This is a genomic window from Streptomyces diversicolor, from assembly GCF_057537855.1.
The window spans coordinates 1-56,327 of the sequence record NZ_BAAJXA010000043.1 but is presented as its reverse complement, the minus strand read 5'-3'; the positions used below and the strand labels follow the sequence as shown (position 1 = coordinate 56,327).

The window sequence follows — 56,327 nt, the reverse complement described above, 5'->3', positions numbered from 1 at the left end:
GCGTCCACCGCCGCCACCCGGGCCTCCGCGGACGCCGTACAGATCCACGGCGCCAACGGGTTCAGCCCCGAATACCCGGTCGCGCGTCTCTACCGCGACGCCCGCGTCGCCGAGGTCATCGAGGGCAGCACCGAACTCCAGCAGCTCACCATCGCCGACGAGGCATACCGGGAGGCACGACGATGAGTACCGAGACGGTCGCCGGGCAGCAGCCGGAGGCCAAGCCCAAGCGGGGCAGGATCAAGTGCGTGGTGTGGGACCTGGACAACACCCTTTGGGACGGCGTCCTCCTGGAGGACGGCGAGGTCACGGTCCGACCCGAGGTGGTCGCCGAGATCAAGCGCCTGGACGAACTGGGCATACTGCACTCGATCGCCAGCCGTAACGACCACGACGCGGTGATGGCCAGGCTCCGGGAGACCGGCCTGGAGGAGTACTTCCTCCACCCGCAGATCAACTGGAACCCGAAGTCCGACTCGGTGGCCGAGGTCGCCAAGGCGCTCAACCTCAGCGCCGACACCCTTGCCTTCGTCGACGACCAGCCGTTCGAGCGCGAAGAAGTCGCCCACGCGCTTCCCCAGGTGCTCACCGTGGACGCGGCCGACGTCGCGACCGCGCTGCGCACCGCGGACTTCCAGCCCCGATTCGTCACCGACGAGTCGCGCACCCGCCGCGCGATGTACCGCAGCGCCGCGGTCCGCGACCAGGTCGAGCGGGAATACACCGGGACCAGCGAGGAGTTCCTCGCCACCCTCGACATGGTGTTCACCATCGCGCCCGCCCAGGAGGCCGACCTTCAGCGCGCCGAGGAACTGACGCTGCGCACCAACCAGCTCAACTCGACCGGTCGCACCTATTCCTACGACGAACTGGACGAACTGCGCTGTTCCGACGACCATCTGCTGCTGGTGGCCGGACTGACCGACAAGTACGGCAGCTACGGCAAGATCGGCCTGGCCCTGGTGGAGAAGGGCAGCCCGGCCTGGCACCTGCGCATGATGCTGATGTCCTGCCGGGTCATGTCCCGCGGTGTCGGCACCGTCCTGCTCAACCACATCATGGGCCTGGCCAAGACCGACGGGGCCAGGCTGCGCGCCGACTTCGTCGAGACCGGCCGCAACCGCGTCATGTACGTCACCTACGCCTTCGCCGGCTTCACCGAGACCGAGCGCGAGGGCAGCCGGCTCGTGCTGGAATCCACGCTGGACACCATCCAGCCGCCGCCCGCCTACCTGACCCTGGACATCGCCTGAGCGGGAGCAGCCGACCACCATGACCACACACACCAGTGCCGAGGCACCCCCCGGCACCGCCTGGCTGCCCTCGGGGGCGCCCGTGCCCGGCAGCCCCCGGCTGTTCTGCCTGCCGAACGCAGGCGCCGGCGCCGCGGTCTACGCCGGCTGGCACCGCCACGCGACGGGCGGCGTGCAGATCTGCCCCATACAACTGCCCGGCCGCGCCGAGCGGTTCACGGAGCCGCCGTACGACCGCGCCGACAAGCTCGTCGACGCCCTGCTCGACGCCATCGGCGACCGGTTCACCGGGGAGTACGCGCTGTTCGGGCACAGCATGGGCGCCGCCGTGGCGTTCGAGCTGGCGCGGCGCCTGGAGAAGGACGGGCCGACACCGCCCGCCCACGTCTTCGTCTCCGGCCGCGCGGCCCCGCACCTCGCCGAGCCCAACCGCGCGTTGCGGGACCTGCCCCTCGACGCCCTCGTCGCCGAACTGCGCGTCATCGGCGGCACACCCGAGGAGATCCTGCGCGAGCGGGAGCTCATGGAACGCCTCCAGGTGCTGCTGCGCGCGGACTTCGCCGTGAACGAGACCTACCGGTGCCGCGCGGACGAGCCGATCGCCGCGCCGCTGACCGTGTTCGGCGGCGACCGCGACGTACGCGCCCCGGTCGCGTCGCTGCACGCCTGGCAGCCGCTCACCATCGGGCCGTTCGAGGTGCGGGTGTACCCCGGCGGCCACTTCTACCTCAACGACCGGCTCCCGGAACTGGTCGGACTGATGAACCGGTTCGCCCGCCCGACGCAGGAGACACCGGAGGTGTAGCCGCAGTGTTATCCGAGACCGCGGTCCCGGACCGACAAGACCGGCGCGCGGTGCGCCGCGCCAGGATGGGCTGGTACGCCTACGACTGGGCCAACTCCGTCTTCACCACCACGGTCACCACCGTCTTCTTCGGACCGTATCTGACGGACGTGGCACGCGACGCGGCGGAACCGGACGGCATGCTGCGGCCGTTCGGGATCGCCGTGCGCCCCGAGTCGTACTACCCCTACCTGATGGCGATCTCGGTGGTCCTCCAGGTGGCGGTGCTGCCGGCGGTGGCGGGCCTGGCGGCGCGGGTCCGGCGCGGCGCGCTGCTCGGTGCGCTCTCCACCACCGGAGCGCTCACCACCGCCGGCATGTTCGCGATCGGCGACACCGGCTGGGCGCTGGGCGGCGTGCTCTTCGTGGCGGCCACCATCGCGCTGGGCGCGTCGGTCACCGTGGCCGACGGCTACCTGCCGCTGCTGGCCCCGCCTGGCCGCCGCGACCGGGTCTCCACCCAGGCATCCGCCGCCGGATACCTCGGCGGCGGCCTGATACTGGCGGTCGGCCTGGCGGTCTACGCGGCCCACGACCGGCTCGGCCTGTCCGAGGCCCTGGCGGTGCGCCTCAACCTGCTCGCCGCCGGACTGTGGTGGCTGGTCTTCGGACTTATCGCCGTGCGGCTGCTGCGCGGCTACGGCGCACCGGTTCCGTACGCGCCCGGCACCGGCCCGCTGCGCGGCACGCTCGCGGCGGCCCGCGGGCTGCGCGCGCACCCGGCCGCCCTCTGGTTCCTGGCCGCGTTCCTCCTCTACAACAACGGCGTGCAGAGCATGACCTCGCTGGTCGGCACGTACGCGGTCGAACAACTGGAGATCGAGGAGGACCAACTCGTCGTCGCCGTACTCCTGCTGCAGTTCGTAGCGGTCGCGGGCGCGATCGCCGCGGGACGGCTCGCCGAACGCCACGGCGGCTGGCCCGTCCTGCTCGGCTATGTGCTGCTGTTCGTGCTCGCCGGGACCGCGGGCGGACTGCTCCCACCCGGACGCTTCCCGCTGTTCCTGCTGGTCGGCGCCTGGGTCGGCCTGGTACTCGGCGGCCTGTACGCGCTGTCCCGCTCGGTCTTCGCCGCCTTGGTGCCCGGCGAGGTGGTCGGCGAGGCATTCGCGCTCTTCGAGATCGTGAACCGCTGCCTGGGCTTCGCAGGACCTGCGGCCTTCGGGCTGGTGCTGCAGTGGACCGGCAGCTACCGGCTGGCGGGCACCACGATCCTGCTGTTCCTCCTGGCCGGCGGTGTGGTGCTGGTGCTCGGCCGGAGCACCGCACGACGCTTGGACCGGGCCCTGACCGGGGCGGTGGCCGGTGAGTGAGCCGAGGGGGCCACACCGCGTGCTGCTCACCGAGACGACGAGCGCGTCGGCCCGCGAGGTGCTGACCGTGCTCGGCGGCCTCGGCTACCGGGTCGGCGTGCTGGACTCCGGCGGCGTCTCGTTCACCGTGGGCTCGCGCTGGGTGGCACGCCGGCACCGGGTGCCGCCGTTCGCGGCCGGGCCGCTGCGCTGGCTGGACGCGCTGGCCGGGGTGCTGGCGGGCGGCGGCTACGACGTGCTCCTGCCCACCCACGAACAGCTGGTCGCGCTGTCGGCGGACCGGGACCGGTTCGCGGCGCTGGTACCGGGGCTGGCGGTGCCGGACTTCGCCGCCGCGCGGCGCGTGCAGGACAAGGCCGAGGCGGTACGCCTGCTGGAGGAGTTGGGCCTGCCCCAGCCCGAAACCGCCGTACTCGCCACGCCCGACCAGCTGTGCGCCCGCGACGACCTGCTGCCCGGCTACGTCAAACTGCCCGTGGCCACCGCCAGCCGCGGCGTCTGGCCGGTCCGCGACGCCGCTGGACTGCGCCGGGTGGCAGCACTCCCGCAGGTGACCGCCGCCGGCGGCCCGGTGCTGCTCCAACGCGCCCTGACCGGCCCGACGGCCATGATCTCGGCGGTCTTCGACCGCGGCCGGCTGACCGGCGCGCACGCGGCGCTGCGCCGCCGCGACGGCGTTCAGGGCGGTGCCGCGGCCAAGGAGTCGGTACGCCTGCCGGGAGGCGAACGCGACCTGGCCCTGCTGGGCCGGAAGCTGAGCTGGCACGGCCCGCTCTCGGCGGACGCGATCTTGGTCGGCGCAGCACGGGTGCCGCACTACATCGACCTCAACCCCAGGCTGGTCGAGCCGGTCAACGCCCAACTCGCGGGCGCCGCACTGGTCGAACGCTGGCTGTCCGTCTCGACCGGGCACGACCCCGGCCCGCCCGCTCACGGAGCCCCTGGGATACGCACCCACGCACTGCTCCTCGCGCTCATGGGCGCCGCCGCCGGGGGCCGAGGGCGCCGCGCCGTACTCGCCGAACTGGTCGCTGCGGCGACGCGACGCGGCTCGTACACGGCCAGCGCGGAGGAACTGACCCCCGCCTCGGACCCGTTGTGCCGGTTGCCGGTGCTGCTCACCGCCGCGGTGCTGCTGGCCCGCCCGGCGGCCTGGTCGGCGCTGGCGGGCACGGGGGTGCCGCCGCATGCCCTGACGGATGACGGCTGGCGCGAGTTGGTGCGGTCGGCGGGGTCTGTGGGGTGAGCGGGCCGGCGCGCTCCGGACCGGCCGGCAGGCGGCTCGGCATCGGCGAGGAGTCCGGCGTCGGCGTGCCGGGGCAGGCGGGCGGCGCGGGGGCGTTTGCGCGTCGGGGCGGTGACTGGTCCCGGTTGCCGCCGCTCTTCACGGCGGTGCCGGGCGCTGCCCTACCGGGTGGCGTGGTCGCCCGCCCGTCGGCCGGGGCGGGCTTGCCGCCGTATGTCCCGACGGGTGAGGCGGCGGGAGTCGGCGGGGCGACGGGCTGAGCGATCACCGCCACACCCCCAACAGCCGGCGGGCGCAAGGAGGCGGTTTGGCGCCGTGCGCCCGGCCGGCGGGAGCTCACACCTGGGCCGCGCGTCCCTCCCCGCCGAGCAGCCGGGCACAGACGACGGCCGTGCCCGCGGCGGCGACGACCAGCAGCACACCGCACGCACCGACAGTGGCGGCGACGTCGCCGGTGAGCGACCCGTTGAACGCCCGCAACGCCCAGTGACCGGGGGAGAGCGGCGCGAGCGGACGGACCCACTCGGGCATCATGTCCAGCGGCACCACCGCCCCGGCCACCCCGCTCAGCAGGATCCCGCCGATGTCGTACGTCGCGGACATCTGCTCCAGGCTGCGGGCCACCACACCCAGCGCGGCGCCGAGCCCGAGCAGGGCCAGCGACCAGCACAGCACGGTCGAGCAGAGCAGCACCGGCTCAGCGACCGGTATCCCCAGCACTGCCACGCCGAACAGCAGCACGAGCACCTGCTGGCAGACGAGCGCGCCGAACACCGGCACCGACTTGCCCACCAGTATCTCCAGGGGGCGCGCCGGCGAGGCCCGGATGCGGTTCCAGGTGCGCCAGATCCGCTCGGAGAACACCGCGTTGCCGACGATGTTCAACGCCAGCAGCGAGAACACGACGAGCCCACCGGTCACCACCTGGATCTCGCCGGAGGTCTCGCCGTGCGTGGCGACGTAGAGCCCGCGCATCAGCAGGACGAAACCGAGCGGCAGCACCAGCCGGCTGATCAGCGGCCCTGGCTCGCGCAACAGCAGTGTCGTGTTGTGCCGGACGAGCGCCGAGACGCGGACGACGGCCTCCCTATTCCGCATCCTCGGCCTCCCGCGCAGCAGCCTCCGCGGCTCGGCCCGTCGACGCGTTCGGCCGGCCGGCCAGGGTGACCTTCCGGGGCGTCGCGGACGGTCCCGTGGACGCCGGCACCGCCGCCTTCTCCTCATCCTGGCCCTCGGCTCCGGCGGGCAGGGCACCGAGCGTCTCGAACAGGTTGTCCAGGCCCGGGCGGTCGACGTCCACGAACGTCGGACTGCACCCGGCGACCACCAGGGCCGCCAGATCGGCGGGCGGGTCCATGCTGGTGAGGCGCCACTCGTCCTGCTCCCGCACCGCGCGCCTGGCCAACTCGGGCGGCAACTGCGCGGGCCCGCCGGCGCCGAACCGCAACCGCACGGTGCTCGGCAGCCCGTTGAGCAGGCTCGACTGCTCGCCCCGTGCCACCACACGGCCCCGGCGTATCACCGCCAACGTGGCCACCAGATCGGTCAGTTCCGGCAGATAGTGCGTGGTGTAGACGACCGCGGCACCGGCCTCGGCGCGCGTCCGCACGCTGCGCAGCAGCGCCGCCCGGGTCTGCGGATCGGCACCCGCCGTGGGCTCGTCGAGCAGCAGCAGCGGCGGATTGCCGATCATCGCGCTGGCCGCCTGCACCCGCCGCTGCTGGCCGCCCGAGATGAGCGCCACGGGCCGGTCCAGCACGTTCTCCAGCATCAGTTCGGCGGCGAGCCGCCGGATCGCGTCGTGCCGCACGGAACGGCGCAGCCCCGTCAGCGCACCGAACAACTGCAAGTTGTCACGCACTGTGGCGGTGGGATAGAGAGCGATCTCCTGCGGGCACACGCCGATCAGCTTCTGGGCCGAACGCGGTCCGCGCAGCGCGTCGGTCCCGTAGATCGTCAACTCCCCGGCGTCCGGCTTGACCAGCCGTGTCACCACTTCGACGAACGTCGTCTTGCCCGCTCCGTTGTGCCCGATCAGGCCGGTGATCTCGCCTGCCTCGACGTGCAGATCGAAACCGTCCAGCGCGCGGACCTCTCCGTAGCGCTTGACCAACCCGGCTGCTGTGAGCAAGACCATCTCCCAAACGGTTGGGCGGCGTGGGCGGAGCCGGCCCGGCCGCCGCGTCGGCGGCCGGCGGGCCACGCCCATCATCGCAGGGCTTCCCCGGGCGTATGCCGGGGGGAATGCTTGCCGAACGTCCACTTCAGGCTGAGCCCGGTCGCGGTGCCGCCGGGCTGCTCGCACAGCCGGGGCACGACCCGCGCCGAGAACGCGCGCACCACGGCCTCACGCGCGTCCCGCTCCGGCAGTTCGGGGAAGTACTCCTCGGCGTTCGACGGGACCAGCAACGTGTCGAGCAGTTCATCGGGGAGTATCTCGAAATTCTGCTGGTGGACGCTGCCGGTGAAGTGGGCGTCGAAGATCTCGACGAGCGTGTCGGCCCGGTTCGGGGCGGGCAGGATGCGCCGCCCGGCCCGCTTGTCGGTCTCGGCGGAGTGCGCGGCGTGCACCCGGGCCACCGCCTCGCGCACCTGTGCCGGCAGCGTCTCGTCGACCGGCGGGGTCAGCACACTCTGCCGGATCGCCCGGTTCGCGTCGTGGAACAAAAACGCCTCGGGGCCGGCCGGACCGATGTCCGGGGCGGTCCACAGCAGCATGCCGCCGGGGTTGACCAGGCGGGCCAGATCGGCGGCGAGCTTCATGAGTGACTTCGGCGGGATGAGGTGGAAGACCATGCTGGCCAGGACGATGTCCACCGTGTCCGCGCCCATGATCTCGGCCATGGTGCGGAACGTGCCGTCCGGCCCACGCAGTTCGTGGAACCGCGTCCAGGGGTGCCCGCCCAGGAGCCGCTCGCCCTGGTCGAACCACGGTGTGCGGATGTCGGCCAGGTGCATCTCCAGCTTCATCCCGGAGTCGGCGATGAGCCGGTCGGTGCGCCGCTCGGTCAGCGCCTTGAGCAGCTCGATCGCACCGAGCCCGGTGCCCGCGCCGTAGTCGAGCACCCGGATGGTCCGCCCGGGGCCGCCGGTGGCGATCCGCCGCTCGATGGTGTGCAGCGCCTGGGCGACGATCCAGCCGGTGGGCTCGGCCGCCCACGGGCGCGGACGCCGGGTGTCGCCACCGGCGAACAGCAGCTCGTGCAGGCCCCGTCCGTCGTCCTGGGGCAGCGCGGCCTCCTCGGGGGACAGCGGCACAGCCGGCACATACGGGGTGGTGCGGTCCTCCACCGGCAGCAGACGATGGAGACTGACGGCCACGAACGGCTGGTCGGCCGGGTAGCGGCGGCTCTCGTACGGGACGGTCTCCAGGCCGGCCGCGCGGCAGCACTGCAACCACCGGTCGTGCCCGACCGGGTACTGGTGTGACAGGCCGTGGCAGGCATCGAGCGCCACGCTCTGCAAGCGCCCGGGGAACCGCCGTGCCACCTGCGGCGCGATCGTGTGCGCCGCCAGTACCACCAGGCCGTGCCGGCGCACATACGGTGCCCAGCGCCGCAGATGCTCGACCAGGTCCCGCTCGACCGCCTCGTCCGGAACCGGACGGCCATCCGCGTCCACATACGCGCCGTCGCCCGCCCCGGGCACACTCACCGGGCCGGGCCCGCCGCCGGTGCCCCGGTAACGCCGGGCTTGATCGGCGAACGCGCGCACATGCAGGCCCTCGCCCATGGGCAGCCCGTGCCGGGCAAGCTCCGCCGCGATCCGCCCGGGCTCGTCGACCGTGCCCTCGACCAGAACGGCCGGCACGTCGTGCTCGCCCAGCAGCGCGCGCGCCGTCTCCAGCGCGACCGGGTCGCCGTCGACGCCCACCATCACCACCGGGTACGCGTCGAGGACGGTGCCGCGCGCGGTCCGGTCGCGGATCGCCTGGTGGATGTCGCGCAGCCGGCTGCCGTTGCCGCAGCCGACCTCGACGACGAACCGGGGCTGCTCCGCTGGCGAGGGGCGGTTGAAGAGGTCGAGCACCACGGTCAGCAGATCCTCGTCGTACCGGACGTGCGCGGCGCGCCCGGCGCGGGCGTTGAGCGCGCGGTCGACGTACCGAGCGGGATCGGGCTCTGCGGCCTCGCTCCGCCCGGTCGCGTGCTGTGCTGTCAGAGACCGTGCGCTACCGCCCGCCGCTGCGCCGCCGAGCAGGCCGTCCAGGCGGGCCAGCAGCGGCAGGTAGGAGCCCACGACACCGAACCCGGCAGGGAATGGGTCGGCGTGCGAGAAGTGCTCGCCGGCGATGCTGAGCAGTTTGTCCACTTCGGGGGAGGGCGGCTGCTCGGCGGCCCCGGCGAGCACCGCCGGGATCAGCAGCGCGCCGTCCAGATGACCGGTGATGATCCCGGCCTGTTCCGGCGGCAGGCCGTCGGTGTCCCAGCGCGCCGCCATCCGCGGCATCAGCGCCGAACACAAGGGGCCGGCCGCCTCCCACGCGGCCGGCCAGCCGTCGCGGCCGGCATCGGCGAACGCGCCGAGATAGCGGCCGACCGCGAGATAGTCGCCGTGGTACGCGACTACGGCGGCCCCGGCCTCGGTCCACCGCGGCGGGCGTCCCCGGCGATCGACCGGGAAACCGGTCAGCCACCCCTGGCCGGCCAGGGCGCGCAGCACCACACGCAGACGGCCGAACGCCGGATCCGGCAGGTCGGCCATGTGCCGGCGCATGAATTCCTCGTCCGCGATTCCCGGGAGAATGCCTGCGCCGTCCAGTGCGGCAAGGGCGCTGGACAGCACGATTCCGTCCTGCGCGAGAAAGGCCGCACGGCGTGCCGAGCGATGGCCTGTCTCGGAGGGAGCTATGACGTCGATCGGTTCCGGATTGGGCATGCTCATCCTTGGGGTCGACCGGTCGGTGGACAGGCGAAGGCGGCGCTGCGGGCATTTGTGAAGTCCGGTGCCGTCACTCGGCGGGTCGCCATCGGCGCCGGTCTGTGAGTCAGAATTCGACGGGCCTCAGACAGGGGCGCTCCTCCCGTGCCCGGGCGGGCCGGCGCCCGGACTGTCCGGCCGCCGGTACGGACTTCGCATGGCGCGTACAGGCAGGGCGCCGGGCATACTGTCACCGGTCCGGTCGCCGATCACATCCGGCGGCCTTCCATGACAGGTTCAAAAGTGGACAAGCGGCGTGCCACGGTACTCCTTCGGAAAGCAGTGAAGAAGCGACCGGTTCCCTGCGGAATTCGTCGCGGATTCTTCGGTCTGGGCGCACGCGGCGAATGCGCGTGCGTGGGGTGGAGCGCTAATCGAGGCTCCCACGAAAATAGAAAACCGAAGACGCCGCAGATACCCCTGTCTGCCCGAACGGCCATTGTTAGGGGTCCCGATGAGGACACTCGCCCCTTATCGCCCGTGGTCGGCCCGAGCACCGCGTCCGGAACGGTCCGGATGCCCGCACGACACCAGGACCAGCACACGGAGCGAGGGATGTCCGGCCCCGCCGTCGTTGCGGCGGTGCCCGGCGAACCCGGCTTGGTCGGCCGGGCTGTCAGGCACGGCCACCAGGATGCCGTCGACAGCGCAGACGAGAAGGCCCCGCCACCAGGCTCCCACGGCGCTGATCCCGGCGGCCGGCCCGCGCAGCAGGTCGAACAAGCGCCGCAGCCGCACAGTCCCGGCCCGCCTGCATGTCTGAGCCATGGCACTGGCCGTCGGAGTCGCTGTCCGAAGCCCGTCCGGCCCGGCGGCCGGCCGGTGCCACGCAACACAAGGCGTGCGACTTCTTCGTCTCGGTGTTGTGCATGATCCGTCTGTGCCGCGTACAAAAAACTGCTGTGCACCGTCTCGCGCACCTCTGCGATCATCCCCGAATGGCGCACAGTCTCGAATCGCTGGTCATCCGGCACACCCACCGCCTGCCCTCACCCAAGGGCTCCGCCGGGGAAGGAGCTGTCGCCGCTCGGCAGTTCGACGCGGCACTGACATCCGTGGGCTTCAAGCTCTCGGCGGAGCTGCTGGAGCGGCTGTCGGGGCTGTCCGAGGCCGCGGTGGTGCACACCGCCAAGCGGACACTGCGCACCGTGAGCGAGATGGTGGGCGACCACGTCCGGCACAACTCGTACTTCATCGACTTCCCGGCGAACGTACCGGACACCGAAGAGTTCTGGATGCAGTGCGTGGCGAAAGCGCTCGGCGACGAGAAGTCGCGCGAGAACGTGCTGACACAGCTGCGGCACGGGGTGCTGGACTTGCTCAGCCTCCCCACGTACGGCCGGTACCAGCACACCTACGAGGACATGCTCGCGGCGCAGGACGAACTGATCGCCTCGGCGGGCGACCGGGTCACCGTCCTGCATCTCGGCCGGGACCTGGACGACGAACTCACCGACCTGTACCTGGCCCTGGCCGGCAGCACGACCCCGCTGGGCGAGGACGACCTGCGCGACCTCAAGACCCTCGCCGAGCGGTGCGCGCTCGGCCCCCAGCCGGAGGCGATCCCGGTCAGGGAGAACCGGGCGGTCATCAACGAGGCCCGGCTCGGCGTCGGGGCGGACCTCCTCCTCGACACCGTCACCGATGTGCTGCGGCTGGCCTGCGCACTGTCGGGCGGCGACGTGACGCTGCAGGAGCCGACCCGCTTCCGGGCGCTGCCGCGGCCGCTGCGCCGGGGACTGCTCGCGGGTCTCGACACCGTGGTCGCGGCGAACCCCGCGAAGCTCGCTGATGTGCACGCGCACCGGGAGCCCTTCAAGCGGCTCGGCGAGCGTCTCCACCCGCACGAGCACCCGCGCTGGCCGCACGCCGCCGAAGTGTTCGCGGTCGCGCGGGGCGAGAAGGAGGCACGGTCCTTCGACAGCCGGATCGAGAAGCTGCTCGACGCGTATGACGTCCTCAGTGCGGTGAAGCTGCTGAAGTCCGCTCCCGGCAAGCTGTTCCGCGCCCTGGACCTCCTGCTGCGCATCGCCGCCGACCAGGAGGAACGGGACGCGGTGGTGGCTGCCGCGGTGCAGGTCGCTCCCCACGTCTCCGGCAGGGTCGTGCTCTCGGTGCGCGAGCATCTCCACAACCGGGCACGTGAGAGCGGCGAACCCCGGGTCTTCGTCAACCGCCGGGGCCGCGCCTGGGTGACCCCCGACTTCCGACCGCCGGTACCGGCCGCCGACCGCGATCGTCTGATCGCCGCCCTCGACGCCGAGATGCGTCGTCGGCTCCCGGCGCCGGGCCGGCTGCTGCTCGACCCCGATGTCCTCGACGTGGCGCTTCCGCTCAGCGGCCGGGCAACCGCGGCCGGGCTCGGCGTACTGCCGCGCGGGTCGGTCTCCGCGGTCGACGGCGAGCAGCTGCGCTTCTTCGTGTACTGGAAAGAGACCAAGGACCGGACCGACTACGACCTGTCGGCGCTGCTTCTCCACGCCGACTACAGCACCGATTGCTGGCTCTCGTACACGTCCCTCAAGGCCGTCGGGGGCGAGCACTCGGGCGACATCACCGAGGCGGCCGACGGGGCCTCGGAATTCATCAGCCTGTCCCTGGACCGAGTGCGCAGCACATTCATCGTTCCGCAGGTCAACATCTACGCCGGCGAAGGCTTCGAGGAGGTCGAGGAATCGTTCTTCGGCTTCATGCTGCGCGATGGTGAGCGCAAGGGCCGGCCGTTCGAGCCGCGCACAGTGCGGATGAAGTCGGAGCTGCGTGGGGCGGGCCGGGTGGCGCTGCCGCTGGTGTTCCAACGCGGGGGCGATGGCCGCTGGCGCGCGAAGTGGCTGCACCTGTATCTGAAGGGCATCTCGGCGGCCAACCGGGTCGAGGAGAACCAGGTATCCGTGTCGAAGGTGGTGCGCGCCATCGTGGAGCGCGAGCAGTTGACGGTGGGGTACCTGATCGGCCTGATGTCCGGCGACACCACGACCGTGGACCTGTGGGACGGCGAGCCGGTCCCGGACGAGCCCGTGACGTACATCGGCCTCGAACGTCCCGAGGGACTGCATCGGGACTCACGGATCATCACTCCCGAGAATCTGCGTGACGTGATTCCGGGCTGAGTGCTAGCGTTGCCCACGGCGAGGCCATGAGGGGGCTTCCTTCTCAACTCCTTTCTGAAACGAGTCTCTTCGCTTTCCTCGCCGCCGACCTCGACCGGGAGGCGCCCGCTCGGCGCCTCCCGGTTCTCGTATGCACCGGTACCCCCACACCCGGGAAAGCCCGGATGACGGGGCACCGGGTCGACTGCCCTTCTGGGCCCAGGGCTTGGGCGAAGTCGAGTGATGTCCGGTTCGTGATCACGCGAGGCCGAGCAGACCCGCTGTCGAGGCCAGCACGCGTGCCGGGGCATCGGCGATCCACTCGCTGACCGCTGGCAGCGAGGTCGCCTCGGCCGGCACGGCAGAGGCGGTGAGTGCGAGCACGACGGCCAGAGGGTGGCGCACCCCGCGCGGATCCCGCGGGGTCCGGCACCTCGGCTAGCCGCTCCAGCAGGTCCGGGACCCCCTCGGATACGACGTCGGGATGCTCGCGGAGCTGGTCAAGGGCAGGCGAGATCAGCGATGCTGCGTCGGCAGGCACGGTCTTCCACTCGGATCACGGGGCGCAGAGAACTCCATGATCTTGGAACCTGTGCCTGTCACGTTCCGGGGGGCACGAAGGCGTCCCCGGGGCAGTCCCGACACGGCGCGTAGGCATCCCCGTCAGGGGCTCCCGCCGCGGCCAACACCGGGCTGACCGTTCGTGGTCGGGGGCTGGCCGCGATACGGGCCGGAGCGTGGTCGGGGCTGTGGTCGCCCCGGCCACCGTGGGTGACCCTGCCGTTTCCGGGCGATCCCGGGGTGGGGATGTTCCAGGCAACCGACGGAACTCGCTGACCTGCGGAGAGGTGCTTCGCTTTGTGTCACGTTCCCGTGCTGAGGTGTGAGGGTTCCCGGTGAACTTCTGTCCGTCAGCATCATCGGCTTGGGGGTTCGCGCCGGTTCTCAGATGGGGGGCCGGCTGGACGCGATGACTTCGAGAGCGGTGATGAGGTGGGCGGCCGAGAGCGTTGCTCAGCGTCCGCTTCGGTGAACTACCGGCTCATAGCGGGCGCGGCGAGCGCTTACTCGCGGCAACGCGCCCGCATGATTCGAAACAACTTTGTCCATGGCATTCGCCAAGGAGGGAACATGTCAGCAGCCTGCTCTCGAATGCGTGGCGCCGCCATCATCGCGGCCGCACTGCTGACCACGGCAGCCTCAGCTACCGCAACGTCTGCGGCCGAACCGCACAGCGCCACGGCCATCGCCGCCCCATTCGATGGGGGCATCTCATACCTGCCGACCACGCTGGACCTGCAGCCGACCGCGTCGCGCACATGGACCGATACCAGCCTTCAGGTGACCCTTCCCCGGGCTGGCACCTACGACCTGGACGTCAACGTTCGTGGCGTCATCGACGGCTACACCCCGGTCAACACCTGGATCAGCGCCCGGCTCCTCAACGTCAACTCCGGCGCAGTCCTGCCGAACAGTGAGCGTCTCGTGACACAGGTGGCGCAGGGGAACACCACCGGTGTCCTGATCGGTACGAATGACACGGCACCGATCAGCGAACGCATCACAGTGAACAGACCAACAGTCATCCGGCTGCAGGGGATGCGCGTCAACTTCACCGGCGCATCCAACCGGGCCGAGATCCTCTCAAGCGACGTCGGCCGCACGTCGTTCCGCTACGAACGAGTCTGAGGCGTTCCCGAACGGGGCAGGCCCGACACGAACACCGTTGACCGGCCTACGCCCGGTGTTTCCGTCACCTGCCCCGCCACACTTCGTCGGTTCTCCGTTCCCGGGGCGGGGTCGGCGCCTGCACCGCGCAGGCCACGCAGGCGGTCGGCTCACTGCTGCTGCTCGGCCTGCTCGCCGCGCCCGCGGGAGCCGCACATCGGCTTCCCCAACGCCCGTACCACGCCCTGACGTTGTCGGCCGCACTCGCGGTCGCCGAGATGTGGACGGGACTGGCTCTCAGCTATGCCGTGCCGGTACTGCCGCCGAGCTTCGCCATCCTGGCGACGGCGACGGCCGTGTACGCGGTGTCGGTGATCGCCGTTCGCCCTCGACGGGGTGTGGCGGTGTGACGTCGGCTCAGCGCGGGGTGTGCATGCCGATGCGGCCAGGGCACGCAGAGGGTGAAGTCGGCGGGGAACGCGGGATTGCTCCATGGTGACGGAGGTGTAGGCGCTCCGAGCTCGGTTCAGCGGGGATCGCGCATGCCGAGCCGCAGGTGCTCGATGTGGTGGACGGCTTGGTCGAGGAGTTGGGCGACGTGGTCGTCGTAGAGGCGGTAGACGACGCGGCGGCCGTCGCGTCGGCCGGTGACCAGGCCCAACGCGCGCAGCAGGCGCAGTTGGTGGGAGACGGCGGACTGTTCCATGCCGATGTCGGCGGCGAGTTCGGTGACGGAGACGCCCGACGACTCCGCCTGCCGCAGGGCGGTCAGGATCAGCAGCCGGGAGGGGGTGGCCAGGGCCTGGAGCGTGGTGGCCACGGACGCGGCGGTGGCCACGTCGAGGCGGGCGGCCGCGATCACCTCGCGGCCGCCGTCGGCCTCGTCGGCCCCTACCGTTTCACCGGCGTGCACGGATCCGGGCCTCACGCGGTGGGCGGACGAACTGCAGCTCCAGGGCGGCCGGGGGCGCCGCCACACCGGGCCCGCCCTCGGCGGCCCAACGCAGCAGCTCCTCCGTGCAGTCCTCGGCCATGGCGAAGCCGATCCAAGTGACCCTGCCCCCGGCCCGCCGGCCGGCCGCGGAGGGCTGGACGACGATGACGTTGGCCTGGTCGCAGGGGCCGAGGCAGTCCGTCGTACGGACGTGGAAGCCGTGCTCGGCGGCACCGGCGCGCAGCCGCTCCAACTGCCAGGTGTGGTCGGTGCCGGGGTGCTTGCGGGCGTTGCCGCAGCAGCAGCCCCGGCAGACGACCAGTGTGCAGGGCCTGTTCCGTGCGGCGCCGACGGTCACCGTGCGTGTCGTACGGGGGTTCACAGGTCGGTCCTGGACGGTACGCCTTGTGCCCGGACGCGGCCGTCCCGGTGGGCGCTGATCAGCAGATGAGGGCCGGCCCAGGCGAGCGCCGCGACCGCTGTGCCATCGCCTTCGAGTGTGCGCGCCGGGTGCAGCCGGGCCTGCGGCGGGCCGGCGGTGGCGTGCCACAGCGCCACCGTGCCGTCGTCTCCCCCGCTGGCGAGATGGCCGGCGGCCCCCGGCCGCCAGGTGAGCGCGGTGACCGTCTCGTGGCAGCGCAGGGAGCGCGGCGCGGTGCCCTCCGGACCCTTTCCGGAGAAGTCCCACACCGTCACGTCCGGCGCGCCGTCGGCGGCCAGCCAGAACCCGGTCTCGTCGAACGCGAGCCGGGTGACCTTCCCCGGATAGCCGGACATGGTCAGTTCACTGCCGTCACGCGTGCGCCAGATGTGGATGGACGCGTCCTGGTTGCCGCTGCAGATCCACTTCCCGGTCGGCGCGACGGCGAGCGCCAGGTGCGAGCCGACGTAGGGGTACGTGACCACGGGCTTCTCGGTGTGCCGCTCATGGCCCCGCACCGCGCCGTACGCGGCCACGGCCAGCCGCCGCCCCTGCCGCAGCCACGCGAGGTCGGTGACCGTCGACGCGGCGGGCTCCGTACGCCACAACTCGCCGCCATCCGCGTCCAGTACGAGGGCGCGTCGGCCGGAGGCGACCGCGACTCGCTGATGGTCCGCCCAGGCGGCGGTCGCCGACCAGGCACCGGATTCCCGGACCGTCGTACGGCCGTCCGTGCGCCGCCACAGGGCGTATCCCATGGGCCCCGTGGCCGCCAAGTGCTGTGCGTCCGGTGAGAGTTCGACGCGCAGCGCCCCGCCGGGAAGGGTCAGCGCCCCGATCTCGGCGCCGAACGCGGCGTCCAGGACCCGTACCGTGCCCTCGGCCCCCGCGACCGCCACCAGATCCCCTCGCGCGCTGAGCGCGACCGGGGCGTCGTCGACGGTGACGTCCCAGGCGAGCGCGGCTTCCAGGCCGACGCCGGCGCTCACGCGACGGCTCCCGCCGTGGCCAGGCAGGCGGCGAAGCCGCGCTCCAGCGCATCCCGGTCGAGATCGCGGCCGATGAAGACGAGCTTGTTGCGGCGCCCCTCACCGTCCCGCCAGTCCCGGCCGAACTCGCCGTCCAGCAGCATGTGCACGCCCTGGAAGACGTACTGCTTCGGTGCCCCGGCGATCGCGAGGATGCCCTTGGAGCGGAAGATGTCGACGCCCTTGGTGCGCAGAAGGTTGCCCAGCCAGGCGTTGAGGCGCCCCTCGTCGAGCTCGCCGGGCAGGTCGATGCCGACCGAGGTGACGGTCAGGTCGTGCTGGTGCTCGGTCTCGGTGAGGAAGGACGGGTCGTCGGCGAGCACCCGCTCCAGGTCGAACGCGCCCACGTCCAGAACCTGTTGGAGGTCGACCTCGGCGTGCCGGGCCGGGATGACGCGTACGCCGTTGTTGATGGCGCGGATACGCCGGACGACCTCCACGATCGTTTCGTCGTCGGCCAGGTCGGTCTTGTTGAGCACCACCCGGTCGGCGAAGGCGATCTGTTCGACGGCTTCGTTCTCCACGCCCTCGGGCTTGACCTCGTCCAGGTGCTGGAGCACGTGGGCGGCGTCGACGAGGGTGACGATGGCGTCGAGGCGCAGCCGGGCGGCGATCTCGTCGTCCATGAAGAAGGTCTGCGCGACGGGCGCCGGGTCGGCGAGACCGGTGGTCTCGATGAGGATGTGGTCGAACTTCTCGCGGCGGCGCATCAGCGCGCCCAGGATGCGGATGAGATCTCCTCGGACGGTGCAGCAGATGCAGCCGTTGTTCATCTCGAAGATCTCTTCCTCGGCGTCGAGGACGAGCGCGTCGTCGATGCCGACCTCACCGAACTCGTTCTCGATGACGGCGATCCGCATCCCGTGGTTCTCGGTGAGGATGCGGTTGAGCAGGGTCGTCTTGCCCGAGCCGAGGAAGCCGGTCAGTACGGTGACGGGGACACGTTCGTCGCGCGGTTCGCGGGGTTCGCGCGTTTCCGGGGTGGTCAAGTCGGGCTCCTAGTGGTCCTGGTGATTTAGTTCGTCGGTGAGCAGAGCGCGCCGGAGGTCGTCCTCGGTGACCTCGTCGGCGGCCCGGTGCAGGGTCCAGCGGCGGGCGGCGCCGTCCATGGGGAGCACGGCGACGACCGTCTCCAGCGGTGGGCAGCCCGGTTCGGTGCAGGCGAGCTGGCGGACCATGACGGCGGTGTCGTCGTCGAGGCCGAGCAGGCTGCGTACGGTCTCCTTCAGTGCTCGTAGCTGCTGCGTCGGTCCTGGCGGTCGTGATCCCAGTGGCACAGTGGCTCTCCTTGTTCGTCCCCGGTGAGGTGGCAGTCGGCGCAGAGGCCGGTGAGCTCGACGGTGTGCTCCACCGCGGCGAACCCGGTGTCGGCGGCGATCCGTGCGGCCCAGTCCTCGACGACCTCGGAGTCCACCGGGCGGCTGCGCCCGCAGCAGCGGCAGATCAGGTAGTGGCGGTGCCCGCCGGCCGGGCGCAGCCGGTAGCGCCGTCCGCCGTCGTCGTCGCGTACGACGTCGACGCCGCCCTCGGCCTCCAGTTCACGCAGCGCCCGGTAGACGGTGGTCAGGCCGATCGAGTGGGCACCGGCGACCAGCAGGGCGTACAGGTCCTGTGCGGACACGAAGTCCGTGCAGGTTGCGAGCGCACGCAGCACCGCTCTCCGTTGCCGGGTCGTCCGGCTGCCCACGGCAGATCACCTCCAGTGGTACTCGCTGGGCCTGCACCCACCGTAGATGGAAATGAAATCCATGTCCATATGAATGATGGGTCATGTGTTGAGGCGTTCTGGTCCCTGGAGAGGTGCGGGGATTGGCGGCGTACCCGCGTGTTCGCGCTGCCCGAGAGGCGCTGGGCCGCCGCGGCCACGGCCCTCTTCCTGCTCGCGTTGCCCCTGCATCTGTCCGGCGCCCCCGCCCGGACGTCGGTGGTGGGACGAGGGATCCGGGTGAGCGGTTGCGCGTGGAGCAGGACGAGTGCGGCGGCCACGCGGTCCTGGAGCCGGATGTCGTCGCGGTTGACGGTCTGCCGCAGCAAGGCGAGCCGCTGGCGCTGGGTGAGCGGGGCGGGGATGGCGAAGGGCTCCAGCAGCCGCCGGTGCCCGGCAGCGTCGATGGCGGGCAGCCTCTCGCCGAGCCATCGCTGAACGGCAGCAGTTGCCGGTCGGCGGGTGGCAGGAGGCCAATCTGCATGAACAGGTCGCGCAGGTAGGTGACCGATCGCCAGGGCGTGAGCTGGCTCAAGCCTTCATGGCTGACGGGGACTTCGCCGCGGGCAAGAGTCCGTAGGGTCCGCTGGACGTGCGGCTTGTTGGTCCAGGTCAGGGCACCCCAAGGGCGGCGGATCTGCCGTAGGACATCGAACAGCGGGAGCAGTTCGGCGCGGAGGGAGCCAGTGCCGTCGTCGAGGAGATCGCGGAGCCGTTCGGTCAGGACGCATCGGCCGCAGACCCCGCGTCGGTAACGCCTGGCCTCCTGGCCGCATCGCGCGCAGAAGAAGTCACCGATTCCGCCGGCGCAGTCGGTGCAGAGGAGGCCGCCGGAACGCTCAATCAGTTGCGGCCTGACAGAGGAGGCTCGTACCGCACCAGTTCTGCTGGCTGAGATGGTCGAGCATGGCCGTCTCTGCCGAACCCGGATTGCGCCGCACGCCGACGAGGACGGGCTCGGTCAGGGAGGGCTGGAGCGGGCAGGCCAGTTCCTCGAAGCCTTCGGGGATGGCCGAGGCCGGGACCACAGTGACGCCCAAGCCCTGCGCCACGAGCCGCACCGCAGTGGAGATCTGTGACGCTCGGGCCACTGTGTGCGGGCTGAGGCCCGCGTCGGCGAGCAGGCGGGCGAGGTAGTCGTCGAGCAGGCTGGCGCGCCGGAACCGGATCCACCCCTGTGACGCCAGGTCTTCCAGGCGCAGGGCGGCGCGGTCCGAGAGAAGCGGGTGCCCTTTCGGCAGGACGGCGACGTAGGCTTCCTCGCCCAGAGGGTGAGCGTCGAAGGTGCACCCGGCGGGGAAGCGGTGCACGAGGATCATGTCGAGGGTTCCCTGGCGGACCATTCGTTCCATGTCCGTGGGATCGGGCTCCTCGTGGAGAGTCACCTGCAGCTTCGGGTGACGATTGCGCAGCTGCCCCAGTACCTGGGGAAGCTGGCGTGCTCCCAGGCCCATGTGGACAGCCATGATGATTTCGCCTGCCAGTTCCCCGTCGGCGGCGCGGGCGGCCGTGATGGCACGCCGGGACGCGGTCGTCGCGATCTTCGCCTCCGCGAGGAAAGCTCGCCCCGCCACCGTCACCGTCACCCCGCTCGGGGTGCGGGTGAACAGTTGCACCCCGAGGTGCTTCTCCAAGGTGGCGATCTGCTGCGACAGAGAAGGCTGAGTGACCCGCAGACGTTCTGCTGCCGCTGTCATGGAGCCCTCCTCGGCGACGGCCAGGGCGTATTCGTACTGGCGCAGGTTCATTCGAACTCCAACCTTCGATATGACATAGGAGATGTCAATGCAGAGTATACGTTGCCACTATTTGCCTCTATGTAGGGCGGCTCCTACCGTGGTGCACGCGCAGCGCAGACACCAGGGCCGGAAAGCTGCCGCCCGATCTCGGCGCGCGCCGTCAGATGTCTTTCAGATGTCTTTTTCTAGGAGCACACAATGGATTTCGAGGGCAAGAGCGTTCTGATCACGGGTGCGGGGTCGCGAGGAGGTATCGGCGCCGCGACGGCGCACGTGTTCGCACGCGACGGAGCGTCGGTGGTGATCACCGGCCGCAACGCTGAGCGCGGGGCCGAGGTGGTGGACGACATCACCGCCGGCGGAGGAAAGGCCAGGTTCATCCTCGCTGATCTGAGTGATCTCGCCGACGTCGAGCGGTTGGCCAAGGAGGCCGGTGAAATCGACGTGCTGGTCAACAACGCGGCAAGCTACAGGGCCAGCATCAAGCCGACCCTCGACCAGGACAGCGAAGCGAACGCGGAGTCATGGGACACCAACGTGCGCGCCAACTTCGTCCTCAGCACACGACTCGTCCGGGGGATGATCGAGCGGGGCGGCGGAAACATCGTCAACATCAGCAGTATCGCCGCCGCGATCGCCATGCCGCACATGGCGACGTATGGAGCGCAGAAGGCGGCCGTCGAATCGTTCACCCGCAGTTGGGCCGCGGAGTGGGGCCGGTACGGCATACGCGTCAACGCGGTGGCTCCCGGGAACGTGAACAGCGACAACGTGGTGGACTTCATCGGCGCCGACCGGTTCACGACCTGGTCCGAGGTCAACCCGCTCAAGCGCAACGCCACGCCCGAAGAACTCGCCGAGGTCATCGCGTTCGTGGCGAGCGAGCGCGCGAGCTTCGTCACCGGCCAGGTGATCGTGGCCGACGGCGGTCGCCTCGCCGTCTGAACGACGCGGCGACCACCGCCACCGCGAAGGTCTCCGGTCGCCCGTCCGTGTGCGGCCGGAGACCGAACCGGGTCACGACGCCGACCACCAGCCGGGCCGACGACGCACCCGCCTCAGTGCCTGAGGTCGTCGAGAACTCCAGTCTGATCCGGGTGGTCACTCGGGACGGCGGGAAGATCGCCGGCCGCTTCGCCTTCTACCCCGAGCACGTTCAGATCACCTCCGAGGCCGTTTCCAACTGACAGCGGGGGTGGGGCGGTTTCCCCCTCGACGCGCCGTTCCACCCCTTCGCCCAGCCCGACACCCACCTGACCCGCACCGGATTGTGCGAGAGGAGGACAGGCATGACCGAACTGACCCTGGAAGAGGCGGAAGCGTATGTGCTCGGCGTGTGTTTCAAGACCGGCCCCCCTGAGCGGATCGGTGTGGAGACGGAGTGGCTGGTCCAGGACCGCCACGACCCTCGGCTGCCGGTATCCGGCGACCGGCTGAACGCCGCCCTCGCGCCGATCGAGGTGACAGGCGCACTGCCCGGGGGCAGCAGGCTCACCCGTGAGCCGGGAGGCCAGCTGGAGCTGAGTTCCCCGCCGGCCCTCTCGCTCGGCGCGTGCGTCGAGATGATGGCCGCGGATCTCGCCGTACTGCGCACGGCAGTCGAGCAGGCCGATCTGGCACTCGTCGGCCGGGGCCTCGACCCCTATCGTGAACCGCCTCGCGTGCTCGACCATCCCCGCTACCGGGCCATGGAGAGCTTCTTCGACCGCGAGGGCCCCTGGGGCCGCGACATGATGCGCCGCACCGCATCCGTACAGATCAACCTGGACTCCGGCGAGGACTCCCGCGGCGTCGGCGGCTACCGCTCCCGCTGGGAACTCGCCCACCGTATCGGTCCCGTGCTCGTCGCCGCCTTCGCCAACTCCCCGATACAGGACGGGTGGCCCACCGGGTGGCTGTCCAGCCGGCAGGACATCTGGTCCCGGATGGATGCCGGTCGTACCCGCCCGCCCCGCTACCACTGCGACCCACGTGTGGCCTGGACCCGCTATGCGCTCGACGCGCAGGTGATGTGCATACCGGGCGACCTCAAAGGGGACTGGTCCGCGCCCTCCGGCTTGACCTTCCGCGCCTGGCTGGGAGGTGTACCCGAGCTGCGGCCGCCGACCCTGGCCGACCTGGACTACCACCTCAGCACTCTGTTCCCGCCGGTCAGACCGCGCGGCTGGCTGGAGTTGCGGATGACCGACGCGCAGAACGGCGACGGCTGGGTCGTGCCGACCGTGCTGGCCGCGACGCTCCTGAACGACACGGTGGCGGCCGATGCCGCCTACGCGGCAACCGAGCCACTGTGCCCGGACCCGCAGCGGCCCGTCCCCTCCCACGACGTCTGGCTGCGGGCGGCCCGCACCGGCCTCGACGACCAGGACCTCGCCAAGGCCGCCCGCGCCTGCTTTGCCGCGGCCGACAGCGCTCTCGCCGTTCCCGGCACCCCGGCGGTCCTGCGGCATGTCCTGACGGATTTCACCGAGCGCTACACAGAGCGCGGCCGTTCCCCCGCCCATGACCATCTGGACGCGCTCCGCCGCACCTGACCCCCGCAAAGGCATGCCATGACGAACGCCCCCACCTTCAGTACGGCTCGAAACGGGTCCATCGCCGCCCCCACTGCCACACCAGTCCCCGACGCATCCGCTGCCCCGGCAGGCTCCGATTCTGACGACGGTCTTCGCGTGTTGCCGCTTGGCCGCTGACGGTACCAGGACGGCGGATGCGCAGGGGGACTCCGTGTCGCTCACCGCCGCGACCCAGCCGAGCATCGAGGAGCTGGCGCTCGGGGCCCTGCCCGGTCGGTGAGTACGGGAACCGCGGCCCGACCGAGGCTGACGAAGAGCGGTGGGCGCAGTGGCCGGCCGAGGAGTGGGCCTCCAGGAGTTCCTTGATCCTGGTGGCGAGGAGTCTGCGCTGGTCGAGGACGGCTTGGAGTGAGAGGGCTTCTCGAAACCGAGTGTGCAGCTTGGGGTTCCGTACGGGTGTGCTGTTCAGGTGATTGTGGCCGCGCGGGGGCATGAAGGCAGGGCCTCTCGGTAGCACAGAGGGTGTCTACGCCACTGCTCACCAGGAGGCCCTGTTGCCGCAGTTGTATCGGTCTGCTGTGAAAGAGTCCATTCCGGACACACGGACGTGCGACTGTTTCGCCCACACGTACGGCAACGCCGCGGACCATCCGTGGGGCAGACACTGCTATCCGACCGACATGAGTGACGGAGAGTGGGCAGCGGTCCGCGACATGATCCCGAAGCCCGCATGGGCCGAGGGCCGGGGCGGCCGACCGGAGGAGTACTGCCACCGGGACATACTCGACGCGATCAGGTACGTGGTGGACAACGGCGTGAAGTGGCCCGCGCTGCCTGCCGATTACCCGCCGTGGAAGGCGGTGCACCGGTTCTTCACCCGCTGGCGCAAGCAGGGGCTGACCGGCGAGTTCCACGACCGGCTCCGCGCCGCGACCCGCGAAGCACAGGGCCGGGACGCGGAGCCGACGGCGGGGGTGATCGACTCGCAGTCCGCGAAGGGCACATCGACGGTCGGGGCCGCGACCAGCGGCTATGACGGCGGGAAGAAGATCAAAGGGCGCAAGCGGCACATCGTGGTAGACACCCTCGGCCTGATCCTGGCAGTCATGGTCACCCCCGCCTCGACAGGGGACCGGGACGCTGCCCAGGATCTCCTCTTGCAGACCGCGCGGCAGCATCACCGGCTCAGGCGGGTGTGGGCGGACAGCGGATACACCGGCATGCTGGTGGACTGGTGCGCGACGGCCCTGAACCTGATGCTGACCGTCATCCGCCGCAGCGACAGCCGGACAGGCTTCGTCGTGCTGCCCAGACGGTGGCTCGTCGAGCGGACGTTCGCCTGGCTCACCCGATCCCGGCGCCTCGCCCGCGACTACGAGCGGCTGCCCGCGTCGTCGGAGGCGATGATCCTGTGGTCGATGACCATGGTCATGACCCGCCGTCTCGGCCATTGCCGCAGGCGAACCGGCCCGGTGCCGGCTCGTGCACCCATCCCCGCGCAACGAGCCGCTTGAGCTTGCACCGCACTCCCTCGATCTTCGCAGGAACCACCTCCAGCCCCAACAAGGCAGTGATCTCGCGGCAGTTCAGTGGCTGACCGCCAGTGGCGCGGCGTTCGGCCAGCAGGCCCATGACCTGCTGATATTCCGGCGCCAGCACCTCGGCCGACAGCTCCTCCCGCCAGAGGGGAACCAGTGATCCGGACTTCACTGCCGACGGCTTCCTGGCCTTGTTCCCCTCCGTCATCTTCCCCGCCACAGCCTCCTGGGCTGCGGTTTCACCCGCGTCCCACACCTCGCTGACCCGCCTGCGGGCGATCAGCCACTCGTCCCACTCCGACTGCGCCGCCTCCAGCTCGGCCTGCAACTCCTCCACCCGCCTCCGGGCCGCACGCTCCCGCTCCTCCAGCCGCCCCAGCACCGACGCCATCACACACCTCCAGCACGCCACCTCCACGGACGCACCGGACCTACCTCACCCACCCCGGCATCACGCCTGACCAGCACAAACCAAGCCACCACACTCGGTTTCGAGAAACCCTTGAGCTGGCGAGGCTGGGGACGATCAGGGCGGCGGCGTCCGTGCCGGGGACGACGACGGTCTGTTCGTCGAGTGCGGTGACGATGTCCTCGACCAGGCGTTCGGCCGTCCTCGCAAAGGCGCCGATGGAGGCGGGCTGGTCGACGACTACGAGCACGGTGCCGTGCTTGGCCTGCACCTTCGTGAAGACTTCGCGGAGTTTGGGCTCGCTGCTGGGCAGTCGCTTGTCGAGGGCTTTCTTCCTGGTCGGGGTGACGGCGGTGGCGTGGTGTTCGCCCTTGCCGACGTCCAGGCCGAGGAAGACGCCGATGTCGCTGGTGTCGATCACGTGCAGTCTCCGGTCGTACTCGCCCGGCCGTCCAGCGGCACCGATCGCCACATCCACATGACGAAGAGCTTCCCTGCCTCCGGAGATGCCGGTGGTCATGCCCCTGATCAGCGGTCTGTCGATGCCTCCGGAGCTGGTGACACCAGCCCCCGCCATGCGTTCGGGGGGACCCGTCATGCCGGCTCCAGAGGCCGAGCGCCCCATTGCGGGGCCACGAAGAAGGTAATTGTGCTGAGCCGGTTCCTCGCCCGGCTGGTTGGGCAAAGCGCTGGCCTCAACTCGGCGTCATCTTTGCTGAGTTGCTTCAGCTCAGCCGGCTCGGAACTGGTCAGGCCGGCGTCGGCGTCGGCGTCGGCGTCGGCGTCGGCCTGCCGGACCCAGGACCGCAGGGCCTCTCTGGTCAGTTCGGTCGGTGGTGGAGCAGGGCGGCCCGCAAGTCGTTCTCTGTGATCTGGCCGGCGGGGCGGTGGAGTGTCCAGTGGTGGGCCTCGCCGTCCATGGACAGCACGGCGACGACGGTTTCCCGCGGGGGACGGCCGGGTTCGGTGTGGGCGAATTGGCGGATGACGACGGCGGTGTCGTCGTCCAGTCCGAGCAGGGCGCGCACGGCGTCGCCCAGTTCGCGTAGATGCGGGCTCAGCCCGGGGGGTGCTGGGCGCGGTCGCGGTGGCACGGGGGGTACTCCTTCGGTGTGCGGGTGGTGGGGCGGTCCAGGACGGGTGTCCTGACAGGAGGTCGGGCAGCGCGGTGGTGTCCGGGCACGGTTGCCTGCCAGGCGGCGAGGAGCAGCAGCGTGCCGGTTTCGGCCAGGAGACTGAGCTGGGCCTGTGGGGCGGGCTGCAGGCCGTGTTCGGTGAATCCGAAGACGCCTACGGTGCGTGAGGCCGCGAAGCCCCCGAGGGCGCCCAGGGCCACACCGGCGGCAGCGATCCTCAGCAGCGGCGGCATCCCGGTCAGCAGCAGGGCGGCGACCGCGAAGGAGACGCTCGCCTGGAGCAGGAACAGGGGGCCGACGATGTGGATGAAGCGGTACTCGTCGACGTAGAGCTGGGCGTGGATGTATCCGCTCACGGCGAGCGTGGCGGCGATCGCCCAGCGCAGGGCCGCGGCGAGGAGCCTTCCGGTGCTCATGCCAGCCTCTCATCCTTGATCGCCAGCTCCCGGGAGCCCTGCCGGTAGCCGACGGTGCGAATGCCGAGGGCTTCCTTGAGGTGTCGGGCGGGGACGACCTGGGGGGTGGGTGCGGGGGCCCGACCCGGCTTCGGCAGCGGGTAGGCCGTGGTGGTGGCGGAGTGGAAGGTGATGTTGCCCTCTGTCTTCGTGAACAGCTGGTGGACATGCCCGTTGAGACAGGTGACCGAGGAGAAACGGCGCAGGAGCGCGATGACCCGCAACGCATCGTCCGTGCTCCAGCCCCACTTCGGGTACATCGCGAACAGCGGGATGTGGCTGAAGACCACGACGGGGGTGTCCGACGACAGTCCCGAAAGGTCCCTGCGGACGAATTCGATCTGCTCGTTGCCGAGGTGACCGAGCTTCTCCAGGCTCAGGGTGTTGACCAGGGCGATGAAGTGCACGCCGTGGGTGTCGAAGCTGTACCAGCCGTCGCCGAGCGTGCCCTTGCCGAAGGTCTGCCGGTAGGCGCGGCCGGCGTCGCCGATGGAGTCGTGCTCGCCCGGCACGGTGAAGACGTGATCCGTCTGCATACCGGTCATCATCTGCCTGACCTGGTCGAACTGTGCCGCCGTGGACAGGTGGGTGAGGTCGCCGCTGTGCATGACGAAGTCGGGCCGGAATCCGAGCGAGTTGACCTGGTGGATCGCTTCGGTGAAGGAGCCGGCCACGTCCATGTTCGCCGGGCCCTGGAAGCCGATGTGGCTGTCGGAGACCTGCACGAAGCGCAGTGCGCCGTCTGTCGTCGTGCCGCCTGCCGTCGCGGCGGCAGCGGTGTTCCGGGAGTCGGCGATGTGGCTGATCACCTCTCCACCGGCCACGGTCAGCACCACGGCCCCGCCGAACCACCCCGCGTGCCGCAGGAGTTGACGTCGCGTCATGCCGTTGGGCCCGGCGGGCTGTTCGGTGTCGCCCACCGGCGCCGGGTCAACGCTGTCGTGGTATTCGGTCATCGGGTCACCTCCACGGTGGCGGTCATGAACGGATGGATGGTGCACAGGTAGGCGTAGGCGCCGGGCTTGGTGAACTTGTAGCTGTAGGTGGCATGGGTGGCCAGGGCGGCCGAGTGCAGGGGGCCGCCCGCTCCGGAGCTGGTGACGGTATGGGCGTCGGTGTCTTGATTGGTCCAGGTCACCGTCGTGCCCACCTTGACCTTCAGCGTGGTCGGGGAGAATGCGAAGTTCTTGATCGCCACGGCGTCTCCGGTCACCGGAGCGGTCGACGCACCCCCGCTCGGGGGGCTCATGGGCATGCTCATGCTGGGCATGGGTGAGGTGTCCGGAGCGGTGCCCGGCGCGTTTCCCGGTCCGGAGGCACCGGGCATCCCGGCCGTCTGATGCTGACCCCGTCCAGGTGTGACGGCGCCGGGGCCGGCGGCCGAGGAATGCGACGACTGGCCGCATGCGCTCAGGAGCCCCAACGTGCCGACGGTCGCGACGGCGGCGACGGCGAGTCCGGCAGCGGCGCGTGATCGTCGGCCTGGTGTACGAAGGTTCAGGTGCATGGTGTTCGTTCCTCGAAGGTGCAGGCGGCATACGGCAGTTCCCCCGGCAGGCCCAAGAGCGGTGCGCCGTGGGCCGGTGATCCCCGTTCGGGGAAACAAGAGGGAAAAGCCGTACAGATCGGTTCTTTCCTGAGTCCACGGACGGCGGGGGTCGCACGGTTCAGTCGATATGCGGTTTTTGCGACCCTTCGTCGGGGTGTCGCGGATCGGCCGGCTCTCCGGCCCTCCGCATGCACGGCCCGTGGCGCCGTGACGCCTTGCAGGGGTGTGACCCCCTCATTGCCTCCGGGTGTCACTGTGGCCGCACAGAGTGTCACGAGACAAAGCGGTAAATATGCGCAATGATCCTCTTATGCCATGGAGCCTCAGAAAACGTGGTAAAGAGGCCGATCCGGATCGCTCCGCGAACCGTGTCTCTGGGAAAGGGGCCCTTTCGACCGCGGACGAGGAACTGCTGCGCACTCTGTATGCCGAGCACGCGGGGCCCCTGTTCCACTACGCGCTTCGGCTGACTTCGGGAGACCGGCAGTGGGCGGAGGATGTGGTGCAGGAGACACTGCTGCGGGCGTGGCAGCATCCCGCCGCGTTCGAGCCCGCACGGGGCCCGGCCCGGGCATGGCTGTGTACGGTCGCCCGGCACCTGGTCATCGATGCCCACCGGGCCCGGCAGGCCAGGCCGGCCGAGGCCGGCGGCGAGGCGCTGGAGCGGGCAGCCGAGCAGACGTCCGGCGAGGACGAGATCGAGCAGGCACTGCAGAGCTGGGCGGTGGCCGACGCGCTCCGGACGCTGTCCCCGGACCACCGTGCGGTCCTGCTGGAGACCTACTACCACGGCCGGACCATGACGGAGGCCGCACGGGTGCTGGGCATCCCGCTGGGCACCGTGAAGTCACGGACGTACTACGCCCTGCACGCCCTGAGGCTGGCGCTCCAGGAGCGGGGGATCGAGCCATGACCGTGGCGTGCAGGAGGTGGCGACCATGAGTACGGAGCACGACGCTCTCCGGCTGGCGCTGGGAGCATACGTCCTGGGCACACTGCCCTCGGCGGAAGCGGAGCGGGTGCGCTCCCATCTCGCGGAATGCGCCGAGTGCCGGGCCGAACACGCTCAGCTGACGGGACTGCCCGCGCTGCTGGCGACGGTGGCCCCGGCGGAAGCCGCAGGCCAGGCGGTGTCAGCGGCCGACGCGGAGCTCGCCGACCGGCTGGTGGCACGGGCGGCCGAAAGCGTGCAGGGTCCTCCGTACGCTCGGCCAGCCGCGGCCGGGGTGCCGCAGACACGCGAGGCGGGGGTGCTGGAGAGGCTGCTGCAGCAGGCCGCGGCCCGGCGCCGCAAGACGTGGCGGCTGCAACTCGCCGGCGCCGCCGCCTCCCTGATGCTCCTCGCGGGAGCGGTCGGCGGCACCTGGCTGGCGGCCATCGGGTCCGTGAGCAGTGAGGCGACGCCGCACGGACCGACCGCCCCGGCTCCGTCGCGCACCTTCTCCGGACATGATCCCGCCACCGGCGTCACCGCTTCGGTGAAGGTCTCGCCCTCTGCTTGGGGCAGCGTCCTACAGGTCTCCGCCAAGGGGGCACCCGCCGGGATCACCTGCCGGTTGCAGGCGGTCGGATCCGGCGGCGTCCGGGCGGACGGCGCCACCTGGCGGGCTGGTGAGTACCCCTCCGGCACCACGGTCCCCGGGGCGGTCCCCATGTCTCCGGGTGCCATCGAGCACTTCGAGATCGTCGCCGGCAACGGTCAGAAGCTGGTCACGATCCGAGCGTGAGATCGCCGGGAGCCCGCCCGACTCGGCGTCGGGCGGACTCCCGGCGCACCGGACCACGGTCGTTCACGGGAATCCGGCCCGCTCCCCTTCCGTGGTTGCCGAACGAGTGGGATGGGCCGCCCGTGCCGTCCATCCCCGCGAAGAAGGCCAGTCCTTCGCCGACTTGACGCGCGAGTGCGCGGCCGCGGCCTGCACGCTTCGCGGTCTTGACCTGACCGGCAAGAACGGAGCAAAAGGCGCGAATTGCTCGAACCGTTCGGCATGTGCCGTCCGTGGAACTGAATGAACGCACCGATGCAGGATCCGGCCTCCCGACCGTCCTTCGAATGCGTTGGCAGTCTGCACGTTCCGGTCTCCGCACATGCACAGAAGAGTCAGAAGACCATGTTCGTAACCGATTCCCCCCCAACGAGCCCACCGGCCTCCCGGTGTTGCCGACACGAGGCACTGCTCGCCCTGCCCGCGCAGGAGGCGCACGTCTCCGCCGCTCGTCACCTCACGGCCGATCTGCTGGAGACCTGGCACGTTGCCGAGAGCGAGCGCGAGTCCGCCGTGCTCATCGTCGACGAACTCGCGGCCAACGCCGCCCAGTACGGCCGAGAGCACATGACCCTGCGGCTCGTCCTCGACCACGGCACCCTGAACATCGTGGTCAGTGACTCCGGAACGGCCGTGGAGCGCCGTCGCCCGGACACCGCCCCGGACGAGCACGGCCGCGGCACCGGCATCGTCCAGTACCTCGCGCAGTCGACCGAGGTCCACCAGACGCGCAGCGGCCGCGAGGTCCGCGCCCGCCTGAGGTGCTGGGCATGACCGGCCCCGGGTTTCCGTGCGAGCAGCCGTCCCCGGCCGGGCCCGGCACCGCGGCAATGCGCCGGTCGCCGGCCACCGGCGGCCGCCACGGCGCAGGATCACCCGGCGACCCCCGCGAACGGGCGCTCACGGCCCACAAGCCGTGCCCCGTCGTTGTCTGCCCAGCCCCGGTCCGGGGGCCTGTACGGTCCCCGGCGAACCCACCGGACTTCGACCATGGCAGCCCGGACCGCAGCGATCTGGACCACGACACGATGCTGTGCACACGCTGCGGCGCTCGCCCCGCCGTATCGGGGCAGGACATCCCACTGAACACCGGCGAGGACGTCGGCGCCCCGCCCCCGCACGAGGCGTACGCGAAAGCGCCCGACCTGCGCCGCGAAATGCACCAGTTGCTCGCCCTCGGAGCCGAGCGCGACGGCCGCCAGGCCAGGATCTTCACCGTGGCGCCGGTCGACGCCGCGGTCGCCGAACGCGCCTGGCTGCTGCGCCGGGCAGCCCTCATGGACCGTATGGCCCTGGAAAGCCCTGACCCCGGCCCAGCCGGCGCGGCCGCACAAACCGCCGAACAACTCCTGCGGCACGACCGCCGCCGTCCCGACCTGGTGGCCGGTCCGTACCGGCCGGACACGATCACGCCCGGCCCCGGCTGCCGCCGCTACGTCCGCCAGGAGTACGCCGCATGGACGGCTGCCGGCGGCCCAGAATCCGAATCGATCCCGACACGACAAGAAGAAGGAAAGACCCATGAATCGCAAGGAGACCGAAACCTGGCACGCTCCCGCAGCAGCCGGCCGGGTCCGCTCGCCTCGTCCCCCGAGCCCGACAGCCACCGGTGAGCATCACCCCGGCCGACGACAGGAACCGGCACACCGGAAAGAGCCGATGAACGCACCGTGCCCGAACGCGGAGACCCATCAGCTGTCCCGGGTGCCCGAGCGCGGTTGCTTCCAGGGGCGGCGGCCGGGTGCCCAGCCGGCCCGAACGCCCCCGCGCACTCCTCGGACCCGGCGGCCGGTGCAGGCAGCCATGCGGGTCACAGACGGCGAACTACGCCTCACCGTAGGCCTGATGCCGGCCGGGCCCTTTGCAGTCGCGGCGACGGGCGACGATTTCACTTGTGCGGCCCGGCCGGACCACGCCCAGGGAACCCCCCGATGGCGCGGACGGCGGACACCGGTGCGACCGCCGTGCCAGGCGCACCGGGAAACCTCCTCCCAGACGCCCGCGTACGAGAGCGCGGGCACGGACGTCGGCCTGCCCGGCCACCTCCTGCGGATCCCCTCCCGCGACGACGCGTGCCGGCCACCCGTCGGTGCGGAGCCTGGCCGGGTGGTGGACATCGGCCGCGTCCAGCAGCGCGGTGTCCAGGGCGGGTGTGGCCGATACTGCGAAGGCAGACCCTTCGCAGTATCGGCGCACGGGCGACCGTGCTGGACGGGCCCGCCGGTGTCAGCGGGCCGTCGTCCGCGGCCAACGGTGTGCGCCTCCCGCCGCGTCGACGGTCCGCACGGCCCAGTCGTGGGCGGAACGCTTCTTCTGATCGCCGAGGCAGGTACGAGGGCCGACGCGTTCGAAGGGGTGGTGTGACGATGTTCCGCAATGCGCTGGAACCCTGGCACCTGCTGATCCTGGTCGCCGTGGTGATTTTGATCTTCGGCTCGAAGAAACTGCCCGACACGGCCCGGGCGTTGGGCAAGTCCATGCGGATCCTCAAAAGCGAGACCAAGGCCATGAAGGACGACGGCGTATCGAACGAGCCACGCCCCGAGCCCGGGCCTGCACCGGCACCGCGGACGATCCCGGGCGCTCCCGCAGACACCGCCACCGCCCGCACCCCGTCCACGGACAGCACGACCAGCCACCGAGACTGAACCCGGTCCTGCCGCGCCCCCGGCTCATCCCCGCACGGGACGCTGCCGCGAAGCCTCTTCGGCCGGCTCACCTCTTGAGGGCGACACCTGCGGCGCCGGGGACCGCCGCTGCCGGGGCGCCGCGTCGTTGTCTGCGGTATCGGTCGGCGTCTTGGCCGCAGCAGCGCTGTTTCCCGGCCGGGCGCGGCGCGTAGCAGGGGGACGGTCCGAGGACCTTCGCGAGCCGCCCATCCTCGGGACCGGGCAGGGCAGATCAGCTCGCGGTAGGTGGTGCCGACCCGGACCAACCGCCTCCTGGGCGCGTCACCGGCCGCAAGCGCCGCCGTGGCTCGCGCCCCACGGGGTGACGGAGAGGATCACGTACTGACGCAGGGCCGGTGGTCCCCGGTCCGCCGCACGAAATGAGGACGTGGCGTGCCCCAGTCGGCCCGCAACAAGGAGAAGGATCCCGAGGGACGGATGCCGCTCGCGGAGCACCTTCGTGAGCTCCGCAACCGGCTCGCCAAGGCCGTCCTTGCCATCCTGGCCGTCACGGTCGCCGCGGCCTTCTACTACAAGGGCATCATCAACTTCTGCACGAGGCCGGTGCTGGACTCGGTCGGCTGCCCGACGTCCTTCGCCGATCTGGCCAAGCAGACCGCGGACACCACCTGCGCGCGGATCACGATCAACGGTCTGCTCGCGCCCTTCACTCTGGCGCTGAAGGTGTCCCTGATGGCTGGCGTCCTGCTGGCCTCGCCGGTATGGCTGTACCAGTTGTGGGCGTTCGTCGCCCCCGGCCTGCACAAGCACGAGCGTAAATACGCGTACGCGTTCGCCGGGGTGGGCGTCCCGCTGTTCTTCGGCGGCGCCTTCTTCGCCTACAAGGTGTTGCCCACGACCGCGAAGGTGTTGATCGACTTCACCCCGCACGGGGTGGACAACCTGTTGCCGCTGGACGATCTGCTCGACCTCGTCACCCGCATGGTGGTCGTCTTCGGTCTCTCCTTCGAGATGCCGCTGCTGCTGGTGATGCTGAACCTCACCGGAGTGCTGTCCGGTCAGCGGATGCTCGGCCGGTGGCGCGGCACGGTCGTCGGGATCTCGGTCTTTTCGGCTGTGGCGACGCCGAGCACGGACCCGCTGAGCATGCTGGCGCTGGCCGCACCGATCTGGGTGCTCTATTTCGCCGCCGTCGTCTTCTCGCTTCTCAATGACCGGCGCAAGGCCCGAAGAGAGACAGAGGAACCCGGGCGACCCAGCGGGATCTGACGCCGGGGGAGCGGACCGGGCTTGCGGGAGGAGAACGCGCGGCGCGCAGCACGATGTGTTCCTCGCCCGACCGCGAGGTTGGCGTTTCGCACGATGCCGTCTGCCGTCCGGTAATGGTGGACGAGGACGATCTGGCCTCTCGTAGCGGCCGAAATGCCGAGGCATCGGCGAAGCGGCGTATGACGGCCACACACGTGGCCGTGGGCCACGATCCCCGGGCGCCGGGCGCGTCGACCGGGCCGGGTGACCCGGAGGTGGACGACGGCGTCCACCTTCACCGACGTTGTCCTTGGCGATGCCCTCCTGGGGACCGGCATGGTGGCCACCTGCACGTTCAGGACTCGCCGGGATGTGTGCCTACAGATGGGGGAGGACGAAGTTGAATCCCTGGGCGCTGTGGGCACCGCCGGCCTTGCAGACGCCGTCGGTCGGAGGTCAAGGCCCCGCCGCCATGTACACCCACACGCTGACCGCCGGACCCACTCAACTTCGAAGACCCGTGTATCTCCACGTCGAAGGAGACCAAGGGCACGAACTCGGCCCGGGCGTCCGACCACAGCTTCACGATCGACGGATACTTGGCGCCCCAGGACTCCTGGAACTCAAGGAACCGCTCCGTGGTCCACCAGCACCGGCCTGCCGCCCGTCGGCCACACCGTTACCGACCGCAGCAGTCAGCCACGCTCAAGGTTCTGCCACGCCCTTTGCCCGCCGCGCCGTGCACACCGTAGACACCGTCTACGGCGAGCGCGGCGTCGTTCCCGTCATCCGAGGAAACCAGGGTGGTCACTCGGTATCTCCCAGCTCATATTTCACCCGCAGGACGTCGGGTCGGGTCCAGCCGTCAGCGGTCTCGACTCTGCGCCCGGTCTTTGTGTCAACGAGGCAGCTCCGAAAGCGCCATACGAGAGGACGACCATCAAGGAGCAGATGCCGACCCGCTTCCTCGGCGACCACATCGAGCTCAGCGCTCATCCACAACCGTCTCGGCGCAAAACCAAGAGCGACCATCAGCTTGTGCGTAGACCCGCCATTGGCGAGCAGATCGCTGAACCCCGGAGCGAGGTCGGCGGGAAAGTACATAGTGTTGTAGTTCGCCGGGATTCCGTCGATTTTTCCCAGTCGAACCAGCCTGACGATCTGAGCGTTTTCCGTGAGGCGCAGCGTCTTGCGCAGAGAGGCCGGGGCGTGCATCCTCTCGACACTGAGAACGTTGATTTCAGGCTGTCCTCCGGCCTGCTTCACCGTCTCCGTCCAGCTCGGCCCCACCTTGTCACTCACGGTGTACTCAAGTCGCCTGGCCACGTAGGTGCCCGAGCCGCGTGTCCGGGACACCAGGTGCCGTCGCTGCAACTCCTCAAGCGCCATTCGCGAGGTCAGACGACTCACCTTGTACTGCGCTGCCAGCTCGTTTTCCGAGGGGAGCCGAGTTCCGGGGGGCGCATCCTTCATTGCGCCCGCGAGCTCATCGGCGAGCCGTAGATAGGTGGCGGTAGCCACAGGGTGCTTCCCCTTCGTCGAAGATTCGTATCGGCGCACGCGGCACCCGCGCGACCACCTCGGACGGCACAGGAGCTCCAGTCGACTGGGCGCATGCGTACCCGATGACCGGCGACCTCGAAGTCTACCAACCTGTCGTTGCCGAGCAGTTCGGCGAGTACGCCCGATCTGCTGAGGCCGAGATCTTCTGGACCTCCATTCCTCTGGCGCAGACAAGGGTCGTTCCGGCCCGGGCGCCGGCCCGTTGCCGCTGCGGTTCGCAGGCCGGGAGGACCTTGCCGAGCGAGAGCCGTGGACGATGACCCCTTTCCGGCCGTTCGTGGATCACCCGAGTCCGTTGCTTGTTTTCTCCTGCGGACCGGCTATTTGCTCCCTGTCAGGAACGTTCGGATACGCCCGATGACTTCTTCGTTCGCCTGGCTTTGCACGGTGTGGCCCAATTTCGGCATCACCACGAGCTCTGATCCTTCGATCAGGTCGGCAATTTCGGCGGAGCAGGCGGGCGGCGTGACCCAGTCGTCCTCCCCGCACATGACCAGTGCGGGAATACGCAATGACGGGAGCCGGCCGCGTATGTCGTAGGACTTGCCAAGATACAGGCGCGCGTGAAGTTCCGTGTTGACAGGATTCATGAGCGCCGACCTGAGCGCCGCCTCGGCCGATGTGTTCTCGTCGTACAGCCGGCTCATGGCAAACTTGATGATCCGGTGCTCGGTGTCGTTCACGAGTCGCCCGCGGAGAAACCTTTCGACCATGTCCCTGGTGGCCATCGGTGCTTGGTCTGCACGTTTTTCGTAATTGGCGAGCGCCATGTCCACGAACTCGTCACTGGCTGTGCCGCCGATGAGGACGAGTCGGGAAACGCTCCCTTGGTACCGCAGGGCGTGCATCATTGCGAGTTGCGCGCCGAATGATATCCCGATGAGCGTCGCCTGGGATGATCCGGTCAGTGTTGATCGCAGGGACTCAAGGTCCTCGACCAGCTGATCCACAGTCAGCGGTTCTCTGGTTTCGGATGCGCCGAGGCCGCGCCGCTGGTAAGCGATCACACGGAATGCGTCGCCGAGGGGCTGAAATGCAGCAAACGTCCCGGGAACGTCCGAATTGCCCCGCCCGCCGTGGAGAAGGATGACGGGGGGTGCGTCGTGATCGCCCACTTCTTGGTAGGCGTGCAGTGCGCCGTTCACGAGTGCTTTTCCGTGCATCCGTGATCAACTCCTCGGTTTTCTTTGTGTGTCGGGTCGAACAGAAGGGAGAAGGCTTCACAAGGGGGGCGTCGCTGTGCGGCATCCGCGACAGAAGTCACTTCGGAACCGGGTGTTCGGCTTCCCGGAGTCCGTCGCCGAGGCTTTGATCGCGACACGGGATGCATGACAACGCACCTGCCGGCGCAGACCTGCGGGCGTGCAAAAGGCGTGATGTCCGGGGGAGACGTGTCCTCGTCGAAGCGCAGGCTCGCCGGTACCCGCGCACAGATCACCCTTTGAACACCTGGGCCGCGAGTTGGGGCTTGTCGGTGATGACGGCGTCGATGCCCAGCGCAGCGAGTTGTTGGAGGGCGGGCCGGTCGGTTGGCGTGCCGAAACTTGACAGCGGCGCGGCGACTGCGATCGTGGAGAACCCCGCGGCACGAAGGTTGTCCAGGACCCTGGGCTCATAGTCCTTCGGCAGCACGCGTATCCACCGCGCGCCGACAGCATGGGCGGTCGTCATGGCGTCAGCGCCACCGGGGAAGAACGTTCCGATGCCGGCTTCCGGAGAACGGTCGCGGATCAATGCCGCAATGGCAGGCGTGTAAGCGGAAAACAGGCTGCGTTCCAGAGCGCCGTGATGTTCGACCGCTTCGACGAACCGATCGATCTCACGGCGTCCGGAAAACTTCACGTCAACGATAATCGGGGACGTGCCTGTCAGGGCGAGAAAGTCATTGAATTCGAGTAGGCTCGGGAAGATTTCACGAGCATCGGACAGTGACACCGCTTCCACGCGCTCCGCATTTCCACACAAGCGGAGGAAGTCGTCGTCATGAAAGCAGACTATATGGCCGTCGGCGGTCAACTGGACATCGGTTTCGAGGATATCGGCACCGGCGGATAGTGCCAGTTCGTAGGATCGTGCACTGTTCTCGACAGCGAGGTCGGGTGCGCCCCGGTGTCCGATCACAGCCGGTGCGGCCCGGTGCTTGCGAGTTTCCAACCAGAATGACATGCGCTGCTTCCTCATTCGAGGGTGATCGCGGTACGTGTGGTCAAACAAAGGCGTGCGTCTCGGTCTGGTGATGCGTGGCTGGACGGAGACGCACGCAAACTTCGGTGCCCGGACCGGAGCTTGGTTCGCATACTCACCCGCAGTTCCGGCGTCCGAATCGAGCAGTGGTTCGTTCTAGTGTGATCCGTTCGAGGGCGGCAGCGTGTCGGGGAGCCGTCGGTCCGCGGTGTCGAAGAGGTGGATGTCCGCGGTGTTCGCCGCGACCGTGATCACGGCGGGCACCGTCTGATCGGCGTGCATGCGCACCCGGACGCGCTGTTCATCGCCGGTACGGAAGTGCACGAGCCGTTCCCGGCCCAGCAGTTCGTTCTCCTCGACCGTGCCGTGCAGCACGAGGTCCGCGCCGGTGGCGTCCTCGGGCCCCGGCACCACTCGGAGGTCTTCCGGCCGGACACCGAAACAACCAAGCCGGTCTTCGGCGAGCGCGGCACGTAGTCGCGCGGGCAGGACGGGGTGCGACCCGGTCAGGTCGAGGATGTTCATGCTGCCGAGGAAGGAGGCGACGAACCGGGTGGCCGGCTGCTGGTAGACCTGCTCGGGCGGGCCGTCCTGCTCGATCCGCCCGTCACGCATCACCACGAGCCGGTCCGCGAGGGCGAGGGCTTCGGCCTGGTCGTGCGTGACATAGAACGTCGTCGCACCGCTGTGGCGCTGCAGGCGCCGGATCTCCGTCCTCAACTCGCCGCGCAGCTCCGCGTCGATATTGGACAGTGGCTCGTCCATCAGCAGCACGTTGGGTTCGCGTACCAGTGCCCGTCCGATACCGACGCGCTGTCGCTGTCCGCCGGAGAGCTGGGCGGGCCGCGATCCCATCACTGGTCCAAGGCGTAGCAGCTCGGCCATCTCACGCGCCCGCCGGCGGCGGGCCTGGCGTGGGACCTTGGCCATGCGCAAGGGGTATTCGATGTTCTCCAGTACGGTCTTGGTCGGGTAGAGGGCATAGTTCTGGAAGACCATCGCGACACCCCGGTCACCCGGTTCGCGGTGGGTCATGTCCTCGCCGCCGATCATCGTCCGGCCCTCGGAGATCCGCTCAAGGCCAGCGATACAGCGCAACAGGGTTGTCTTTCCGCATCCCGAGGGGCCCAGCAGGACGACGAACGTACCCGGCTCCACGGCCAGCTCTATACCGTCGAGCGCATGCCTGCCGCCGGGGTAGACCTTCGTGATCCCCTCGACGCCGACCGGCCGGCCGGGGGCCGTCGTCTGCCTTGCCTGTTCGGCTCTCACCGTGGTCGTGCTCATGAACACACCTACTTCATCGGGTGACGAGACCGGTGATGGACTGTGCTGCTTCGTCCAGCGCCTGCTGAACCGGCTTGGTGCCGCTCAACGCCGCGACAACCGCGTCCTTGAGCCGGTCCTGCGCCTCCTCCGCGTGTGAGCCGGGGAACTGATACCAGGGCACCAGCGTCTTGATCGCGTGGGTACCGGCGGCACGCAGTGGGTCACTGTCCAGGTAGTTCTTCAGATAGCGGGGATCGGTGAGTGCCTGCTGGTTGGCCGATGTGTAGCCGGTCGTCTTCACCAACTGTGTCTGCCCGGACGGCCCGATCAGTTCCTGGATCACCCGCCATGCCGAGCGTTTCACCTTCTCGTTCTCGGTGAGGATCACCGCGGACCCACCACCGGCCGGTGTGCGACGGCGGCCGCCGTCGGGCACGGGCGAGACGTCGGTGCGGAGCGAGAACGAGGCTCCGTCGGCAACGCTGCTGGTCTGCGCCGAGCTCTGCAGCATCATGGCGATGTCACCGCGGATGAAGGCCGCGGTCAGGTCGGCCGAGGTGATGACGGTGCTGGTGCCGTCCGCCACGAGGTCGCGCCAGTACTGCAGCAGCCGCACCACAGGCTGCTTGTTGACTGTCACGTGCTTCTCGTCCCGGTCCATCAGCGACCCGCCCGCGGAGCGGAGCATGTTCTGCAGTCCGAAGTTGGAGTTGGTGTCGTAGGGCCAGGCGACTCCGTACCGGGCGGCCTTGCTCTTGACGACTTCGGTCGCGTACCTCTTCAGCTCGCTGAAGGTGGCTGGTGTCCGGTCGGGATCGAGTCCGGCTTTACGCAGCGCGTTCACATTGAGGTAGAGCACGGTCGTGCTGACGGAGTAGGGAACGCCCATCGTGCGGCCGTCCATCTTGTCCACGCCCAGCAAGGCCGGAGAGTACTGCGAGGCGTCGAAATCCGCTTGCTTCATGAGGTCGTCGAGTGGCTGCGCCAGCTTGCTGTCGACGTAGGTGCGCACCGAATTGGTGCCCACGAGCGCGACGTCGGGGCGGTGGCCCGAGGTGAGATCCGCCTGGAGCCGGGTGTCGACATCGGGCCACCACGGCCCGCCCGCCTTCTCCAGCTTCACCGTGATGCCGGTCCGGCGAGTGAACTCGGCCCCCAGGGTTGCCTGGACATTGCCAGCGATCTTGGGATCGGTCGGGATGAGCAGGTTGATCGTCTTGGCGTCGGTGTTGCCGGTACCGCTACTGCTTCCGCACGCGGTGGTCGTGCCGGCGGCGGCAACGGCGAGCGCCCCCATCAGGGCACGCCTGCGGGATATCGTGACGTTCATCGGGATTTCCTTCACTGGGGTGGATGGAGGCTTATTCGCCGCCGTTGGTCAGCGCGATGCCGCGCACCAACTGGCGCTGGACGAGGAGGAAGAAGAGCAGGAGCGGCAGCGTGGCCAGCGTCGCCGCGGCCATCTGGGTGCCGTAGCTGCTGAGGCTGTCCGGCGAGGCGTAGCGTGCGATGCCGTAGGGCACCGTGGCCGCCCGGTCGGAGCGCAACAGCACCGAGGGCCAGAACAGATCGTTCCAGTGCCCCACCACCGTGAACACGGCGAACGCCGCCAGCGCGGGCCTGACGTTGGGCAGCACGATGCGCCACACCATCGCGACCGGTCCGGTCCGGTCCAGCCGGGCTGCGTCGAAAACGCTCTGCGGCAGGGAGAGCACGAACTGGCGGAACAGGAAGATACCGAACGCGCTGCCGACGCTCGGCAGTACCAGTGCGGTGTAGCTGTCCAGCAGGTTGACTTTGGACAGGGCGTAGAAGACCGGGATTCCGGTCACCTGCGGTGGTATCGCCAGGCAGAGCATGACCGTCCAGAAGGACAGCTCGCGGTTGCGGAACCGCAGCCGGGCCAGGGCGTAGCCGGCGGGCAGCGAGGTCAGCACCTGCGCCACGAACACCACCGCGACGACGACCACCGTGTTCAGGTACAGGCCGGGCCAGTCGACGTCGTGCCATGCCTGCCGGAAGTTGTCCAGCGTGAAGCCTGACAAGCTCACCGACCCGGGTTTGAGGTGCTTGTTCGGGGTGACCGCGGCCAGCGCCATGAGCGCGAACGGGGTCAGCATGAACACGGCCCCCGCGGCGAGCACGGCGCGCAAGCTCCAGCGGACCCATATGCCGCGGCTGTCAGTGACCTGGCGGCGGGCGAGCCGCGGAGGCTTGCGGGGCATCGTTGCCGTACTCATCGGCGACCGTCCTTTTCCCAGCGGCGCCCCCCGAGGCGCAACTGCACCGCCACCGTGATCAGGACCAGTACCAGCAGTACGGCGTTGATCACGGAGCCGCCGCCGATGTCGAGATAGCTCACCCCGCGCTGCCAGGCGGCAAACGACAGGGTGCTGGTGCTCTGCTGTGGTCCGCCGTCGGTCATGACCCGGACCTGGTCGTACACACGCAGTGAGTCACGTGTCGTGATGACCAGTGCGAATGTGGTGGCCGGCCCGATCGCGGGCCAGATCACCGACCAGAACCGGTGCCAGGCACCGGCCCGGTCCATCCGGGCGGCGTCCTCCAGGTGGGCGGGCACGTTCGACAGGCCGGCGAGGAACATCACCACGCACGATCCGATCCCCGCCCAGCTGCCGACGATCGCGACCGCGGGCAGGGCCAGCGTCGTCGACCCGAGCCAGCCGTCCTGCCCGACGAGCCGACCGATCGTCTCGTCGAAGATGCCGACATCCGGGTAGAACAGCCACCGCCAGACAACCGACATCGCGGCCATGGTGGCCGCCGTCGGGGCGAAGTAGGCCGTCCGCCACAGTCCGGCGCCGCGGCCAGCGGCCCGGATGGCGAGCGCGATCAGCAGGCCGAGACCGACCTCGGCGGGCACGGTCAGCGCGGTGTAGAGGAGCGTGTTCCCGGTCGCCTGCCACAACTCCCGGCTGGCCAGCACCCGGCGCCAGTTGTCCAGGCCGGCAAAGCTCGTTTCTTGACTGAGCGGATCGAAGTTCAGCAGCGCCAGCGCGCCCACGGCCAGGACGGGCAGCACGACAAACGCGACCAGGAAGGCGAAAGCCGGCCCCAGCAGCGCCGCGGTCACCCTGGCCTCACGCAACCGGAGACGTTTCGGTGTTTCGTTCGGGCTTACAGCGGTTCTCACGGCGGCAGAGCGTACGAGGGCGTTCCCGACCTCAAGGCGTCTCGCTGGTTAACGCTCGGGAAATCCTCTCAGAGAACTTTTGGAGTTGACATGTGAACTTCGGGGCCCGTACCGTCGTCGATCGATCACCGAGATCGAAGGGCGAGCGCGGCCCTTCGGCAAGGAAGGCCACTCGATATTCGTCAGATCCCATCGACCGAGAGCGACGGGCAAGCCTTCTTGCGCAGGCCGACAAGCGGTCACTGGTTGTGCGAACAGCCGTAGAGCGCAACGCCGCTTGGCGCGCCAGTCGTGGCGCGCGGGCCCGAGACCGACCCGATCTCGCTCGTGCTCCGGGCACCGGCAAGGAATGAACGGATGCACCTGTGTGACGTCGTCGTGACCCCAGCGCAAAGGACGTCAGGAGATTGCCGGGTCGGACGGCGTACGGGTGATGACACGCAGACGGCTCCAGCGGCAGCCGTCTGCGCCCTCGAAGACGCCATCCGGCTGCGCATCGCCATCCCCGCTCAACCCGACCCACTCGCATGACAGGACAGCCGACCATCGATACCGAAACCACCACCACAGCCCACGCCAGCGGACCCACCGTCCCTGCGCCGCCCTCGACCAGCACAGACGCCGACCGGGACACCCGAGTGGGCCTGCTCGCCCGCGCCGACCGCGACGCCCTTGTCCAGGTCGCCGATGCCTGCCTGACCGAGCTGGAGGCTTCCATGCTCAGCGGGCCACAGTTGGGCACCGTGCTGCTGCAGATACGCGAACCCGTTGAACGGCGCCGCTTCTACCTGGGCGATGTTCTGGTCACCGAAGCCCGGCTGCGCCTGGGCGCACACATCGGGTGGGCCATGCGCCTCGGCGACGATCCGGAAGCGACCGTCGCGGCCGCGGTCTGCGACGCGGCATTCCAGGCCGGAGAGGAGTACCGCGCCGGCATTCTTGAGTTGTGCGCGAGGACCCGAGGCGAGCTTTCCGCGCACCGAACTGCTGAGATGGCCGACATCTCGGCAACCGCCGTCGCATTCGAGGAGCTGGGCGGATGAGCATCCCCACAGCCTCGATCCCCCACGCGCCGATCGCCCCTCGGCAGTCACCCTTGCAGGCGTGGAGCGGTCGAACCTTCCGCGCTCTGCTCGCGACGCTGTCGCAACCCGGGCGCATCGAAGAGATCCTTCCACCCGGCTTCCTGCGCAACCCCGTCCCGCCCGCCTGCCGGCTGCCGTTGGCGCTCGCCTCCCGTGACACCGCCATCGCCCTGCCCGGCCTGGCGGCGCCGGCCTGCGACGAGATCGCCGAGCACACCGGGGCGCGGCTCACCGACCCGGCCCGCGCCGAACTCGTGGCCTACGCCCGCCCCCCACAAGACGGCGAGCTGTTGGAGCTGGCCCGCGGTAGCGCGGCCGCACCCGAACAGGGTGCGTCCGTCGCCATCGGCGTCACCGCCATCCACCCGACCCCGTCCACCGTCCATACCGTGCGGCTGTGCATCAGCGGCCCCGGTGTCGCCGACAGCCTCACCGTCGTGGTCGACCCCGGTGTGAGCAACCTTGAGGCGATCCTGCGTGATCGGCGGCAGAGTTGCAGTCACCCTCCGACAGGGATCGACCTGTGGCTGTTCGACGGTGACGGCCGGGTGCTGGGACTTCCCCGCAGCAGCACCATCACCTGGCAGGAGCACTGAGATGGCCTACCAATCGCCTGGCTTGGCCGCTATCGAGGCCGCCGCCCGCCTGGTCGCCCAACGCCATCACGAGGACATCAGCCGGCCGCTGGACCTGGACCAGATCACCGGGCGGCTGCGGATCGTCGTCGACCAGATCATGTCCGAAGGCGGCCTGTGGGACGAGGCCACCGCCGCCCGCGCGTTCCGGCAGGCCGAAGGCGACAGCGTCGAGGCCGCCTACCTGGTGCGGTCGTTCCGGCTCAGCCTGCCGCGGCTGGGCACCACCCCTGCGGTCGACGCAGACGAACTCATCCCGCTGCGGCGGGTCGTGCCGGCCTACCGCACACCTCCTGGACGGCAGATCCTCGGGCGCACCCGCGACTACATGCCCCGCATCCTTCAGCGCGACCAACCACCTGGGCCCGCCCCGGCACCAGCCGATCGGCCCGATCGGCCGGCCGGGCACCCCGGCGACGCCGGGCCCCACGCGGGTACGGCCCCCACCCGCAGCGACACACCTCCCGGCCGACTGTACGAGTTGCTCAAGGCCCACGACATGATGGTGCCGCGAGCAGCGCCGGGAGACCCCGACCCGATCGATGTCACCCGCCAGCCGCACACCCTGGAGTCGGACCGTTCGGCCCGACTGGCCCTGCTCGCCCGGGGCGAGACCAACGCCCTGGTACTGCACTGGTACACCCAGTACCTCGACTCCGGCCAGTACGACCACAGCGTCCTCGCCGGGGAACTACGGACCGGGTATCTGCCCGTGCGGGTGACCAACCCGCTCACCGGCGGTGCGGTGCACCTGGGCGACGTGCGCGTCACCGAAGCCGAAGCCGTCGAGGACCTTGACCGCACCGACGAGGACATCAGCCGCTTCGATCTCGGCTACGGACTGTGCTTCGGCCAGAACGAACGCAAAGCGATGGCGATGGCCTGTCTGGACATCCTCCTCGAACGCGACCGTGGTCACACCGAACTTGAGCAACGCATCCTGCGCACGGCCGACGGCATGGACGCCAACGGCCTGATCGAACACCTGAAACTGCCGCACTACGTCACCTTCCGCGCCAAGGCCGACCTCAAGGCCGCGCTGCGCGCCCGCAGCACGACACCAACTCCGGGATCCGCCCCATGACCGATGCCGCCGTCACCGTCACCTCGCCTCGTACCAGCGTCCAGCAGCTGGCCGGCACGCCCCAGACCGACAGTTTCGCGCTGCTGGATGAGGACACCAAACGCGACATCCGCCGCGTCATCCTCAAGGCCGTGGCCACCCCGGGGCACCAAGTTCCCTTCGCTTCACGGGAAATGCCGGTACCCCGGGGCTGGGGCAGCGGTGGTCTGCAGGTCAGCCTGAGCGTCATCGAAGCCGGTGACGTCGTCAAAGTCATCGACCAGGGTGACGACGGCGCGGTGAGCGCCGCAAACCTGCGGCGGCTGATCATCCAGACCACAGGCGTGGCCGAAACCAACAGCACCCGCGACGCGTCGCTGATCCAAAGCCGCCACCGCATCCCGGAACGACCACTGCGCAGCGACCAGCTGCTCGTCCTGCAGGTCCCGGTTCCCGAGCCCTTGCGCACCGTGGAGCGACGCCTGGACGAAGCGCTTCGGATGCATGCCGAACAGGATTACGCGCTGATGTGGGTGAGTGTCTACGAAGACATCGTGCGGTCGGGTACCACCACCCGGGCCAGCGGTTACCCGGTTGTTGTGGGCGGCCGCTACATCATGTCGCCGTCCCCGATCCCGAAGTGGGACCTGGCCAAGCTGGATCACGCCGAGCACCTCACCCTCTTCGGTGCCGGCCGCGAACGCCGCATCTACGCGATCCCCCCGCACACTCGCGTCGAACCACTCACCTTCGACGACCTGGAATTCACCGTCGAATCCCTGCCCGGCCGATGCACCCGCTGCGGCAGTACCACCAGCTACCTCGTCGAAGTCCCGGACCCGACCGGCGCCGGTGGACGCTGGCTCTGCAGCGACACCGACTGGTGCGCCGTACAACGCGAGCCCGGCTCCTGCGCCCGCTCGGGTTCGGCACCAGGCCGGCGGGCGGTCAGGCGCCACACAGCCGAAACCGTCACCCCTCCTGACAAGCTCACTGCCACGGCGGCTGCCGCGCCGACCGCCACGCCGAAGAAGCGATCCAGCCCAGACGGCCCGGCTCTTCAGGCACACGACTTGCTCGTCCGCTACGGGTCCTTCACCGCGGCGCAGGCCATCTCGTTCTCCGTCAATGCTGCTGAAGCTCTCGGCATCGTCGGTGAGTCCGGATCCGGCAAGTCCACCGTGCTGCGGTGTCTGACCGGTGACCTCCCCCCGGACGAAGGACAGGTCCTGCTCCGCGGACCACACGAGCTCACCGATCTGTACCGCCTCGACACGGCCCAGCGGCGGGCCCTGCGTGTCGGTCAGCTCTCCCTTGTCCATCAGGACGCCGCCCGCGGCCTGGACCTGCGGCTCAGCGCCGGCGGCAACGTCGCCGTCCCGCTCGCCGCCGCCGGACAGCGCAGTTTCCACACCATCCGAGGAACGGTGCGGGAGCTGCTCAAGCGAGTCGAGATCCCCGAGGCACGTATCGACGACCCCGTGCACACCTTCTCCGGTGGCATGCGCCAACGGGTTCAGATCGCCAAGGCCATCGCCAGCTCACCGTCCATCCTGCTGCTCGACGAGCCGACCACCGGCCTCGACGCCTCCGTCGCTGCCGGCGTCCTCGACCTCATCCGGGGCCTGATCGAAGAGTTCCACCTCGCCGCCGTCGTCGTCTCCCACGACTTCGCGGTCGTCGAACTGCTGTGCCGGCGCACCCTGGTCATGCACCAAGGCCGCATCGTCGAGTCCACCCTGACCGACCAGCTCCTCGAAGACCCCCAGCACCCCTACAGTCAGCGGCTTGTCGCCGCGGCCCGAGGCTGACATGACAGAAGTCCTGACCGTCCGCGCCCTCACCAAGACCTTCGTCCTGCACCACACCGGTCGCCGCATCGAGGGCCTGCGGGGCGTCGACCTCACCGTGCACCGCGGCGAACACGTCGCCCTCGCCGGCACCAACGGTTCCGGCAAGTCGACCCTGCTCAAGTGCATCTACCGCACCTACCTGCCGACCAGCGGCTCGATCACCGTGCACACCGACCGCGGCCAGGTCGACATCGCCGCCCAGGAGGCCGAACGAGTCGCCGACCTGCGGGAACGTCACATCGGCTATGTGTCGCAGTTCCTGCGCTCCGAACCACGCCGCAGCGTCCTCGATCTCGTCACCAAGGCCGCCGCCAGGCTGGGCCTCGGCCCGGGCCAGGCCCACGATGCCGCGACCGGCACCCTGCGCGAACTGAACATCGGCGAGCGCCTGTGGAACGTCTACCCGACACTCCTGTCCGGCGGCGAGAAGCAACGGGTCAACATCGCTGCCGGCACCATCGCCCCGCCCCCGCTGCTCCTGCTCGACGAGCCCATCTCCGCCCTCGACCCGGCCAACCGCGACCTCGTCCTGCGTCGGATCGAGAACCTGACCCGGCGGGGCACCGCGGTCGTCTCCGTCTTCCACGACCCCGACGTCATCACCCGCGTCGCCGACAGCGTCGTCACCCTCGCCGACGGCCAGGTGTCCCACCACAAGAAGATCCAGCACTCGGAGGTCTCATGAACGCAACACATCGCACCGGTAGTCATGTAGCCGGAACCGATCACGCGGCCGGGAACCACGTCGCCCTGCACGCCGCCCGCATCTACACCGCCACCGGGCACGCCACCGATGGCCAACCCGGCTACCTCACCATCGCCGACGGCACCATCACCGCCGTCGGCCCCCAACCGGAACCCGGCGCCACGGTCGTGGGACTCGGCGACGTCGACCTCATCCCCGGCCTGGTCGACCTGCACTCCGACTGCTGGGACCAACGCGCCCGCCCCCGGTCTTCGTACAGTTTCCCCCTCACGGACGCGCTCATCGTCCTCGACACCGAAGCCACTGCCTGGGGCATCACCACCCACTACGCGTGCATCGCCATCCAGGACGACATCACCAAATCCCGCACCCTGGACCAGGCACTGGCCGCGGTCGACGCCATGCGCACGCTCAAAGCCCACTTGCGTGCCGACCACCGGATCCATCTGCGCGTGGACGTGACCACCGAGCACCTCGACACCATCCGCCGGCTTGTCGAGGCCGGCGACATCTCCCTGATGTCCTACCTCGACCACACACCCGGTCAAGGGCAATTCAAACGCGAGGCTGACTGGCGCGCTGCCCTGAGCCACCGTGGCTCGCAGAATCTCGACGAAGCCCTCGCCAAGCGCTACGCACGGCAACCCTATGTCGCGGCCGTCCGGGACGAACTCGCCGCGCTCGCCCTCGCCTACGACATCACCCTGGCCTCCCACGACGACGACACCCCCGAAGACGTCCGGCGAGCCCGCGAACTCGGTGCCCGCATCGTCGAATTCCCGGTCACGAAAGACGCGGCGGCAGCAGCCCGGGCACAGGGTCTCGCCACCGTCATGGGCGCTCCCAACCTGCTGCGCGGAGCCAGCCAGACCGCCGGCAACCTCTCCGCCCGAGAGGCACTCAACACCGGCCTCCTTGACATCGTGGCCTCCGACTACTACCCGCCCGCGCTCCTGCGCTGCGTCTACAAGATCGCAGACGAGGGAATCGCCGCCCAGGCCGACGCGATCCGCCTCGTCACCGCCAACCCGGCCCAGGCGGCCAACCTGACCGACCGCGGCACCCTCGAACCCGGCAAGCGTGCGGACATCGTGGCGGTCAAGCAACTGCACGGCCAGCCCGTCGTCACCCAGACCTGGATCGCCGGACAAACCGCCTTCGGAGCCCAGCGGTGACCCCAGAAGAACATCTCCACCCCGCCCTGACCACAGCCGCCCGCGCGGCCCACGCCGCCTACCACGCGGTAAGAACCAGTCACACCCGCGAAGAACTCGAAGCCGTTGACCGCATCGGCGCCGACGGAACCGCCACCATGGCCATCGACCTTCTCGTCGAGGAAGCCATCCTCAACGCGCTCGAACCCCTGCCCGTCAACGTCCTGTCCGAGGAAGCCGGCCACATCGACGACGGCCATGCGCTCACCCTGGTCATGGATCCCCTCGACGGCAGCGCCAACGCAGCCGCAGGTGTTCCCATCGCCTGTTTCTCCGCCGCCCTCGTCACCGACGGCGGCTTCGAGCAAGCGATCACGTGCTGGCTTGAAACCGGCCACACCTGGCACGCATCCGACCGTGGCGCCTACGGCCCCCACCGCAAACCGCTGACACCACGACGCGGAATCGCGCTAGCGGACGCCGCCGTCGACCTCCTCCGGCCGCACACAGACAAGCCCGCCGGTCGGGGATGGTGGGCGATCGCCTCCTCGGCGAAACGAGTCCGTGTCCTCTCCTGCACCACCATCGAGACCGCTCTCGTCGCCGACGGATCGATCGACGCCTTCGCCGATGCCGGCAGCGACACCCACCGCCTCGTCGACCTCGGTTTCGCCGCCACACTCGATCGGCTCGGCACCGGCGCCCTCCAGGATCTCCATGACCGGCCCATCGAATTCGACACCGACCTCACCCGCCGGTGGAGCGGGGTCTACGCCGCCGACACCGAACTGGCCCGATGCGTCGTGGAACGTATCCGGGGGATCGCCGAGATCAGCCCCGAAGGGGCCGCGAGATGATCTTGAAATCCTGGCTGCCTGGGCTCACCTCGGGCGACGGGCCGTAGGGTCGCGCTCGGCGACGTGCTGGGCGACCGCGTCGACGCCGGGCCGGGGCGTAACGTTCCAGAGGCCGTGCGGAGGCATGGTGGGAGGGGCCAGCAACATCGGCGTTGAGGCGCCGTCTTCCGTGTCGTGCGTCACGGCACTGTGGTGGAGCCGGTGGCTGTCCGTCCTTCCCTGCCTTCGAAGTCCTCAGGGTCGGCCAAGGGTTGGCCGCTGGGTGTTCCCGGCGGCCCGGCCGGTGTCTGCTGACCCACTTCACCACCTGGCAGGGCGGATCCTGGGGCGACCGTATTCCAGACGCGGGGAAGAACGCCGCTGGGCTTCGCCGGTATCAATCCGTCATGGAGAGCCGCAGAGAAACTTTGCGCCTGGTCGCCAGCAGCTCCCGCGCGCGGGCCGGGCCGTCCGGACTGCCGAGGACGGCGGCCAGGGCACAGAGCGGACGCAGGATTCTGCACATTGATTGTGGCGCCGGCCACGTGCTCGCTCAGCACGTCGGCGCCGACGACGCCTCCGGGGCGCGGCGCGTGGCCTGTGGGGGGACCAGATCCTGGCCTCCGGATGGTCGTCCACGGACTCGGCTGGTCGCTGCGGCAGGGATATCGACGACGGTCTCGCCGGGGGCGATGTGCCACTGGGCGGGATGTCGGCCCACGGCAGACGGTTCACGAGTCACCCGGCCCGGTGTCCTGTGGCACGCTACGAGCGGCCAACCCGACCGCGTCCCGCCACGCCGGTACAAGTGGGCGGTTCGGTGAACGTGGCTGGCACAGCGAACTCCTGGCAAGCGCACTTGACGGTTGATCAGTGGCGATCGAGCGGGCGGTCACAGCCTGCTGGGACCCCGGGCCGATGGCGGCACGCAGGTCCTTGGCGCGCGCCTTTCCGCTCAGCGCGTGACGGCGACGCCGCCGACTCGATTAGTGGTAAGGTTTTCCCTTATAAGGGAATTTGCGCCGGTCAAGCCGCTGTCTGGTCTGACCGCGCCGTCGCAGAGCGCCTCGTCGCGCGGGAGATGCTTGAAGTGAATGCCGCCTCGGACCAGGTCCGCAGCTCCGAAGCCGGTCAGCCCGCACGTGTCAGGGAACCGGTGACCCGGGCCCTCCAGTTGATCACCTTCATGGTCGATGACGGCAAGCAGAGCTATGGCGTCAGGGACATCGCCGAGGGCCTCGGCATGCCGACCAGCAGCGTCCATCGGCTGCTTCGTCTGTTGCATCAAGCGGCGATGATCAATCACGATGAACGCGGCAGCTATTCGCTCGCGGCCGAATTCTACCGGTTGGCCTGGAAGGCCACCTCCGGTCACGGGCTGCGCGAGGCCGCGATGCCTCACCTGCGCCGGCTCGTCTCGCAGATCGACGAGACGGCCATGCTCGGCGTGTACGACAGCGGCCGGGAGCAGATGATGCTGGTCGCCTCGGTCGAATCCACTCAGCAGCTTCGCTACGTCACGGAGTTGCACCAGTGGATGCCGTTGACGCACGGCTCGACGGGACTGGGCATCTTCTCGTTCCTTCCCGAGCCGACCCGCGAGCAGATCGTCTCCGCGCAGTTGGCCGACGCCCCACACGACGAGCTGGCCGTGCTGCGCACGGACGTCGAGCAGACCCGACGTCGCGGCTACGCCATCTACCGGCGTCGGCACGAGCCGACGACAGTCGGTATCGCGGTCCCGATCTGGGACTCCACGGCTCATGTCGTCGGCGACGTGTTCGTCGCCATGCCGGCCGGCCGCTACCAGTCCCGCCGTGAGCACGGTCTGGCCGAGCTGGTGCAGATCGCGGCGGCGCGGACCACCAGGTCCATCGGAGGGCGGGTCGATGAGGCGCTTCCTCTCGCGAATTCTTCGTGGCGGCCCTACTGCTCGGCCCTCCACGACTGACTGCCTTCGGCGCCGGGAGGGATCAGCCCTGTGCGCGTGGCTCGGGCGGCTCGCCGAAGTCGCGCAGCTCGCCGAAGTAGGCGGCGCCACCGGGGATCCCGCTTTCTACGGTCATGGCGACGATCTGCTCGGCGTCCAGTGCCAGCTGCTTGAACTCGATCGAGATCGCCTGCTCCGTCGCGGTGATCACGGCGTACTCGGCGACTGCCCGGTATTCGCCGGAGGCGGCCGCGTCGGGAAGGTCGCGGGCGTCGGGCAGCCAGGCCGGCCACGGGAACCGGATCGGAGCCCGGCCGACGCTTCCCACATTGATCAGCGTGATGTCACGGTGCTTGCGCAGCATCTGCTGGTGCGAGTGTCCTGAGGCCAGGACGCTGGCCGAGTGCCCGTCGAGCAGGTCGTCGATGTCGCGCGGGCGGGTGTCGGGAAGGATGAAGTCGTAGTTGTGGCGAGGCGAGCCGTGGAAGCACAGCAGGTTGTGCCCGGCGGCGAGCGGCAGCTCGGCCGTCAGTGGCAGCCCGCCCAGGTAGGCGAGATCGTCGCCGGAGAGCTGGGCGCGCGCCCAGGCCAGCGCTTGCGCGTGCTGGTCGCGGACCGGTTTGAGCCGCCGGTGCCGCAAGGCAGGCTCGCGCTCCACGGCGTGTGGGTCGGCCAGCCAGCTGTCACCGTTGCCGGCGACGACGGTCGAGCAGACCTCCCGCACGCGCTTGAGCACCTGCCGTGGGCAGGGCCCGTATGCGATGTCGCCGAGGCAGACGATTTGATCGACGCCGTCAGCCCCCAGCGCGTCGATCGACGCCTCCAGGGCGACGGTGTTGCCGTGGACATCGGAGATCAGGCCGATCTTGGTCACCTCAGTGCTCCATCTCGCGGGTCGCGACCAGTGCGGCGTCCACCGCACCGAGGGTGATCTCCAGGTCATCAGCGGTGTGTGCGCTGGAGGTGTACCACTTGGCGCCGGGGTTGACGAAGACGCCGCGGCGGATGAGCTCGACGCCGAACCGCCGGCCGGTGACCAGATCGGCGCGCGCGTAGGTGGCGTAGTCGGTGATCGGGTGCTCGCCGAAGACCGGCTCGATCATGGGGTCGGGGCCGATCACCTGCAGTGGGACCGAGCGTCGGCGGGCGATGTCGGCGATGCCGGCCCGCAGCCGGCGCCCGTGCTCGTGCGCCCGGTGCAGCGCGTCGGTGGTGGTGAGCACACGCAGCGTCGCCAGTCCGGCCGCGGCGGCCAGCGGGTTGCCGTTCAGAGTGCCGCTGAGCCAGATGCCACCGTGCTCCATGGCCCGTCCCGGGGTGGCGAGTTCCATGACGTCGCTGCGTCCGGCCACAGCGGCCAGCGGCAGGCCGCCGCCGAGGATCTTGCCGAGCGCGCACAAGTCCGGTGTGACGCCGTAGTGCGACTGCGCTCCGCCGACGCCGAGGCGGAATCCGGTGACCAGCTCGTCGAATACCAGCAGTGCTCCGGCCGCAGAGGTCAGCGACTTCAGCTTCGCCAGGAATCCCGGCGCCGGCTCGATGGCGCGCTGCACCGGCTCGACGACCACCGCCGCGACCTCGTGCTCGGCCAGCAGCCTTGCCACCGCCGCGGCGTCGTTGAACGGGGCGATCAGCACATCGTCGGCGGTGTGGGAGGGGATGCCGGCGGAGTCGGGCTGCGCGATCGCACTGCCCACTACCGCGGGCTTCATGCTGTGCAGCACCGCGTCGTGGTAGCCGTGGAAGCCGCCCTCGAACTTTATGATCTTGGGCCGGCCGGTGAACGAGCGGGCCAGGCGCAGCGCATAGAACGTGGCCGAACTGCCGTCGCCGAGCAGCTTGACCGACTCGGCGCACGGCACTAGGCGGCAGATGTGCTCGGCGAGCTCGATGGCCGGCTTGTTGAGCACGTAGGAGGTCGTAGTCCGTGACAGCTGTACGCGGAGTGCCTTGACGACCTCGGGATGCCCGTGTCCGAGCACCATGGGCCCGGAGGACAGGACATGATCGACGAAGGTCCGCCCGCCCAGGCTCGTCAGCCGCGACCCGTGGGCGTGATCGAGGACGAAGTCGATGTCGTCGGGAAGCTTGAACGTGCCGAACCCGCCGCCGGCGATGATCGTCTTGGCGTGTCTGAGCTGTTCGCGGTCGAGGGCGGTGTCGATGGCCGTCGTGGCCGGTGGGGTGTTCACGGGGTGTCCTTTCGGCTGCGTGAAGGAGCGAGCCGCTTCAGCGCGGGAACGAGATCATGGGCGGCAGTGCTGAGTTGGTCTTCGATCGACTGCAAGGTCGCGAAGCGCAGGATGAGTGTGCGAGCCCCTGCTTCGACGAAGCCCGCGAGCCATTCCAGACACGCCTCGGCGCTGCCGGCGAAGAAGCCGGGCCGCCGGCTCGCCAGGTCTTCAGGCCGGCAGCCGTAGTAGCGGGCGCAGTAGTCCCGCAACTCGGCCTGCTCACGTGGCGACTCGCCGATGAGAAGAGTCGGCACGAGCGCCGCCGAGATCGCGTCGCCGGGCCGGCCGCAGCCGGCAGCCAGCTGTTGTATCTCGTCCCATCCGTGCCGGTACTGTGAGGCATCTTGCAGGTAGGGCATCCAGCCGTCCAGCTGCTGTGCGATCAGGCGGCGTGCGCGGGGCCCGGTGCCGCCGATCCAGAACGGCGGGCCACCGGGCGTCGACGGCCGGGGCCGAAGGTCCACCGGCCCGGACAAGGCGGTGAATCGGCTCTGGGGGAGGACCGCTGAGTCGGCGGACCACAATTGGCGGCACACGGCGATCGCGTCCTCCATCCGGGCGAACGGGCGATCGGCGTCCAGGCCCACCGCCGCGAACTGCTCGGTCAAGCCCGGACCGGGGAGCCCGACCCCGGCGCCCAGGGTGAGTCGTCCCGGCGCGAGCCGCTCCAGCGAAGCCAGGGTGTAGGCCAGCAGCATCGGGTGCCGCAGGGCGGGGATCAGCACCGAGGTGCCGAGGTGGATGCGGGGCAACCGGCCGGCCAGCGCAGCCAGGAGCGATAGCCCGTCGAGCCGCGCGCGGCCGAGCGGCGAATCGCTGACCCACAGCGAGTCATACCCGCTCCCCGCCGCCAGATCGGCCAGCGCGAGCAGGCGCTCGGCACCGAGATCGCCTGTCACCGCCAGCTCACGGGACGGCAAAAGGTACCCCAGGCGCACCAGTTCGCCCCCGTGCGGTTCGAGCGGTCGCAGAAGGGAAGAGGCGGCAGCGGCTCCTGGCCGCAATGACGACACAGACATGACTGAATTCCCCTGTACGGAAGAGATATGGCGGCGGACTCGCGTCAACCGGTCCGTCGAGTCACCGAAGCAGACCCGTGTGCGGCGTGACTCCACCGTTGGACGGCGGTGCGGCCGCCTGCCGGAGGGACGAAGCCGGCGGCGACGACTCACGGTTCCTGGACGCCTCGGTGTGAGGCGACAGGTCCCGTTCCAGCAGGTGGCAAGTGGGCCAGATCGTTCACACCGTCGATCCACCACACCCCTGCCGCGTGGCGAACGCTGGTGACCGATGTGTTGTCCACCCGAAAGGGGAACGGGCCCCAGGGCATGCGATCCAGTACGCGAGCGAGCACCGCCTGCACGAACCCGCCATGGCTGACGCACAAGACCCGCTGTCCGGCATGCCGTGAGACGAGGCGCTCCACCATCGCGTCCGCCCGTCGCGCGAGTGCCTTGGTGCCCTCGCCCGCCGGTGGCAGGTCCCAGCGCGGACACGTCAGCCACTGCGTCCACAATGCGCTGTGCCGCTTGCTCACCTGGTCGGCGGTCAGGCCCTGCCAGTCACCCATCCCGATCTCGCGCAGCAGCGGCTCGTCCGCGAACTCCACTCCGGTCCGGGCGGCGACGGCGGCTGCGGTCTGCCGGGCTCGACGCAGGTCACTGGTATAGCCGGCGTCGAAGTGCTCGGTGCGCAACCGATCCGCTAGGGCCTCGGCCTGACTGGCGCCGCGATCGCTGAGCGGTGGATCCAACTGACCCTGAAAACGGGCCTCCCGATTCCAGGTCGTCTCACCGTGGCGCACGAACAGCACGGCCGTCGGAGGCGCCGGCCGAAGGAGCGACGAAGGACTGTGCACAGATGTTCCTTTCCGCAGCATTGGTAATGCGTCTGAAGATTGTCGAAACCTGTTCGACGACCCTGCGCCGATGCGGCGGTCACCGCGCGCGCCCATGACACCGTTGATCGTGGCCGATCCCGACAACACCGCGTAACCGGCCGGCGGGCTCAGTCGCGGAGCCCGTTGAAGCGCCCCTGGTGGTAGAGGAGGGGGCGGCCGGCATCCGGCGGGTCGCCGACGACGACCTCGGCGAGGACGATGCGGTGGTCCCCGGCGGGTACGCGCGCCATCACGCGGCACACCAGCCAGGCGAGCACGTCGTCCAGGAGGGGAACACCCTCGGGGCCCTCGCGCCAACGGGTCGGCGCCCCGAAACGGTCGGCGCCGCTCCGTGCGAAGGTGCCGGCGAGGTTCTCCTGGTGCTCGCCGAGTAGGTGAACACCAACATGCTCGGTCTCGGAGAGGACCGGCCAGCTGGAGGAGCCGGTGCCGACGCCGAAGGACAGGAGTGGGGGCTCGGCGGAGACGGAGGCGAGGGAGGTGGCGGTGAAACCGACGGGCCCGCCGCTCCCTTGGGCGGTGATCACGGCGACGCCCGCGGCGTGCCGCCGGAAGACGGAGCGGAGCAGATCGGGGGAGGCGAGCCGGTGGGTGCCGCGGTCGCGCGTGGACGTCATGGAACTGTCCTTCTGGGCGGGGCGGAGGCGAAGAGCGAGCGGGCTAGCGGCGTCGATCCGCTGGGCGGCGAAGATCCAGGTGGTCACGGAGCGTGCTACCGCTGAACGAGCGTCGCATCAGCCCCCGATCCTGAAGGCGAGGAACCACCTCTTCGACGAATTCGTCGAGACTACCGGGCAGAAAAGGCGGCAGAATGGTGAAGCCGTCGGCCCCGCCGGCGTGCAGCCAAGCCTCCATGTCATCGCAGAACTGGTCATAGGTGCCTACGAACTCGCGATGCCCTCGGCCGCCGGACAGGAGCTTCAGTACCTGCCGAAGCGTCAGGTTTCGTTCCCGGGCGGTTCTGACCAGGAAACCGCGGCGCGACTTGGAGCCGTTGAAGTCGTCCGCACCCCCAAGGTCAGGAAACGGCGCGTCGAGTGGATACCCGGTGAGGTCGGCCCCGCCCGAGTTGCTCTTGAGCGCGTTGAGTGCGGTCTCGACATCGGTGACAGCAAACAACTCGTTTCGCAGCTCCTGGGCTCGCCGAACCGTTGGTGCCAGAATGGGCACTACGCCGGGCAAGACCTTGATGTCGCGTGCCTCTCTGCCGGCCAATCGGGCCTGCTGCTTGACACGCCTGTAGAACTCGCGGGCCGTGTTGAGGTCGGTCTGCGACGTGAATATCGCTTCTCCGAACCGGCCGCCGAACTGGATTCCGTCGTCGGAGGACCCAGCCTGTGCAAATACAGGATGG

At 69.7% G+C, this 56,327-nt stretch carries 57 protein-coding genes and 1 pseudogene (1 of these 58 running past the window's edge); 27 read left to right on the top strand and 31 right to left on the bottom strand.

Going from position 1 to position 56,327, the window contains the following annotated elements; translation table 11 throughout:
• The 5 genes in view from AC27LF_RS36630 to AC27LF_RS36610 are tightly spaced (at most 19 nt apart) and all read left to right on the top strand, a layout consistent with a single transcriptional unit that may run on beyond the window.
• On the top strand, positions 1-186 hold the 3' portion of the coding sequence (locus AC27LF_RS36630; protein ID WP_479664376.1) for an acyl-CoA dehydrogenase family protein. 957 nt of this gene lie to the left of the window's left edge; only the last 186 of its 1,143 coding nucleotides appear in the window; its start codon lies beyond the left edge, outside the window; it ends in the stop codon at positions 184-186.
• A complete protein-coding gene (locus AC27LF_RS36625) occupies positions 183-1,253 on the top strand; it encodes an HAD-IIIC family phosphatase (protein WP_479664377.1) in 1,071 nt (356 codons plus the stop codon). The genes AC27LF_RS36630 and AC27LF_RS36625 overlap by 4 nt, the downstream gene beginning before the upstream one ends.
• Positions 1,254-1,272: 19 nt before the next feature.
• A complete protein-coding gene (locus tag AC27LF_RS36620) occupies positions 1,273-2,058 on the top strand; it encodes a thioesterase II family protein (protein ID WP_479664378.1) in 786 nt (261 codons plus the stop codon).
• Positions 2,059-2,063: 5 nt separating this feature from the next.
• Positions 2,064-3,410 (top strand): MFS transporter, encoded by a 1,347-nt coding sequence (locus tag AC27LF_RS36615; protein WP_479664379.1) that lies wholly within the window; start codon positions 2,064-2,066, stop codon positions 3,408-3,410.
• 19 nt (positions 3,411-3,429) lie between these two features.
• On the top strand, positions 3,430-4,656 hold the full coding sequence (locus tag AC27LF_RS36610; protein ID WP_479664380.1) for a hypothetical protein: 1,227 nt from the start codon (positions 3,430-3,432) through the stop codon (positions 4,654-4,656).
• A 336-nt stretch (positions 4,657-4,992) separates the two neighbouring features.
• Here the strand turns inward: AC27LF_RS36610 and AC27LF_RS36605 are convergent, their stop codons facing one another.
• The 4 genes from AC27LF_RS36605 to AC27LF_RS36590 form a co-directional block, all read right to left on the bottom strand.
• Complete coding sequence (locus AC27LF_RS36605) at positions 4,993-5,754, bottom strand: ABC transporter permease (protein WP_479664381.1); 762 nt, start codon at positions 5,752-5,754, stop codon at positions 4,993-4,995.
• Positions 5,744-6,793, bottom strand: a complete 1,050-nt coding sequence (locus AC27LF_RS36600; RefSeq protein ID WP_479664382.1) for an ABC transporter ATP-binding protein — start codon at positions 6,791-6,793, stop codon at positions 5,744-5,746. Before AC27LF_RS36600 ends, AC27LF_RS36605 begins: the two co-directional genes overlap by 11 nt.
• A 71-nt stretch (positions 6,794-6,864) precedes the next feature.
• Positions 6,865-9,534, bottom strand: a complete 2,670-nt coding sequence (locus AC27LF_RS36595) for an AprA-related methyltransferase (RefSeq protein ID WP_479664383.1) — start codon at positions 9,532-9,534, stop codon at positions 6,865-6,867.
• Positions 9,535-10,047: 513 nt separating this feature from the next.
• Positions 10,048-10,344, bottom strand: a complete 297-nt coding sequence (locus AC27LF_RS36590) for a hypothetical protein (protein WP_479664384.1) — start codon at positions 10,342-10,344, stop codon at positions 10,048-10,050.
• A gap of 170 nt (positions 10,345-10,514) precedes the next feature.
• Between AC27LF_RS36590 and AC27LF_RS36585 the strand changes: the two genes are divergently transcribed.
• Positions 10,515-12,686 (top strand): TerD family protein, encoded by a 2,172-nt coding sequence (locus AC27LF_RS36585; protein WP_479664385.1) that lies wholly within the window; start codon positions 10,515-10,517, stop codon positions 12,684-12,686.
• A 237-nt stretch (positions 12,687-12,923) separates the two neighbouring features.
• On the opposite strand, the gene AC27LF_RS36580 is transcribed toward AC27LF_RS36585, so the two are convergent.
• Positions 12,924-13,049, bottom strand: a complete 126-nt coding sequence (locus tag AC27LF_RS36580) for a hypothetical protein (protein ID WP_479664386.1) — start codon at positions 13,047-13,049, stop codon at positions 12,924-12,926.
• Between the two features lie 747 nt (positions 13,050-13,796).
• Here AC27LF_RS36580 and AC27LF_RS36575 point away from each other — a divergent pair.
• Together AC27LF_RS36575 and AC27LF_RS36570 are read left to right on the top strand one after the other, a co-directional pair.
• On the top strand, positions 13,797-14,354 hold the full coding sequence (locus tag AC27LF_RS36575) for a hypothetical protein (RefSeq protein WP_479664387.1): 558 nt from the start codon (positions 13,797-13,799) through the stop codon (positions 14,352-14,354).
• A 68-nt stretch (positions 14,355-14,422) separates the two neighbouring features.
• A complete protein-coding gene (locus AC27LF_RS36570; RefSeq protein WP_479664400.1) occupies positions 14,423-14,743 on the top strand; it encodes a metal ABC transporter permease in 321 nt (106 codons plus the stop codon).
• Positions 14,744-14,859: 116 nt separating this feature from the next.
• Here the strand turns inward: AC27LF_RS36570 and AC27LF_RS36565 are convergent, their stop codons facing one another.
• From AC27LF_RS36565 to AC27LF_RS36540, 6 genes are read right to left on the bottom strand one after another with little or no spacing between them, the layout of a single operon-like run.
• Entirely contained in the window at positions 14,860-15,246 is a 387-nt protein-coding gene (locus tag AC27LF_RS36565) for an ArsR/SmtB family transcription factor (protein WP_479664388.1), read from the bottom strand.
• Positions 15,233-15,649: a (2Fe-2S) ferredoxin domain-containing protein gene (locus tag AC27LF_RS36560; RefSeq protein WP_479664389.1), complete on the bottom strand. Its 417-nt coding sequence runs from the start codon at positions 15,647-15,649 to the stop codon at positions 15,233-15,235. The genes AC27LF_RS36565 and AC27LF_RS36560 overlap by 14 nt, the downstream gene beginning before the upstream one ends.
• Positions 15,646-16,677, bottom strand: coding sequence for a WD40 repeat domain-containing protein (locus AC27LF_RS36555; protein ID WP_479664390.1), 1,032 nt, complete (start codon positions 16,675-16,677; stop codon positions 15,646-15,648). The genes AC27LF_RS36560 and AC27LF_RS36555 overlap by 4 nt, the downstream gene beginning before the upstream one ends.
• Positions 16,674-17,705, bottom strand: coding sequence for a CobW family GTP-binding protein (locus tag AC27LF_RS36550; RefSeq protein ID WP_479664391.1), 1,032 nt, complete (start codon positions 17,703-17,705; stop codon positions 16,674-16,676). The genes AC27LF_RS36555 and AC27LF_RS36550 overlap by 4 nt, the downstream gene beginning before the upstream one ends.
• 9 nt (positions 17,706-17,714) lie before the next feature.
• On the bottom strand, positions 17,715-17,993 hold the full coding sequence (locus tag AC27LF_RS36545; RefSeq protein WP_479664392.1) for a hypothetical protein: 279 nt from the start codon (positions 17,991-17,993) through the stop codon (positions 17,715-17,717).
• Complete coding sequence (locus AC27LF_RS36540; RefSeq protein WP_479664393.1) at positions 17,942-18,403, bottom strand: Fur family transcriptional regulator; 462 nt, start codon at positions 18,401-18,403, stop codon at positions 17,942-17,944. The genes AC27LF_RS36545 and AC27LF_RS36540 overlap by 52 nt, the downstream gene beginning before the upstream one ends.
• 272 nt (positions 18,404-18,675) lie before the next feature.
• Here AC27LF_RS36540 and AC27LF_RS36535 point away from each other — a divergent pair, with 272 nt between their 5' ends.
• Complete coding sequence (locus AC27LF_RS36535; protein ID WP_479664394.1) at positions 18,676-18,924, top strand: hypothetical protein; 249 nt, start codon at positions 18,676-18,678, stop codon at positions 18,922-18,924.
• A 336-nt stretch (positions 18,925-19,260) separates the two neighbouring features.
• On the opposite strand, the gene AC27LF_RS36530 is transcribed toward AC27LF_RS36535, so the two are convergent.
• Positions 19,261-20,169, bottom strand: a complete 909-nt coding sequence (locus tag AC27LF_RS36530) for a LysR family transcriptional regulator (RefSeq protein ID WP_479664395.1) — start codon at positions 20,167-20,169, stop codon at positions 19,261-19,263.
• A gap of 189 nt (positions 20,170-20,358) precedes the next feature.
• Here AC27LF_RS36530 and AC27LF_RS36525 point away from each other — a divergent pair, with 189 nt between their 5' ends.
• The 4 genes from AC27LF_RS36525 to AC27LF_RS36510 all read left to right on the top strand — a co-directional run bounded on the left by AC27LF_RS36525 (position 20,359) and on the right by AC27LF_RS36510 (position 24,190).
• Positions 20,359-21,105, top strand: coding sequence for an SDR family NAD(P)-dependent oxidoreductase (locus AC27LF_RS36525; RefSeq protein ID WP_479664396.1), 747 nt, complete (start codon positions 20,359-20,361; stop codon positions 21,103-21,105).
• Positions 21,106-21,221: 116 nt separating this feature from the next.
• A complete protein-coding gene (locus AC27LF_RS36520) occupies positions 21,222-21,347 on the top strand; it encodes a hypothetical protein (RefSeq protein WP_479664397.1) in 126 nt (41 codons plus the stop codon).
• Positions 21,348-21,449: 102 nt separating this feature from the next.
• A complete protein-coding gene (gene egtA, locus AC27LF_RS36515) occupies positions 21,450-22,694 on the top strand; it encodes an ergothioneine biosynthesis glutamate--cysteine ligase EgtA (RefSeq protein WP_479664398.1) in 1,245 nt (414 codons plus the stop codon).
• A gap of 662 nt (positions 22,695-23,356) precedes the next feature.
• Entirely contained in the window at positions 23,357-24,190 is an 834-nt protein-coding gene (locus AC27LF_RS36510) for an IS5 family transposase (protein ID WP_487231290.1), read from the top strand.
• Here the strand turns inward: AC27LF_RS36510 and AC27LF_RS36505 are convergent.
• The 6 genes and pseudogenes from AC27LF_RS36505 to AC27LF_RS36480 form a co-directional block, all read right to left on the bottom strand.
• Positions 24,105-24,605, bottom strand: a complete 501-nt coding sequence (locus AC27LF_RS36505) for a hypothetical protein (RefSeq protein ID WP_487231289.1) — start codon at positions 24,603-24,605, stop codon at positions 24,105-24,107. The genes AC27LF_RS36510 and AC27LF_RS36505 overlap by 86 nt on opposite strands.
• A 208-nt stretch (positions 24,606-24,813) precedes the next feature.
• A pseudogene (locus AC27LF_RS36500) lies at positions 24,814-25,044 on the bottom strand (IS110 family transposase); the annotation flags it as partial.
• Positions 25,045-25,444: 400 nt separating this feature from the next.
• Positions 25,445-25,717, bottom strand: a complete 273-nt coding sequence (locus AC27LF_RS36495) for a hypothetical protein (protein ID WP_479664703.1) — start codon at positions 25,715-25,717, stop codon at positions 25,445-25,447.
• Positions 25,681-26,175 (bottom strand): hypothetical protein, encoded by a 495-nt coding sequence (locus tag AC27LF_RS36490; protein WP_479664704.1) that lies wholly within the window; start codon positions 26,173-26,175, stop codon positions 25,681-25,683. Before AC27LF_RS36490 ends, AC27LF_RS36495 begins: the two co-directional genes overlap by 37 nt.
• Positions 26,172-27,170, bottom strand: a complete 999-nt coding sequence (locus AC27LF_RS36485; protein WP_479664705.1) for a metallophosphoesterase family protein — start codon at positions 27,168-27,170, stop codon at positions 26,172-26,174. Before AC27LF_RS36485 ends, AC27LF_RS36490 begins: the two co-directional genes overlap by 4 nt.
• On the bottom strand, positions 27,167-27,463 hold the full coding sequence (locus AC27LF_RS36480; RefSeq protein ID WP_479664706.1) for a plastocyanin/azurin family copper-binding protein: 297 nt from the start codon (positions 27,461-27,463) through the stop codon (positions 27,167-27,169). The genes AC27LF_RS36485 and AC27LF_RS36480 overlap by 4 nt, the downstream gene beginning before the upstream one ends.
• Positions 27,464-28,073: 610 nt before the next feature.
• Here AC27LF_RS36480 and AC27LF_RS36475 point away from each other — a divergent pair.
• The 6 genes from AC27LF_RS36475 (at position 28,074) to tatC (ending at position 33,428) form a co-directional block, all read left to right on the top strand.
• Positions 28,074-28,676 (top strand): sigma-70 family RNA polymerase sigma factor, encoded by a 603-nt coding sequence (locus tag AC27LF_RS36475; RefSeq protein WP_479664707.1) that lies wholly within the window; start codon positions 28,074-28,076, stop codon positions 28,674-28,676.
• A gap of 25 nt (positions 28,677-28,701) precedes the next feature.
• Entirely contained in the window at positions 28,702-29,490 is a 789-nt protein-coding gene (locus AC27LF_RS36470; protein WP_479664708.1) for an anti-sigma factor family protein, read from the top strand.
• A 384-nt stretch (positions 29,491-29,874) separates the two neighbouring features.
• Positions 29,875-30,303, top strand: a complete 429-nt coding sequence (locus tag AC27LF_RS36465) for an ATP-binding protein (RefSeq protein WP_479664709.1) — start codon at positions 29,875-29,877, stop codon at positions 30,301-30,303.
• Positions 30,304-30,557: 254 nt separating this feature from the next.
• Complete coding sequence (locus AC27LF_RS36460) at positions 30,558-31,142, top strand: hypothetical protein (RefSeq protein ID WP_479664710.1); 585 nt, start codon at positions 30,558-30,560, stop codon at positions 31,140-31,142.
• 753 nt (positions 31,143-31,895) lie between these two features.
• Positions 31,896-32,177 carry a Sec-independent protein translocase subunit TatA gene (gene tatA, locus AC27LF_RS36455; protein WP_479664711.1) on the top strand — a complete coding sequence of 94 codons (282 nt, stop codon included), beginning with the start codon at positions 31,896-31,898 and terminating at the stop codon, positions 32,175-32,177.
• 414 nt (positions 32,178-32,591) lie between these two features.
• Positions 32,592-33,428, top strand: coding sequence for a twin-arginine translocase subunit TatC (gene tatC, locus AC27LF_RS36450; RefSeq protein ID WP_479664712.1), 837 nt, complete (start codon positions 32,592-32,594; stop codon positions 33,426-33,428).
• Between the two features lie 786 nt (positions 33,429-34,214).
• Here the strand turns inward: tatC and AC27LF_RS36445 are convergent.
• The 7 genes from AC27LF_RS36445 to AC27LF_RS36415 form a co-directional block, all read right to left on the bottom strand.
• Complete coding sequence (locus AC27LF_RS36445) at positions 34,215-34,928, bottom strand: GntR family transcriptional regulator (RefSeq protein ID WP_479664713.1); 714 nt, start codon at positions 34,926-34,928, stop codon at positions 34,215-34,217.
• A 362-nt stretch (positions 34,929-35,290) separates the two neighbouring features.
• Complete coding sequence (locus AC27LF_RS36440; protein WP_479664714.1) at positions 35,291-36,115, bottom strand: alpha/beta fold hydrolase; 825 nt, start codon at positions 36,113-36,115, stop codon at positions 35,291-35,293.
• Positions 36,116-36,404: 289 nt separating this feature from the next.
• Positions 36,405-37,136: a glycerophosphodiester phosphodiesterase gene (locus AC27LF_RS36435; protein WP_479664715.1), complete on the bottom strand. Its 732-nt coding sequence runs from the start codon at positions 37,134-37,136 to the stop codon at positions 36,405-36,407.
• 174 nt (positions 37,137-37,310) lie between these two features.
• The gene (locus tag AC27LF_RS36430) at positions 37,311-38,441 is read right to left on the bottom strand and encodes an ABC transporter ATP-binding protein (protein ID WP_479664716.1); all 1,131 of its coding nucleotides are present in this window, start codon (positions 38,439-38,441) and stop codon (positions 37,311-37,313) included.
• A gap of 13 nt (positions 38,442-38,454) precedes the next feature.
• Positions 38,455-39,753, bottom strand: coding sequence for an ABC transporter substrate-binding protein (locus AC27LF_RS36425; protein WP_479664717.1), 1,299 nt, complete (start codon positions 39,751-39,753; stop codon positions 38,455-38,457).
• Between the two features lie 31 nt (positions 39,754-39,784).
• Positions 39,785-40,663 carry a carbohydrate ABC transporter permease gene (locus tag AC27LF_RS36420; RefSeq protein WP_479664718.1) on the bottom strand — a complete coding sequence of 293 codons (879 nt, stop codon included), beginning with the start codon at positions 40,661-40,663 and terminating at the stop codon, positions 39,785-39,787.
• On the bottom strand, positions 40,660-41,532 hold the full coding sequence (locus AC27LF_RS36415) for a carbohydrate ABC transporter permease (protein ID WP_479664719.1): 873 nt from the start codon (positions 41,530-41,532) through the stop codon (positions 40,660-40,662). The genes AC27LF_RS36420 and AC27LF_RS36415 overlap by 4 nt, the downstream gene beginning before the upstream one ends.
• Before the next feature lie 572 nt (positions 41,533-42,104).
• On the opposite strand from AC27LF_RS36415, the gene phnG reads away from it, so the two are divergent.
• The 8 genes from phnG to AC27LF_RS36375 all read left to right on the top strand — a co-directional run bounded on the left by phnG (position 42,105) and on the right by AC27LF_RS36375 (position 50,860).
• Positions 42,105-42,620, top strand: coding sequence for a phosphonate C-P lyase system protein PhnG (phnG, locus tag AC27LF_RS36410; protein ID WP_479664720.1), 516 nt, complete (start codon positions 42,105-42,107; stop codon positions 42,618-42,620).
• Complete coding sequence (locus AC27LF_RS36405; RefSeq protein ID WP_479664721.1) at positions 42,617-43,258, top strand: phosphonate C-P lyase system protein PhnH; 642 nt, start codon at positions 42,617-42,619, stop codon at positions 43,256-43,258. The genes phnG and AC27LF_RS36405 overlap by 4 nt, the downstream gene beginning before the upstream one ends.
• Positions 43,259-43,280: 22 nt before the next feature.
• Complete coding sequence (locus AC27LF_RS36400; protein ID WP_479664722.1) at positions 43,281-44,381, top strand: carbon-phosphorus lyase complex subunit PhnI; 1,101 nt, start codon at positions 43,281-43,283, stop codon at positions 44,379-44,381.
• A complete protein-coding gene (locus AC27LF_RS36395; protein ID WP_479664723.1) occupies positions 44,378-46,171 on the top strand; it encodes an alpha-D-ribose 1-methylphosphonate 5-phosphate C-P-lyase PhnJ in 1,794 nt (597 codons plus the stop codon). Before AC27LF_RS36400 ends, AC27LF_RS36395 begins: the two co-directional genes overlap by 4 nt.
• A 1-nt stretch (position 46,172) precedes the next feature.
• Complete coding sequence (locus AC27LF_RS36390) at positions 46,173-46,898, top strand: phosphonate C-P lyase system protein PhnL (RefSeq protein WP_479664724.1); 726 nt, start codon at positions 46,173-46,175, stop codon at positions 46,896-46,898.
• On the top strand, positions 46,895-48,094 hold the full coding sequence (locus AC27LF_RS36385; protein ID WP_479664725.1) for an alpha-D-ribose 1-methylphosphonate 5-triphosphate diphosphatase: 1,200 nt from the start codon (positions 46,895-46,897) through the stop codon (positions 48,092-48,094). The genes AC27LF_RS36390 and AC27LF_RS36385 overlap by 4 nt, the downstream gene beginning before the upstream one ends.
• Positions 48,091-48,930, top strand: coding sequence for an inositol monophosphatase family protein (locus tag AC27LF_RS36380; protein WP_479664726.1), 840 nt, complete (start codon positions 48,091-48,093; stop codon positions 48,928-48,930). Before AC27LF_RS36385 ends, AC27LF_RS36380 begins: the two co-directional genes overlap by 4 nt.
• Before the next feature lie 1,060 nt (positions 48,931-49,990).
• Positions 49,991-50,860 (top strand): IclR family transcriptional regulator, encoded by an 870-nt coding sequence (locus tag AC27LF_RS36375; RefSeq protein ID WP_479664727.1) that lies wholly within the window; start codon positions 49,991-49,993, stop codon positions 50,858-50,860.
• Between the two features lie 22 nt (positions 50,861-50,882).
• Here AC27LF_RS36375 and AC27LF_RS36370 read toward each other — a convergent pair whose 3' ends face one another.
• The 6 genes from AC27LF_RS36370 to AC27LF_RS36345 form a co-directional block, all read right to left on the bottom strand.
• On the bottom strand, positions 50,883-51,713 hold the full coding sequence (locus tag AC27LF_RS36370; protein ID WP_479664728.1) for a metallophosphoesterase family protein: 831 nt from the start codon (positions 51,711-51,713) through the stop codon (positions 50,883-50,885).
• 1 nt (position 51,714) lies between these two features.
• A complete protein-coding gene (locus AC27LF_RS36365) occupies positions 51,715-53,031 on the bottom strand; it encodes an aspartate aminotransferase family protein (RefSeq protein ID WP_479664729.1) in 1,317 nt (438 codons plus the stop codon).
• Complete coding sequence (locus AC27LF_RS36360; RefSeq protein WP_479664730.1) at positions 53,028-54,092, bottom strand: LLM class flavin-dependent oxidoreductase; 1,065 nt, start codon at positions 54,090-54,092, stop codon at positions 53,028-53,030. Before AC27LF_RS36360 ends, AC27LF_RS36365 begins: the two co-directional genes overlap by 4 nt.
• Before the next feature lie 149 nt (positions 54,093-54,241).
• Positions 54,242-54,886 carry a histidine phosphatase family protein gene (locus tag AC27LF_RS36355; RefSeq protein WP_479664731.1) on the bottom strand — a complete coding sequence of 215 codons (645 nt, stop codon included), beginning with the start codon at positions 54,884-54,886 and terminating at the stop codon, positions 54,242-54,244.
• Between the two features lie 194 nt (positions 54,887-55,080).
• Positions 55,081-55,590 (bottom strand): flavin reductase family protein, encoded by a 510-nt coding sequence (locus AC27LF_RS36350; RefSeq protein WP_479664732.1) that lies wholly within the window; start codon positions 55,588-55,590, stop codon positions 55,081-55,083.
• A 43-nt stretch (positions 55,591-55,633) separates the two neighbouring features.
• On the bottom strand, positions 55,634-56,327 hold a 694-nt coding region (locus AC27LF_RS36345), incomplete at its 5' end, for an LLM class flavin-dependent oxidoreductase (RefSeq protein ID WP_479664733.1).

Excerpts from the sequence above, each read along its gene's own strand:
- AC27LF_RS36625 (WP_479664377.1), top strand. The coding sequence starts at position 183 with ATGAGTACCGAGACGGTCGCCGGGCAGCAGCCGGAGGCCAAGCCCAAG.
- AC27LF_RS36620 (WP_479664378.1), top strand. The coding sequence starts at position 1,273 with ATGACCACACACACCAGTGCCGAGGCACCCCCCGGCACCGCCTGGCTG.
- AC27LF_RS36605 (WP_479664381.1), bottom strand. The coding sequence starts at position 5,754 with ATGCGGAATAGGGAGGCCGTCGTCCGCGTCTCGGCGCTCGTCCGGCAC.
- AC27LF_RS36600 (WP_479664382.1), bottom strand. The coding sequence starts at position 6,793 with ATGGTCTTGCTCACAGCAGCCGGGTTGGTCAAGCGCTACGGAGAGGTC.
- AC27LF_RS36595 (WP_479664383.1), bottom strand. The coding sequence starts at position 9,534 with ATGCCCAATCCGGAACCGATCGACGTCATAGCTCCCTCCGAGACAGGC.
- AC27LF_RS36590 (WP_479664384.1), bottom strand. The coding sequence starts at position 10,344 with ATGGCTCAGACATGCAGGCGGGCCGGGACTGTGCGGCTGCGGCGCTTG.
- AC27LF_RS36585 (WP_479664385.1), top strand. The coding sequence starts at position 10,515 with ATGGCGCACAGTCTCGAATCGCTGGTCATCCGGCACACCCACCGCCTG.
- AC27LF_RS36575 (WP_479664387.1), top strand. The coding sequence starts at position 13,797 with ATGTCAGCAGCCTGCTCTCGAATGCGTGGCGCCGCCATCATCGCGGCC.
- AC27LF_RS36530 (WP_479664395.1), bottom strand. The coding sequence starts at position 20,169 with ATGAACCTGCGCCAGTACGAATACGCCCTGGCCGTCGCCGAGGAGGGC.
- AC27LF_RS36525 (WP_479664396.1), top strand. The coding sequence starts at position 20,359 with ATGGATTTCGAGGGCAAGAGCGTTCTGATCACGGGTGCGGGGTCGCGA.
- egtA (WP_479664398.1), top strand. The coding sequence starts at position 21,450 with ATGACCGAACTGACCCTGGAAGAGGCGGAAGCGTATGTGCTCGGCGTG.
- AC27LF_RS36510 (WP_487231290.1), top strand. The coding sequence starts at position 23,357 with ATGAGTGACGGAGAGTGGGCAGCGGTCCGCGACATGATCCCGAAGCCC.
- AC27LF_RS36505 (WP_487231289.1), bottom strand. The coding sequence starts at position 24,605 with ATGGCGTCGGTGCTGGGGCGGCTGGAGGAGCGGGAGCGTGCGGCCCGG.
- AC27LF_RS36490 (WP_479664704.1), bottom strand. The coding sequence starts at position 26,175 with ATGAGCACCGGAAGGCTCCTCGCCGCGGCCCTGCGCTGGGCGATCGCC.
- AC27LF_RS36485 (WP_479664705.1), bottom strand. The coding sequence starts at position 27,170 with ATGACCGAATACCACGACAGCGTTGACCCGGCGCCGGTGGGCGACACC.
- AC27LF_RS36480 (WP_479664706.1), bottom strand. The coding sequence starts at position 27,463 with ATGAGCCCCCCGAGCGGGGGTGCGTCGACCGCTCCGGTGACCGGAGAC.
- AC27LF_RS36475 (WP_479664707.1), top strand. The coding sequence starts at position 28,074 with ATGCCATGGAGCCTCAGAAAACGTGGTAAAGAGGCCGATCCGGATCGC.
- AC27LF_RS36470 (WP_479664708.1), top strand. The coding sequence starts at position 28,702 with ATGAGTACGGAGCACGACGCTCTCCGGCTGGCGCTGGGAGCATACGTC.
- AC27LF_RS36465 (WP_479664709.1), top strand. The coding sequence starts at position 29,875 with ATGTTCGTAACCGATTCCCCCCCAACGAGCCCACCGGCCTCCCGGTGT.
- AC27LF_RS36460 (WP_479664710.1), top strand. The coding sequence starts at position 30,558 with ATGCTGTGCACACGCTGCGGCGCTCGCCCCGCCGTATCGGGGCAGGAC.
- tatA (WP_479664711.1), top strand. The coding sequence starts at position 31,896 with ATGTTCCGCAATGCGCTGGAACCCTGGCACCTGCTGATCCTGGTCGCC.
- AC27LF_RS36435 (WP_479664715.1), bottom strand. The coding sequence starts at position 37,136 with ATGTCATTCTGGTTGGAAACTCGCAAGCACCGGGCCGCACCGGCTGTG.
- AC27LF_RS36430 (WP_479664716.1), bottom strand. The coding sequence starts at position 38,441 with ATGAGCACGACCACGGTGAGAGCCGAACAGGCAAGGCAGACGACGGCC.
- AC27LF_RS36425 (WP_479664717.1), bottom strand. The coding sequence starts at position 39,753 with ATGAACGTCACGATATCCCGCAGGCGTGCCCTGATGGGGGCGCTCGCC.
- AC27LF_RS36420 (WP_479664718.1), bottom strand. The coding sequence starts at position 40,663 with ATGAGTACGGCAACGATGCCCCGCAAGCCTCCGCGGCTCGCCCGCCGC.
- phnG (WP_479664720.1), top strand. The coding sequence starts at position 42,105 with ATGACAGGACAGCCGACCATCGATACCGAAACCACCACCACAGCCCAC.
- AC27LF_RS36405 (WP_479664721.1), top strand. The coding sequence starts at position 42,617 with ATGAGCATCCCCACAGCCTCGATCCCCCACGCGCCGATCGCCCCTCGG.
- AC27LF_RS36395 (WP_479664723.1), top strand. The coding sequence starts at position 44,378 with ATGACCGATGCCGCCGTCACCGTCACCTCGCCTCGTACCAGCGTCCAG.
- AC27LF_RS36390 (WP_479664724.1), top strand. The coding sequence starts at position 46,173 with ATGACAGAAGTCCTGACCGTCCGCGCCCTCACCAAGACCTTCGTCCTG.
- AC27LF_RS36385 (WP_479664725.1), top strand. The coding sequence starts at position 46,895 with ATGAACGCAACACATCGCACCGGTAGTCATGTAGCCGGAACCGATCAC.
- AC27LF_RS36375 (WP_479664727.1), top strand. The coding sequence starts at position 49,991 with ATGCTTGAAGTGAATGCCGCCTCGGACCAGGTCCGCAGCTCCGAAGCC.
- AC27LF_RS36360 (WP_479664730.1), bottom strand. The coding sequence starts at position 54,092 with ATGTCTGTGTCGTCATTGCGGCCAGGAGCCGCTGCCGCCTCTTCCCTT.
- AC27LF_RS36350 (WP_479664732.1), bottom strand. The coding sequence starts at position 55,590 with ATGACGTCCACGCGCGACCGCGGCACCCACCGGCTCGCCTCCCCCGAT.